Source organism: Gordonia malaquae (genome assembly GCF_037148075.1).
GTDB lineage: Bacteria > Actinomycetota > Actinomycetes > Mycobacteriales > Mycobacteriaceae > Gordonia > Gordonia malaquae.
The window spans coordinates 1-55917 of the sequence record NZ_JBBCUB010000007.1 but is presented as its reverse complement, the minus strand read 5'-3'; the positions used below and the strand labels follow the sequence as shown (position 1 = coordinate 55917).

General features: G+C 66.5%; 56 protein-coding genes and 1 tRNA gene. 30 read left to right on the top strand and 27 right to left on the bottom strand.

Annotated elements, in window-relative coordinates; genetic code table 11:
• Positions 1 to 170: 170 nt before the first annotated feature.
• Positions 171 to 1649: a cytosine permease gene (locus WFK36_RS20305; RefSeq protein WP_336793864.1), complete on the bottom strand. Its 1479-nt coding sequence runs from the start codon at positions 1647 to 1649 to the stop codon at positions 171 to 173.
• Positions 1649 to 1813 (bottom strand): hypothetical protein, encoded by a 165-nt coding sequence (locus WFK36_RS20300; RefSeq protein WP_336793862.1) that lies wholly within the window; start codon positions 1811 to 1813, stop codon positions 1649 to 1651. The genes WFK36_RS20305 and WFK36_RS20300 overlap by 1 nt, the downstream gene beginning before the upstream one ends.
• A 125-nt stretch (positions 1814 to 1938) precedes the next feature.
• On the opposite strand from WFK36_RS20300, the gene WFK36_RS20295 reads away from it, so the two are divergent.
• Positions 1939 to 3327: a flavin monoamine oxidase family protein gene (locus WFK36_RS20295; protein WP_336793860.1), complete on the top strand. Its 1389-nt coding sequence runs from the start codon at positions 1939 to 1941 to the stop codon at positions 3325 to 3327.
• Between the two features lie 202 nt (positions 3328 to 3529).
• Here WFK36_RS20295 and WFK36_RS20290 read toward each other — a convergent pair whose 3' ends face one another.
• The 4 genes from WFK36_RS20290 to WFK36_RS20275 form a co-directional block, all read right to left on the bottom strand.
• On the bottom strand, positions 3530 to 4123 hold the full coding sequence (locus WFK36_RS20290; RefSeq protein ID WP_336793858.1) for a TetR/AcrR family transcriptional regulator: 594 nt from the start codon (positions 4121 to 4123) through the stop codon (positions 3530 to 3532).
• Between the two features lie 125 nt (positions 4124 to 4248).
• The gene (locus WFK36_RS20285) at positions 4249 to 5409 is read right to left on the bottom strand and encodes an acyl-CoA dehydrogenase family protein (RefSeq protein ID WP_008380509.1); all 1161 of its coding nucleotides are present in this window, start codon (positions 5407 to 5409) and stop codon (positions 4249 to 4251) included.
• Between the two features lie 33 nt (positions 5410 to 5442).
• On the bottom strand, positions 5443 to 6879 hold the full coding sequence (locus tag WFK36_RS20280) for an aldehyde dehydrogenase family protein (RefSeq protein WP_336793856.1): 1437 nt from the start codon (positions 6877 to 6879) through the stop codon (positions 5443 to 5445).
• Positions 6880 to 6907: 28 nt separating this feature from the next.
• Entirely contained in the window at positions 6908 to 8950 is a 2043-nt protein-coding gene (locus tag WFK36_RS20275) for an acetate--CoA ligase family protein (protein ID WP_336793854.1), read from the bottom strand.
• Between the two features lie 203 nt (positions 8951 to 9153).
• On the opposite strand from WFK36_RS20275, the gene WFK36_RS20270 reads away from it, so the two are divergent.
• Positions 9154 to 10029: a DNA-3-methyladenine glycosylase family protein gene (locus tag WFK36_RS20270; protein ID WP_336793852.1), complete on the top strand. Its 876-nt coding sequence runs from the start codon at positions 9154 to 9156 to the stop codon at positions 10027 to 10029.
• A 49-nt stretch (positions 10030 to 10078) separates the two neighbouring features.
• Here WFK36_RS20270 and WFK36_RS20265 read toward each other — a convergent pair whose 3' ends face one another.
• The 8 genes from WFK36_RS20265 to ramB all read right to left on the bottom strand — a co-directional run bounded on the left by WFK36_RS20265 (position 10079) and on the right by ramB (position 16333).
• Positions 10079 to 10708 (bottom strand): helix-turn-helix domain-containing protein, encoded by a 630-nt coding sequence (locus tag WFK36_RS20265; RefSeq protein WP_336793850.1) that lies wholly within the window; start codon positions 10706 to 10708, stop codon positions 10079 to 10081.
• A 162-nt stretch (positions 10709 to 10870) separates the two neighbouring features.
• Positions 10871 to 11506, bottom strand: a complete 636-nt coding sequence (locus WFK36_RS20260) for a helix-turn-helix domain-containing protein (RefSeq protein WP_336793848.1) — start codon at positions 11504 to 11506, stop codon at positions 10871 to 10873.
• A gap of 12 nt (positions 11507 to 11518) precedes the next feature.
• A complete protein-coding gene (locus WFK36_RS20255; RefSeq protein WP_008380517.1) occupies positions 11519 to 11842 on the bottom strand; it encodes a cupin domain-containing protein in 324 nt (107 codons plus the stop codon).
• The gene (locus tag WFK36_RS20250) at positions 11839 to 12633 is read right to left on the bottom strand and encodes a class I SAM-dependent methyltransferase (RefSeq protein ID WP_336793845.1); all 795 of its coding nucleotides are present in this window, start codon (positions 12631 to 12633) and stop codon (positions 11839 to 11841) included. Before WFK36_RS20250 ends, WFK36_RS20255 begins: the two co-directional genes overlap by 4 nt.
• A gap of 61 nt (positions 12634 to 12694) precedes the next feature.
• Positions 12695 to 13351: a class I SAM-dependent methyltransferase gene (locus tag WFK36_RS20245; protein ID WP_336793843.1), complete on the bottom strand. Its 657-nt coding sequence runs from the start codon at positions 13349 to 13351 to the stop codon at positions 12695 to 12697.
• Complete coding sequence (locus WFK36_RS20240; RefSeq protein WP_008380522.1) at positions 13351 to 13884, bottom strand: carboxymuconolactone decarboxylase family protein; 534 nt, start codon at positions 13882 to 13884, stop codon at positions 13351 to 13353. The genes WFK36_RS20245 and WFK36_RS20240 overlap by 1 nt, the downstream gene beginning before the upstream one ends.
• 34 nt (positions 13885 to 13918) lie before the next feature.
• Complete coding sequence (locus tag WFK36_RS20235; RefSeq protein WP_336793841.1) at positions 13919 to 14857, bottom strand: alpha/beta hydrolase; 939 nt, start codon at positions 14855 to 14857, stop codon at positions 13919 to 13921.
• Positions 14858 to 14908: 51 nt separating this feature from the next.
• Positions 14909 to 16333 (bottom strand): acetate metabolism transcriptional regulator RamB, encoded by a 1425-nt coding sequence (gene ramB / locus WFK36_RS20230; RefSeq protein ID WP_008380524.1) that lies wholly within the window; start codon positions 16331 to 16333, stop codon positions 14909 to 14911.
• A 79-nt stretch (positions 16334 to 16412) separates the two neighbouring features.
• Here ramB and WFK36_RS20225 point away from each other — a divergent pair, with 79 nt between their 5' ends.
• The 4 genes from WFK36_RS20225 (at position 16413) to WFK36_RS20210 (ending at position 20839) form a co-directional block, all read left to right on the top strand.
• The gene (locus tag WFK36_RS20225) at positions 16413 to 17183 is read left to right on the top strand and encodes a hypothetical protein (RefSeq protein WP_336793840.1); all 771 of its coding nucleotides are present in this window, start codon (positions 16413 to 16415) and stop codon (positions 17181 to 17183) included.
• 366 nt (positions 17184 to 17549) lie between these two features.
• On the top strand, positions 17550 to 18842 hold the full coding sequence (gene aceA, locus WFK36_RS20220) for an isocitrate lyase (RefSeq protein ID WP_008380526.1): 1293 nt from the start codon (positions 17550 to 17552) through the stop codon (positions 18840 to 18842).
• Positions 18843 to 18967: 125 nt separating this feature from the next.
• Positions 18968 to 19855, top strand: a complete 888-nt coding sequence (locus WFK36_RS20215) for a 3-hydroxybutyryl-CoA dehydrogenase (RefSeq protein WP_336793839.1) — start codon at positions 18968 to 18970, stop codon at positions 19853 to 19855.
• 231 nt (positions 19856 to 20086) lie between these two features.
• Positions 20087 to 20839, top strand: coding sequence for a DNA repair protein RecN (locus WFK36_RS20210; RefSeq protein WP_336793838.1), 753 nt, complete (start codon positions 20087 to 20089; stop codon positions 20837 to 20839).
• 244 nt (positions 20840 to 21083) lie between these two features.
• On the opposite strand, the gene WFK36_RS20205 is transcribed toward WFK36_RS20210, so the two are convergent.
• Positions 21084 to 21926: a polyphosphate kinase 2 family protein gene (locus tag WFK36_RS20205; protein WP_336793836.1), complete on the bottom strand. Its 843-nt coding sequence runs from the start codon at positions 21924 to 21926 to the stop codon at positions 21084 to 21086.
• Positions 21923 to 22696 carry a TetR/AcrR family transcriptional regulator gene (locus WFK36_RS20200; RefSeq protein WP_157436107.1) on the bottom strand — a complete coding sequence of 258 codons (774 nt, stop codon included), beginning with the start codon at positions 22694 to 22696 and terminating at the stop codon, positions 21923 to 21925. The genes WFK36_RS20205 and WFK36_RS20200 overlap by 4 nt, the downstream gene beginning before the upstream one ends.
• A gap of 139 nt (positions 22697 to 22835) precedes the next feature.
• Here WFK36_RS20200 and WFK36_RS20195 point away from each other — a divergent pair, with 139 nt between their 5' ends.
• From WFK36_RS20195 to WFK36_RS20175, 5 genes are all read left to right on the top strand, one after another.
• Positions 22836 to 24053, top strand: coding sequence for a DUF445 domain-containing protein (locus WFK36_RS20195; RefSeq protein ID WP_336794064.1), 1218 nt, complete (start codon positions 22836 to 22838; stop codon positions 24051 to 24053).
• Between the two features lie 120 nt (positions 24054 to 24173).
• Positions 24174 to 24626, top strand: coding sequence for a helix-turn-helix domain-containing protein (locus WFK36_RS20190; RefSeq protein WP_008380535.1), 453 nt, complete (start codon positions 24174 to 24176; stop codon positions 24624 to 24626).
• Between the two features lie 9 nt (positions 24627 to 24635).
• On the top strand, positions 24636 to 24962 hold the full coding sequence (locus tag WFK36_RS20185; protein WP_008380537.1) for a DUF2516 family protein: 327 nt from the start codon (positions 24636 to 24638) through the stop codon (positions 24960 to 24962).
• A 19-nt stretch (positions 24963 to 24981) separates the two neighbouring features.
• Entirely contained in the window at positions 24982 to 25728 is a 747-nt protein-coding gene (locus tag WFK36_RS20180) for a MerR family transcriptional regulator (RefSeq protein WP_008380540.1), read from the top strand.
• Between the two features lie 24 nt (positions 25729 to 25752).
• The gene (locus tag WFK36_RS20175) at positions 25753 to 26826 is read left to right on the top strand and encodes an alpha/beta fold hydrolase (RefSeq protein ID WP_336793833.1); all 1074 of its coding nucleotides are present in this window, start codon (positions 25753 to 25755) and stop codon (positions 26824 to 26826) included.
• Here the strand turns inward: WFK36_RS20175 and WFK36_RS20170 are convergent.
• Positions 26804 to 27868, bottom strand: coding sequence for a UDP-N-acetylmuramate dehydrogenase (locus WFK36_RS20170; protein ID WP_336793832.1), 1065 nt, complete (start codon positions 27866 to 27868; stop codon positions 26804 to 26806). The two genes, WFK36_RS20175 and WFK36_RS20170, sit on opposite strands and share 23 nt — an antisense overlap.
• A gap of 24 nt (positions 27869 to 27892) precedes the next feature.
• Between WFK36_RS20170 and WFK36_RS20165 the strand changes: the two genes are divergently transcribed.
• The 6 genes from WFK36_RS20165 to WFK36_RS20140 all read left to right on the top strand — a co-directional run bounded on the left by WFK36_RS20165 (position 27893) and on the right by WFK36_RS20140 (position 32690).
• The gene (locus WFK36_RS20165; RefSeq protein ID WP_336793831.1) at positions 27893 to 28381 is read left to right on the top strand and encodes a DUF2505 domain-containing protein; all 489 of its coding nucleotides are present in this window, start codon (positions 27893 to 27895) and stop codon (positions 28379 to 28381) included.
• A gap of 22 nt (positions 28382 to 28403) precedes the next feature.
• Positions 28404 to 28916: a DUF2505 domain-containing protein gene (locus tag WFK36_RS20160; protein ID WP_008380547.1), complete on the top strand. Its 513-nt coding sequence runs from the start codon at positions 28404 to 28406 to the stop codon at positions 28914 to 28916.
• Positions 28913 to 29698, top strand: coding sequence for a class I SAM-dependent methyltransferase (locus WFK36_RS20155; protein WP_336793829.1), 786 nt, complete (start codon positions 28913 to 28915; stop codon positions 29696 to 29698). The genes WFK36_RS20160 and WFK36_RS20155 overlap by 4 nt, the downstream gene beginning before the upstream one ends.
• Before the next feature lie 165 nt (positions 29699 to 29863).
• The gene (locus WFK36_RS20150) at positions 29864 to 30745 is read left to right on the top strand and encodes a hypothetical protein (RefSeq protein WP_336793828.1); all 882 of its coding nucleotides are present in this window, start codon (positions 29864 to 29866) and stop codon (positions 30743 to 30745) included.
• Between the two features lie 29 nt (positions 30746 to 30774).
• Positions 30775 to 31593: a carbon-nitrogen hydrolase family protein gene (locus WFK36_RS20145; protein WP_336793827.1), complete on the top strand. Its 819-nt coding sequence runs from the start codon at positions 30775 to 30777 to the stop codon at positions 31591 to 31593.
• Positions 31590 to 32690, top strand: coding sequence for an LmeA family phospholipid-binding protein (locus WFK36_RS20140; RefSeq protein ID WP_336793825.1), 1101 nt, complete (start codon positions 31590 to 31592; stop codon positions 32688 to 32690). The genes WFK36_RS20145 and WFK36_RS20140 overlap by 4 nt, the downstream gene beginning before the upstream one ends.
• 41 nt (positions 32691 to 32731) lie before the next feature.
• Here WFK36_RS20140 and WFK36_RS20135 read toward each other — a convergent pair whose 3' ends face one another.
• Together WFK36_RS20135 and purU are read right to left on the bottom strand one after the other, a co-directional pair.
• A complete protein-coding gene (locus WFK36_RS20135) occupies positions 32732 to 33583 on the bottom strand; it encodes a DUF559 domain-containing protein (protein ID WP_336793823.1) in 852 nt (283 codons plus the stop codon).
• Between the two features lie 121 nt (positions 33584 to 33704).
• Positions 33705 to 34595 carry a formyltetrahydrofolate deformylase gene (purU, locus tag WFK36_RS20130; protein ID WP_336793821.1) on the bottom strand — a complete coding sequence of 297 codons (891 nt, stop codon included), beginning with the start codon at positions 34593 to 34595 and terminating at the stop codon, positions 33705 to 33707.
• A gap of 27 nt (positions 34596 to 34622) precedes the next feature.
• On the opposite strand from purU, the gene deoC reads away from it, so the two are divergent.
• On the top strand, positions 34623 to 35300 hold the full coding sequence (gene deoC, locus WFK36_RS20125; protein WP_336793819.1) for a deoxyribose-phosphate aldolase: 678 nt from the start codon (positions 34623 to 34625) through the stop codon (positions 35298 to 35300).
• Here deoC and WFK36_RS20120 read toward each other — a convergent pair.
• Positions 35297 to 36424: an ROK family transcriptional regulator gene (locus tag WFK36_RS20120; protein ID WP_008380557.1), complete on the bottom strand. Its 1128-nt coding sequence runs from the start codon at positions 36422 to 36424 to the stop codon at positions 35297 to 35299. The genes deoC and WFK36_RS20120 overlap by 4 nt on opposite strands.
• Before the next feature lie 41 nt (positions 36425 to 36465).
• On the opposite strand from WFK36_RS20120, the gene WFK36_RS20115 reads away from it, so the two are divergent.
• Positions 36466 to 37221, top strand: coding sequence for an SDR family NAD(P)-dependent oxidoreductase (locus tag WFK36_RS20115; protein ID WP_336793817.1), 756 nt, complete (start codon positions 36466 to 36468; stop codon positions 37219 to 37221).
• Here WFK36_RS20115 and otsB read toward each other — a convergent pair.
• Genes otsB through WFK36_RS20090 form a run of 5 tightly spaced genes read right to left on the bottom strand, consistent with a single transcriptional unit; the run spans position 37208 to position 41868 of the window.
• Complete coding sequence (gene otsB / locus WFK36_RS20110) at positions 37208 to 37966, bottom strand: trehalose-phosphatase (protein ID WP_336793816.1); 759 nt, start codon at positions 37964 to 37966, stop codon at positions 37208 to 37210. The two genes, WFK36_RS20115 and otsB, sit on opposite strands and share 14 nt — an antisense overlap.
• Positions 37963 to 39429: an alpha,alpha-trehalose-phosphate synthase (UDP-forming) gene (locus WFK36_RS20105; protein ID WP_336793815.1), complete on the bottom strand. Its 1467-nt coding sequence runs from the start codon at positions 39427 to 39429 to the stop codon at positions 37963 to 37965. Before WFK36_RS20105 ends, otsB begins: the two co-directional genes overlap by 4 nt.
• Before the next feature lie 6 nt (positions 39430 to 39435).
• On the bottom strand, positions 39436 to 39597 hold the full coding sequence (locus WFK36_RS20100) for a hypothetical protein (RefSeq protein WP_008380565.1): 162 nt from the start codon (positions 39595 to 39597) through the stop codon (positions 39436 to 39438).
• A 10-nt stretch (positions 39598 to 39607) separates the two neighbouring features.
• On the bottom strand, positions 39608 to 40384 hold the full coding sequence (locus WFK36_RS20095; RefSeq protein ID WP_336793813.1) for a MerR family transcriptional regulator: 777 nt from the start codon (positions 40382 to 40384) through the stop codon (positions 39608 to 39610).
• 41 nt (positions 40385 to 40425) lie between these two features.
• Positions 40426 to 41868, bottom strand: coding sequence for a threonine/serine exporter family protein (locus tag WFK36_RS20090; RefSeq protein ID WP_008380569.1), 1443 nt, complete (start codon positions 41866 to 41868; stop codon positions 40426 to 40428).
• A gap of 80 nt (positions 41869 to 41948) precedes the next feature.
• On the opposite strand from WFK36_RS20090, the gene WFK36_RS20085 reads away from it, so the two are divergent.
• Positions 41949 to 42023, top strand: a tRNA-Thr gene (locus WFK36_RS20085).
• Between the two features lie 165 nt (positions 42024 to 42188).
• Positions 42189 to 43436, top strand: a complete 1248-nt coding sequence (locus tag WFK36_RS20080) for an MFS transporter (RefSeq protein ID WP_336793811.1) — start codon at positions 42189 to 42191, stop codon at positions 43434 to 43436.
• On the opposite strand, the gene WFK36_RS20075 is transcribed toward WFK36_RS20080, so the two are convergent.
• On the bottom strand, positions 43354 to 44214 hold the full coding sequence (locus WFK36_RS20075; protein ID WP_336793810.1) for a helix-turn-helix domain-containing protein: 861 nt from the start codon (positions 44212 to 44214) through the stop codon (positions 43354 to 43356). The two genes, WFK36_RS20080 and WFK36_RS20075, sit on opposite strands and share 83 nt — an antisense overlap.
• 85 nt (positions 44215 to 44299) lie before the next feature.
• Between WFK36_RS20075 and WFK36_RS20070 the strand changes: the two genes are divergently transcribed.
• Entirely contained in the window at positions 44300 to 45718 is a 1419-nt protein-coding gene (locus tag WFK36_RS20070) for a decaprenylphosphoryl-beta-D-ribose oxidase (RefSeq protein WP_336793808.1), read from the top strand.
• A gap of 23 nt (positions 45719 to 45741) precedes the next feature.
• Here WFK36_RS20070 and WFK36_RS20065 read toward each other — a convergent pair whose 3' ends face one another.
• Positions 45742 to 46212 carry a GyrI-like domain-containing protein gene (locus tag WFK36_RS20065; protein ID WP_008380578.1) on the bottom strand — a complete coding sequence of 157 codons (471 nt, stop codon included), beginning with the start codon at positions 46210 to 46212 and terminating at the stop codon, positions 45742 to 45744.
• Between the two features lie 50 nt (positions 46213 to 46262).
• Between WFK36_RS20065 and WFK36_RS20060 the strand changes: the two genes are divergently transcribed.
• From WFK36_RS20060 to WFK36_RS20025, 8 genes are all read left to right on the top strand, one after another.
• A complete protein-coding gene (locus WFK36_RS20060) occupies positions 46263 to 47846 on the top strand; it encodes a carboxylesterase/lipase family protein (RefSeq protein WP_419717518.1) in 1584 nt (527 codons plus the stop codon).
• On the top strand, positions 47843 to 48232 hold the full coding sequence (locus WFK36_RS20055) for a RidA family protein (RefSeq protein ID WP_336793805.1): 390 nt from the start codon (positions 47843 to 47845) through the stop codon (positions 48230 to 48232). The genes WFK36_RS20060 and WFK36_RS20055 overlap by 4 nt, the downstream gene beginning before the upstream one ends.
• Complete coding sequence (locus WFK36_RS20050; RefSeq protein ID WP_336793804.1) at positions 48229 to 49401, top strand: winged helix DNA-binding domain-containing protein; 1173 nt, start codon at positions 48229 to 48231, stop codon at positions 49399 to 49401. The genes WFK36_RS20055 and WFK36_RS20050 overlap by 4 nt, the downstream gene beginning before the upstream one ends.
• A gap of 513 nt (positions 49402 to 49914) precedes the next feature.
• Positions 49915 to 50625, top strand: coding sequence for a response regulator transcription factor (locus WFK36_RS20045; protein ID WP_040520415.1), 711 nt, complete (start codon positions 49915 to 49917; stop codon positions 50623 to 50625).
• Entirely contained in the window at positions 50622 to 52055 is a 1434-nt protein-coding gene (locus WFK36_RS20040; protein WP_336793803.1) for a sensor histidine kinase, read from the top strand. The genes WFK36_RS20045 and WFK36_RS20040 overlap by 4 nt, the downstream gene beginning before the upstream one ends.
• Positions 52056 to 52064: 9 nt before the next feature.
• Positions 52065 to 52490: an HIT family protein gene (locus WFK36_RS20035; RefSeq protein ID WP_008380588.1), complete on the top strand. Its 426-nt coding sequence runs from the start codon at positions 52065 to 52067 to the stop codon at positions 52488 to 52490.
• A gap of 66 nt (positions 52491 to 52556) precedes the next feature.
• Positions 52557 to 54074 carry a multicopper oxidase family protein gene (locus WFK36_RS20030; protein WP_336793801.1) on the top strand — a complete coding sequence of 506 codons (1518 nt, stop codon included), beginning with the start codon at positions 52557 to 52559 and terminating at the stop codon, positions 54072 to 54074.
• Between the two features lie 27 nt (positions 54075 to 54101).
• Positions 54102 to 55691, top strand: a complete 1590-nt coding sequence (locus tag WFK36_RS20025; RefSeq protein ID WP_336793800.1) for a multicopper oxidase family protein — start codon at positions 54102 to 54104, stop codon at positions 55689 to 55691.
• The last annotated feature ends 226 nt before the right edge of the window (positions 55692 to 55917 follow it).

Here is a 55917-nt window from a genome sequence, read left to right as displayed (position 1 = left end):
CTCCTTGAGTGAGGCGGGGTGTTTCCCTGCTCCTTGAGCGAACGGAGTGAGTCGAAAGGTCGCTCGCCGCTGATCTGCTCCCGGGAGCCGTCGGTCTGGTCAGCTCAAAACGTCAACGCCCGGAACCTCGTCATGAGGTTCCGGGCCTTTCGCGTGAGGATGTGCTCAGGTCACACGTCGGCAGTGGAGGTCCGGACCGCGGGCGAGTAGAGCCCGAGCCCGGCCGGGATCACCACCGCGCGTGTCAGGACGTAGTGCGTCAGCCCTGCGACGATGAATGACGGTACAGACGCCGTCGTGTACTTGAAGATGCTCGCCGGCTCGTACGTGATCGGGTTGAGGAGCATGCAGTACACCAGAACGCCGAGTCCGACCGATGCGAAGGCGCAGATGTTCACGCCGCGCCAATAGCCGTATCCCGAGTCCCGCGTGTCAGCGTAGAGCTGGCGGACATCCAGGCAACCCCGCCGCAGGACGAAGTAGTCGACGATCTGGACCCCGCACAGCGGCGCGAGGAACAGTGCGCCCCACGACAGGAACTGGCTGTAGTTGTCGTAGACCGCCTGGGGGAAGAAGACGAGGATCACGGCTGGGCCGAGGATCACGGTGATGAGCACTGGCCAGGAGATACCGCGCAGGAGTCGGCCTCCGCCGCCGCGGAGGGCGACCATCGAGGCGTAGCCCTGGGACAGGATGGCGGTGATGTTCGCGAGCGCGACGACGAAGAGCGCAAGCACGCCGAATGTGCTGCCGATGAGAGGGATCATCCACTCCGTCGGGTCTTCCAACTTGAGGGTCAGTGCTGCGAAGACGCCGACCACCGCTGCGACGACGGACGCGCCGAAGATGCCGAGGAAGTTCGGCCAGAAGGCAGACCGAGACGTCCTTGTGAGACGTGCGAGATTGCCCATGTTCGGCCACCACGCGAACCCTCCAGCGATGTTGATCTCGATGGCCAGCATGAAACTGACGTGTGAGTCCTCCGCCGGTTCGAGCGGTGCGAGGGACGCGATGTGGTCCCAGGTGTCGCGGCGCAGCACCATGATGAGGATCGCGATGATGATCAGGATGAGCAGCGGTGCGATCACCTGACAGACGCGTTCGACCGAGACCGGGCCCCGCGACAGGATGAGCCACGAGACCACGACGGCGCCGACCGCGATGATCGACAGCGCCGTGCTCGAATCTGACAGTTGCCACCCGAACATGTGACTGAGTGCGTTGACCATTCCGTGGCCGAGCATGATTGCGAGGACGGCGGACCACGCGGCTGCGAGCAGAGTGGACATGAAGACCATGACCACTCGGGCGCCGACGCTGCCGAAAACACTGCGCAGCCCGATGAATTGCTCCACCCCGTACTTGGCCGAGGGCAGGCACGGTGCCAACGCTACGAAGAAGACGGCGATTCCGTAACCGATCGCGATCGTCGCAATGGCCTGCTTCGCGCCGACGTAGTACGCGACCGCCGCGCCCTGCAGGAACGCCCAGGTTGCGACGGCGAGGCCGATGTTCACGACTGAGTAGTCCCAGAATCCCCAGATGCGCTCCCGTCGAGTCAACGGCAGCTCGTTCAGAGTCGCGTCGTCGACGTCGGGCTGGTTCTCGGTGATGACAGTGTCCTCGGTGACGGCTTTTCGAGAGCGCATCAGAGGCACCACCAGAGGAGGAGAAGGGTGCCGGCTGCAAGTCCGACCGCGCACAGCACGATGTCGCGCAGCGGAAGGTCGGGGAGGATCATCCCGTTGTCCTCAGGGGACTCCAAGAGTTTGAGGCGGCGCTCGAGCTCGGTGTCGAATGCATCGGTTGGCATGGACGGCCTTTCTGACTGACGAACCAGTTAAAATACTTTGTGCCTCACCTCACATGCTTGTCAAGACTGGATCCAGATCACGAATTTGATTGACTGGTCCGTCAGTTAATGCGACGATGGGGCCCATGTCACATTCCGAAAGCGTTCAGGCAGAGCTCTCCGGCAAGGTCGAAGTCGCAATCATCGGCGCAGGCTATGCAGGTCTGTCAGCGGCGCTGAGTCTCGTCGACGCAGGTGTCGAGGCGATCGTTCTGGAAGGTTCGGACCGAGTCGGTGGGCGCACGCTGTCGGAGGTCCGACCCACGGGCGTCGTTGTTGACCACGGCGGCCAGTGGGTGGGCCCCACGCAGACTAGGTTGCTCGCGCTCGCGAATCGATTCGGTGTCGAGACGTTCCCGACCTACTGGGCCGGTGATCACCTAGAGATCTGGGCGGACAGTCGAGTGAATCGCTACCGCGGTGCGGGTCCGGACGAAGGTGACGGGCTGCATGAGTACGAGGAGCACATCACAGTGCTCGACGCGCTTGCGTCGACCATCGATCTGCAGAATCCTCCGGGGTCGCCCGGAGCGGATCTGCTCGACGACGAGTCCGTCGCGTCGTACCTACGCCGCGAGGTGCCGAACGAAGGCGCGCGTCGCCGTTTCGCTCTTGCGGTGGAAGGTGTCTGGGCATGCGAGCCGGGGCATGTCTCGATGCTTCACTTCCTCTTCTACATCGCAGCCGCGGGCAGCTTCGACGAACTGATGGAGACCGACGGATGCGCGCAGGACTCCCGGTTCGTCGGTGGCGCTCAGGCGCCGGCGATCGCCGCGGCAGCGTACCTCGGTGATCGGGTCCGTCTCGGTCACCGAGCGGATCGAGTGGTCGTTCACGAGGACGGTGTGCTCATCGAGACGACTGAAGGCGTCGTGCGGGCCGACCGGCTGATCGTCACTCTGCCTCCGCAGGCTGCAGGAGCGCTCCGGTTCGACCCGCCGCTGCCGCCGGCGAAGGCGAGGTTCGTCGATCGGAGTGTGATGGGTGACGTCGCGAAGGTCCACGTGACGTATCCGGTGCCGTTCTGGCGTGCGGAGGGACTCAGCGGTCAGGCGACAATCTATGACGAGCGGGAGACCGGCGTCGTCTTCGACAACTCTCCCGATGACGCGAGCTCGGGTGTGCTCGTCGGGTTCGTTTACGGTCGTCGCGTGGACCCGTGGGCGACGCTCGACGCCGACGCGCGACGGGCGTCGATTCTGGCCACGCTCACTGAACTGTTCGGCGCACGCGCGCAGGAACCGATCGACTACGTCGAAAAGATCTGGTCGATCGATCCGTGGATCCGCGGCGCGTACGCGGCCAACCCGACACCGGGCGCGTGGACGGCGTACGGAGAGAAGGGATGGCGACGTCCCACCGGTCGCATCCACTGGGCGGGGTCGGAGACGTCGAGTGTCTGGAACGGATACATCGACGGAGCGATCGCGTCTGGGCAGCGAGCTGCGCAGGAGATCCTCGACCGCCGCGCGTAGGCGGCACGCTTCGACTCACTTCGTTCGCTCAACGAGCAGTGGGGACTTCGTCTGCTCAACGATCAATGGGGACTTCGTTCGCTCAAGGAGAGGTGGTGACTCCGCTCGCTCAACGAGTAGTGGGACGACCTGTCCTTGAGCGAACGGAAAGCCTTTCTGCTCCTTGAGCGAACGGAGTGAGTCGAAAGGTCGTTGGTCGGGATCAGGCGGTGATCGCGTCGAGGTAGGAGTCGATGCGCGCGATCATCCGGTCGAGAGGCATCTCGGGGGAGTGCATGAGGTTCTGGATGCTCATGCCGTCGATCATCGACACGAGAACGTCGGCGAACACGTCGGCGTCGCCCTCGATGATCTGACCGCGCTCCTGGCCGTGGGCGACTAGATCGCGCACGAGATCGCGCCACTGTCCGTACAGTCGGGCGTTGATCTCTTGAAGAGTCTCGTCCCGCATGCCCTCGGCCCACAGCTCGGCCCACACGCGCCATGCGCGGATCGATGCCTCGGTCACGGGCAGATTGCTGTGTGCCAGCGCCCGCAGGGTTGCCAGGGAGTCAGTCTGATCGCCTGCGAGCATCGCACGACGTCCTTCGATGGACCGCTCGTAGTTCAGCTCGAACGCAGCGTTGATCACGTCGCGCTTCGTGTCGAAGTAGTAGTGCACGGTGCCGGACGACACGCCGGCCTTCTTGGCGACGTCGGAGAGACGCAACGACTGCATGCCGCGGTCGGCGATCACTTCGCACGCCGCGGACAGGATCTGCTCGCGGCGCTCGGCCTCCACACTGGGACGTGCCACTGGTTACTCCTCAATCGAGCCGTCGTCGATGAATCCGACCCTACCCAAGATGATCGGTGCGCCGATCAAGAAAATGAACCGCGGCGCCGCCGGACGGCGACACCGCGGTTCTTCGTGCCGTGTGATCAGTCGAGGTTGCGCGAGATGACGAGCTTCATGATGTCCGAGGTGCCTTCTTCGATCTCCTCGAGCTTCACGTCGCGCATCCACTGCTCGACGGGGAACTCGCGGGAGTAGCCCCAGCCGCCGAGCGTCTGGACGGCCGCGTGGGTGACGAACATGGCGGTCTCGGACGCCTGCAGCTTGCACATCGCGGCGAGACCGGTGGCGCGCTGGCCGCTGTCGATCACGCGGGCGGCGTGGTGGACCAGCAGACGGGCCGACTCGATGCGGGTCGCCATCTCGGCGAGACGGAACGCGACGGCCTGGTGCTCGATGATCGGGACACCGAACTGCTTGCGCTCGCGGGCGTAGTTCAGGGCGTACTCGTACGCTGCGCGTGCTGCGCCGACGGCGGCGGCGCCGAGGACCACGCGCGAGATGTCGAAGGTGCCCATGAGGCCGTAGAAGCCCTGGCCCTCTTCACCGAGACGATCCTCGTCGGGCACGAACATGTCGTCGAAGAACACCTCGCGGCAGACGATGGCGCGCTGGCCCATCTTCTTCATCGGCTCGCCGAACGAGACGCCGGGGGTGTCCTTCTTGAACATGAAGGCGGTGACGCCGGCCGACCGCTTGGTCTTGTCGGTCTTGGCGAAGACGACGTACTGCTCAGCGGCGCCCGCGTTGGAGATCCACGCCTTCTGGCCGTTGATCTTGTATCCGCCGTCGACCTTGGTGGCGGTGGTGATGATCGACGCCGCGTCCGAACCGGAGCCGGGCTCGGTGGTGGCCAGCGAGGTCATGATCGCGTCTGGGCCGGTGGTCGGCGGCAGCCACTTGCGCTTCTGCTCCTCGGTGCCGAGGACCATGAGCGGGTCGGAGAAGAAGCCGTTCGAGCAGACGAGGTTGCCGATGCCGGGATCGCCCCAGCACAGCTCCTCCTGAACGAGGCACTGGGTGAAGACGTCGGTCATGCCGCCGCCGCCGTACTCGGTGGGGATCATGAAGTCGGCGATGCCGACCTGCGCGGCCTTGCGGAAGATGTCGACCGGGGTCACGGTGTCGGCCTCGTCGACCTCACGGCCGCGCGGGCGGATCTCCTTCTCCGCGAAATCGTGGCAGAGCTCGATGATCTGCTTCTGCTCGTCGGTCAACGGGAATGCGGGGATGTTCACGGTGCTCATGGGATGCCTTTCTGGAGGTGCTCGAGGGAGGGGCTACAACTGGATGCTGGTGATCTCGGTGAACTCTTCGAGTCCGACGGGACCGAGTTCTCGGCCGAGTCCGGAGGCCTTCCAGCCGCCGAACGGTGCACGCGGATTGAACGGCGCGCCGTTCACGTCCACCTGACCGGTGTCGATGCGCGACGCCACAGCGATCGCGCGGTCGGTGTCGCCGGACCAGACGGCCCCGGCGAGGCCGTACTCGCTGTCGTTGGCGAGTGTCACGGCGTGGTCGTCGCCGTCGTGCGGAAGCACGACGATGACCGGACCGAAGATCTCGTCGCGAACCGCCGGGTCGTCGGCCTGCAGGTCGGCGAGGACGGTGGGTGCGACGAAGTGTCCTCCCGGGAACTCCGGCAGGGGATCGGGGCCGCCGCACACGAGGCGGGCGCCTCGGGTGAGGGCGCCGTCGATCGCGGAGACGATCGATGCGCGCTGGGCGGCGGAGATGACGGGTCCGAGGTCGGTGGACTCGTCGGTGGGGTCGCCGACGCGCATGGCGGCGACGGCGTCGGCGGCGATCGTCAAGGCGTCCTCGTACCGGCTGCGGGGGACCAGCAGTCGGGACCAGGCGCTGCACGTCTGACCTGAGTTCAACAGGCCCGCGGCGACGCTCGTGCGGACCGCCTCGTCCAGGTCCGCGTCGTCGAGGATCACGCTGGCCGACTTGCCGCCGAGTTCGAGGCATGCGCGTTTGATGTTCTGGGCGGCAGCCACGGCGATGGTCTTGCCGACGCCGGTGGAGCCGGTGAACGACACGACGTCGACGCCGGGGTGCTCGGCGAGAGCCGAACCCACCACGCGTCCGGCGCCGGGAACCAGGGAGAACACACCGGCCGGAACGCCTGCGGCCACGGCCGCATCGGCGAAGAGGTATGTCGACAGGGGAGTCAGCTCCGCGGGCTTCACCACGATCGGGCAGCCCGCGGCGAGAGCGGCGCCCGCCTTCGCGACCAGCTGATAGAACGGGTAATTCCACGGCGTGATGGCGGCGACGACACCGGCCGCCCGACGCAGGACGCGTGAGTTTCCGATCGTCGTCTGCCATTCGAAGGTCCGGGCCAGGCCTGCGAAGTCGGCCATGATCTCGATGCCGAGGTCGATGTGGGCCTCGCGGGCCACGGCGACCGGGGCACCGACCTCGGCGACGGTCGCGGCGACAAGATCGTCGCGCCGGTTGCGCAGCTCGGCGACCAGCGCGTCCAGGACGTCGGCGCGTGCCTCCGGCGATGCGGTGCTCCACGCAGGGAGTGCGGCGCGCGCGGCGGCGACTGCGTCGTCGACGTCGATCGCGGTGGATGACGCCGAGGTGCCGATCGTGGCGCCTGTCGCGGGGGCGTGGACGTCGACGGTCTCGGCCACGGTGCGCCATGCGCCGTCGATGAGCGCCGCGTCGCGCTGCCACAGGGCGACTGTCGTGGTGGCGGTCATGTGCTTGTCCTTCCTGGGTGAATGCTGGTCAGTTGTCGGTGACGATGAGCGCGTCGAGGGCGAGGACGCCGTCGGGGGCCACGCGCACGGGGTTCAGCTCGATCTCGGTGATCCGCGAATCGCTTGCCGCCAGGCGAGACACGGCGGCGACGACATCGGCCAGAGCCGCGACGTCGGTGGCGGGCTTGCCGCGCCATCCTGCGAGCAGTTTGTGAGCCCGCAGGCGCGAGATCATGTCGGTCGCGGTCGCAGCGTCGACGGGAGCCGATTCCATGACGACGTCGGCGTACACCTCGGTCGCCACGCCGCCGGTTCCGACGGTGACGGTGACTCCGAGGTCGGGGTGCCGCTGGCAGCCGATCAGGACCTCGACTCCGTCCGGGCGGGTGTCCATCTGTTCCAGCACGTAGTCGCCGTCGCCGAGTCGGGTGTGCATGTCGGTGAACACCGCCGCCACGTCGTCGCGGGTCAGTCCGACCTTCACGCCGCCGACCTCGCTCTTGTGCTCGAGCCATGCGGCTTTGAGGACGAGCGGGGCGGTGAGATCGGCCGCCGCGGTGACCGCTTCGTCCACGGTGGTGACGACGGTGCCCGCGGGGAACGACACGCCTTCGTCGAGCAGCAGAGCGCGGGCGTTCCAGTACCCCGCGGCGGGAGCCACACCGGCGGACGGCGCGACCGCGACGTCGCGGGCGGGCTCGCGGTAGACGGCGGTGCCCGACAGAGCGCGCAGCAACGGTTCGACAGTCCCGAAGGTGGGGACGCCTGCTGCCCACAGGGCATCGGCGACGGGTCCGGCGGCCTCCATGGAGTGCACGTACAGCGGCTTGCCCGCGGTGCGTGCGGCGTCCGCGAGCCGCTGGGCGAGGGCGAGCTCGTCGTCCATCAGGCCGGGGTTGTCGGCGCCGTAGCAACCGAAGTACCCGGTGAGCACCGCGGAGTCGACATCGGGATCGGCCAGTGCGAGGGCGACGGCGTTCACGTAGTTGGCGAGGTCGGCTTCTCCGGCGCCCGCCAGGTCGACGGGGTTCGACGTGGCCGCGCCCGCGGGAAGCAGATCAGTGAGGGCAGCGTCGGCCACGTCGCCGAGCGGCGGGACGGACAGTCCGTGCGCGGCCGCCTGGTCGGCCGCGATGCCGCACTGACCGCCGCTGTCGCCGACGATCACCGTGCGACGGCCCGCGGGCGCGGCACCCGCGATCACACTGCGCGCCACGTCGATCACCTCGCCGGGCGACTGAGCCCGCAGGACGCCTGCCGCGCGGCACGCCGCGTCGACGATGTCGACGGGTGCGGTCAGCGAGCCGGTGTGCGAACGGGCGAGGCGGCTGCCCGCGGCGCTGGCGCCGACCGTCAACAGGATCACGGGCTTGCCCGCGGCGCGCAGTGCGGCGATCGAGTCGAACAGCTCGGCGCCGCCGGTGAACGATTCGAGGTAGACGACCACGACGCGGGTCGCTTCGTGGTCGACGAGGTCGGCGAGGAGTTCGGCCGCTGTCACGTCGGTCTGGTTGCCGATCGACACGAAGCGCGAAACGCCGATGCCGTTGTGCTGGCCGAGGCGAGCGAGTTCGCTGCCGAGCTGACCCGACTGGGAGACGATCGCCATCGGACCCGCGGTGAAGTTGCCCCAGCTGAGGTCGAGTTCGCCTGCGGCGTCGTAGATTCCGAGGCTGTTGGCGCCGACGAGGCGGGCGCCGGCGGCGCGGATGCGCTCGGCGATCTCGCCCTCGTCCTCAATGCCCGCGGTGATGCCGAGGAAGCCCCGGGTGCCCATCGCGAGAGCCTCGTCGACAACGGCGCCGACCATCGGTCCGGGGACGCACAACGCGACGAGTTCGGGCGCCTCGTCGAGGGCGGCGAGAGAGGTGACGCAGGCGTGGCCGAGGACGTCGCCGCCGCGTGCGTTCACGAGGTGGACGTCGCGTCGGTGCGCCCCTGCGATTGCACCGGCCGCCAGCCAGTAGCCCCACTTGGTGCGGTTCGACGACGCGCCGACCACGGCGACCGAGCGGGGGGTGCTGAACACGGACAGTCCGTTGTGGAGGGAGTTCAGGACCGGGCTGTTCATGGGTGGTGCACCTCACTGATTCGGGGGAGTGTCAACAACTGACTGGCGGCTCAGTCAATAATTGTGAAGGCTGCCCGATCGTGTGTCAAGTCACATTTGAAAGCGGATGTGCCGAGATCATGCAGCGAGCGAGACGTCCCAGGTAGGAGGCCTCGGCCGAAGCGGTGGCGGTAGCCGCGGCGTACGGCCACTATGGACAGGCGATGACTGGCGAACGTATGTGGACGGTGGACGAGCCGTACGACCTCGATGCGATTCTCGGCGTCCATCGACGCGGCGCGCACGATCCCGCGTACCGGCGGGCGCCCGACGGGTCGATCTGGCGTGCAGTGCACACACCGGACGGTCCGGGAACTCTCACAGTCGTGTCGCACGGGGGCTCGATGACCGCTCGGGCGTGGGGACCCGGTGCGGAATGGCTCCTGGAGGCGGCACCCGACATGGTCGGAGTGAACGATCAACCGGACGACCTCACGCCGGTGGATCCGGTTGTTCGCAGACTCGTCTCTGGTGCTCCCGGGTTGCGCATCGGACGCAGCGGCCGGGTGTGGGAAGCGCTCGTCGGCAACGTCATGGAGCAGAAAGTGGTCGGCAGTGAGGCATATCGCGGATGGCGCTACCTGCTACGACGCTACGGAGTGCCCGCACCCGGGCCCGTGCCGCCGGACATGCGGGTCCCGCCGCCCCGGTCGGTGTGGCGCGACATCACCGAAGTCGACTGGCATCGCAGCGGACTCGAGCCCGTACGCATGCGGACCATTCGAGCAGCTGCGGCGGTCGACGTCGAGCGGCACGCGGACGCGCTGACCGCGCTTCGGGGAATCGGGCCGTGGACTGCGGCCCATACCCGAATCCGAGCGCTGGGAGACCCCGACGCGGTGCCGGTCGGCGACTATCACACCCCCTCGATCGTGGGGACCACGCTGATCGGGGAGAGAATCGACGACGCGCGCATGCTCGAACTCCTCGAGCCGTACCGAGGGCAGCGGTACCGCGTGGTTCGACTGTGCGAAGTCGCGGGGACCGCGCCCGAGCGCCGCGGCGCCCGCATGTCGGTCCGCGACTACCGCGACATCTGACGGCCACCGTTCGTCGAGCGGAAACCGTGCTCGACGAACAGTGGAGCGGTCAGCCGGACAGCACCACGATCAGTGTGCAGTCGCCGTCGGGGTCGGGCTCGATCGATGCGGTGACGTCGCTGATCAGGAGGTCGGTTGCGCCTTGGAGAGCTTCGTCCACGGCTCCGCGGAGGGCTCCGCGCGCAACTTCGGGCAGTCCGGGCGCGAGGTCGTCGAGCTCGCACGCGCACACTGTCAGCAGATGGCGGCCGAGCTCGGAGGCCACTGATCTCACCTCCACGCCCAGTCTCGTCAGTGTCGACTCGACGGCGATCACGGGGTCGGGAAGCGACGTCTGCGGTGCCGGCGCGAGCTGCCGGGCCCACTCGCGTCCGACGTCGGACGCGGCGTCTTCTCGTGCTTCGGGTGTGTCCCCGAGTCTCATCAACAGCAATCGGGTGAGACGGGCGGCGGCCGCCGGCGGTGCGATCCGATACGCCACGCGGGGGCGGCCGACACCTTCCGGCGGCAATTGGACCGTAACGGCGTCGCCGTCGGTGACCAGGTTGATCAGGTGGAATCGGGCGGTCGTCGAGTGGATGCTCAGCGCTCGCGCCACCTCGTGGGCGTCAAGGCCCGACTCCGACTCGGCGAGCAGATCGCGCACCCGGTCGCGCGGCTTGCCGATCACGTCAGTCATCGTCGGTCGTTCCCCTGTGGTCGGCTGGATGCGTGGCAGAACTGACAAGTGTGCCAGCACCGAACCCGGTGCGTACCACCCGGCCGCCGACATGCCGTCCCGGTCGGTGCTCCGCCGTGGATCATCACGAGGTCCACGGACAACGGTCTCAGCGTCGGCCGGTCAGGTGAGGATCAGCGTCAGTGAGCAGTTGCCGCTTGCGTCGGGTTCCACGTGAACGGCGTAGGTGCGGTCGAGGATCGGTGACGCTGCCGCAAGCGATTCCTCGACGGCGCCGCGGATCACTCCGCGGGCGATCTCGGGAACTGTGCCCGCGAGATGTTTCAGGGGGCACGAGCAGACGTTCACCCTGTGACGGCCGAACTCTGACAGTGCTCCCGTCACACGAAACCCGAGGCGGGTGAGGGCGGCCTCGACGGCGATCACGGGATCCGGCGGCAGCGCCTGCGGCGGCGCGGCATGCATACGTGCCCAGTCGTGGCCGGCGACGGCGGCCGCGTCCTCCCTCTGCTGCGCGGTGGCGCCCAGCTGCATCAGGAGGAGCGAACCGAGTTCGTCTGCGGCGGGCTGCGGCGCGATACGGTAGGCGACTCGTGGTCGTCCGACGCCTTCGGGCGCCAACTGAACCGTGACAGCGGTGCCCTCGTCGACGAGGTTCTTCAAATGGAATCGAGCCGTGGTGACGTGGACGTCGAGGGCCCGGCCCACTTCGTGCGCGTCGAGGCCGTCCGCCGCCTCGGCGAGGAGAGCACGAACACGTTCCCGTGGTTTCGCGGTGATCACGTTGTCATCAGCCATCGCCGGCGACTTCTACTTTCCATGGACGACGACGAGGGCGACGGCCCCCGCCTCGACGGCCTTCAGCGAATGGGGGACGCGGGCGTCCACGCGGATCGCAGTGCCGGGTCGAAGCTGCACGGTTGTGCCTTCGACGGTGAAGTCAATGACACCCGACTGGCCCATGACGACGATCGGGTGGACTGCCACGTGTTCGCGCATCTCCTGGCCGTCGGCGAACGCGATCCGCACGATCGTCTCGCTCTCGCTGAGATGCAGACGCTTCACCGTCGCGCGGTCCCCGGCGGCGTCACCCGGTGCGTTCAGGCCGTCAAGGTAGGTGAAGTGGTCGCTCATGACGGCTTCACTGCGATCATCTCGATGGCTGCCATCTCCTTGCGGTACTTGCGGAACACCTTGCGCATAGCCAGGATCCGCCCGCGTGCCGCACTGTTGCCCGCGATGTTCCAGACGATGCGCAGGGTCTGAGCCACGCCTTCGTCGGCGATCATGCGACGCGGCTGCAGCAGTGCCATCGGAGCGAAGCCGACCTCTTCGATGACGAACCCGGCCTCTTCGAGGAGTGCGCGCCATTCGGCTTCGGTGAGGGGACGGGCGTTGACCTTGATCGACTTGGCGAGGGCCCTGCGGATCTCGGTCTTCTCCGCGTCGTCGAGGGTGTCGGGGTGCAGCGCCAGCTCGTGGATCGCGTAGCGGCCGCCCGGTCGCAGGACGCGGAACGCCTCGGCGACGATCTCGTTCTTGCCGCGGTCCCCCTGCATCGTCAGCATGGCTTCGCCGACCATGACGTCGGCCGATTGGGCGTCGAGTCCCGTCTGGTTCGCCTCGGCGAGCCGGACCGTGCCGCTCGTCCCGATGGCGTCGGCCGTGAGGTCGACGGCTTGGGGGTCGGCTTCGATTCCGATGTAACTGGCGGGCTTGCGGTGCAAGATGTCGACGGCGGTCTTGCCGAGTCCGGGTGCGAGTTCCACGACGTCGGCGTCGGTGACACGGGCGTCATCGAGGAGGCGTTCGGTGAGTTCCTGACCGCCGGGACGCAGTACGCGTTTGCCCATGCGGGCGAGGAGCCAGTGGCCGGGCATGTCGTCGTCCTTGCGGGCGGCGAGGGGGAGTTCGGAACTGGACATGGTGCCTCCCGAGAATAGTTTGAATGAACTTTCTCATTTAAATAGGCAACCCTTGCTTTGGTCAAGCGTGTGGCGGCTCACCCGCCTTGTGAGCGTGGATGTACTGTCCGACGCCGGTGATCGTCTGCTCCAGATGGACGGCGCCTAGTCGTGAGAACCGCATCAGCAGTTCGTCGCGCCCGAAGATCCGCAGGCCCGACAGGCCCGCGACCTGACGTGCTCCGGGAAGCGCAGCGATCGATGCCTCGACGGAGGTGAAAACGATGACCTCGCCGCCGGGCGCGCAGACGCGCATCATCTCGTCGAGCACGGGCAGTGGATCCGGAATCAGATACAGCGCCGCCAGGCAGAGGACGGTGTCGAAGGAGTCGTCCGGGAACGGCAGTCTGTGAGCGTCGCCCCTCACGTACGTCACCCGGGTGCCACGATTGTCCCGTGCAGCTTGTGCGAGCATCGACGCCGAGAAGTCGACGCCGACGTACCTGCCGTCACCCGTCAGGCCCTTCGACGCGTCGCCGCTGTAATTGCCGGGGCCGCAGGCGATGTCGAGGACGTGACGATCGCCTGGCTGGGCGAGACGTGCGCGGAGGGCGCGGTCGTAGTCGGCGGTCCCTGAACCGCCGAGGCTGAATCCGCGCGTGAACAACGGTCGCCACGCGCGTTCGTACACTTGCGAGAACACCGGGGCGGCCATCAAACGCTGGGCGATGGACACCATCAGAAGGTGTCCCGTTGCACGCGGAGCACACCGATGGTGGTGGCCAGGGAGTCGTACTGTCCGACGAGGAGCGTGAACGCGATCGCCTGGCGTTCGGTGAGGTGGCGACGAAGCGCGTCCCACGTCTGATCGGAGACATCCCGATCGGCGACGATCTCTCCGACGGCGAGCAGCAGGCTGCGTTCACGGTCGCCCCACTCGGCGTCCGGGCCCTCGATGATGCGGTCGAAGGCGTCGGCGCTGATTCCGGCCTTGGCGCCGAGGCGGCGATGGTGGTCGAGTTCGTAGTCGCATCCACGCAGGTGAGCCACGCGGATGATGATCATCTCCGTCTCCCGGCGGGAGAGTTCGCCGAAGGGCATCATGCGCGACGAGAAGTGCAGCCAGCCTCGGAACAGGCCCTTGCTTCGTCCCAGCGTCGCGAAGATGTGCGCGTTGTCGGTTCCGGTCGCGAGCGACATCGCGCGCACCACCATCCAGTTGATCGGTCCGAGATCGCCGAAGCCGCCCGGGCTCACACGAGGTGTGGTCATGCCCACACCGTAGCCCGTGTGCTCGGGTTCGGGGTCAGCGGTGGAGGGCGGGAGCGAGGGTGCGCCAGCTGTCTTTGAGTTCGCGATAGAACAGGCCCCACGTGTGAGCGCCCGTGGAGAACACCCGATAGGTGTGTCGGACGCCCGCCCCCATGAGCGCGCTGCGCATCTGAGAGGTGCAGTCTCGGACGATCGTCTCGACCTGAGTCGGGCCGACGATGAGCCCCGGGTAGCCGAGGACCGGGCCGTCGAACCGGCCGGGGACGCCGCTGCCGACGCCCAGGTACACGGCTTTGTCCGCGAGGCGGAGAGGATTGCGCGCCGGATCGTGATCGACCCAACCGGGAGCACTGGGCGCACCGAACACCGCGAACGGGTTCTGTCCGCCGCTGGCCATCGTCGCGACGACCGCGGTGGTCCCCAGCGGGGACGTGATCGCCGGGCAGCCGCTGTACGACGCCGCTGCGACGAATCGGCGATCGCGACCGGCGATGTCGAGCGCGGACGAGGCGCTGTGCGACAGACCCGCGATGCCCGCCCTGCCCGTCGTCGGGAAGCGGGCGTCGATCGCGGTCGGAAGCTCGTGTGTGAGGTAGCGCTGCCACCCCGGGGGCGAATACCAGGTGTAGCCGCCGCCGACCGGCGACACCACGGTGACACGTTTGCCCGCGAAGAACTTCCGGTACCGCGTTTTGCGCAGCCAGCTGTCGCCGTCGACGCCGCCGGACTTCCCGTTCAGGAGATAGAACACAGGAGTCGCGCCGGGGCCTCCAGGCAGCAGCACCTGGTTGGTGATCGTCGTTCGAAGTGCGGGGGAGTAGACCCGGACGAGCGCGAGCTGGCCGTCGACCCGATGAACACTCACGACGCGTGCAGTAGCGGCATCGGCGGTGCCGGGTTGCCCGGCCAACGTGGCGACGATCGCCGCGACAACTGTCAGCAGTGTGAGTTTCGTCCGTAGTCCTGAGGTCACAGGGACTGATGGTGCCGGACGGACATCACGAAACGATAATCGGGCTAGCCCTCACGTTGTGGTGTACGGCGAGACCGTGCTGCGGTGCTCTTCGATGTCGAGCGTCGATCCGAGCGGCGGGAACGCTCGCTGCGGACAGTTCTTTCGATCGCAGACACGGCAGCCCGCGCCGATCGGCGTGGCCCTCGCGTCCGCGCCGATCCCGACGCCGTCGGAGTAGACGACACGATTCGCATGGCGCAGTTCGCAGCCCATGCCGATCGCGAACGTCTTGCCAGGCTGCCCGTACCGGGCGGCGCGACGTTCCACAGTTCTCGACACCCAGAAGTACTCGCGGCCGTCGGGCATCTCGGTGATCTGAGTGAGGATCTTCCCCGGTGAGGTGAACGACTCGTACACGTTCCAGAGCGGGCAGGTGCCGCCGCTCGAGGAGAAGTTGAATCCGGTCGCCGACTGCCGCTTCGACATGTTGCCTGCGCGGTCGACGCGGACGAACGTCCACGGCACCCCGCGCAGATTCGGCCGCTGCAGCGTCGACAGTCGGTGGCAGACGGTCTCGTAGGAGACGGCGTAGAACGCGGAAAGCCGTTCGATGTCGTACCGGTAGTCCTCGGCCGCGCCGTGGAACTGGGCGTACGGCAGCACGGCAGCCGCGGCGAAGTAACTCGCGAGCCCCTGCCGCGCGAGGGCCGTCGCGTCGTCGGTGGAGAACCCGCCCTCGGCGACCAGCGACGTGATGAGATCGCCGAACTCCAAGTACGCGAGCTCTGCCGCGACCTTGAACGCACGCTGCCCGGGGGACAGCGCTGCGGAGAACTCGATCAGTCGTTGGTCCTTGTCGAAGCGGTGCAGCACATTGTCGCCGAGGTCGACGCGCCGCGCGATCCGGACGCCGTGCACGTCCTCGATGCGCGAGGTCAGACCGGCTCGGACGTCTGCCGAGTGCATGCGCATGCGTGAGGTGAGGCTCTCGGCGGCCTCGTCCAACTCGTGGATGTAGTTGCGCCGTTGATAGAAGAAGTTCCTCACTTCTTCGTGTGGTGCACTGATCGCGCCGCGGCCGCCGGGCTCACCGCGGCCCGCGGTGGCGGCGGCGAGTTGTTCGGACACCACGCGGTATCGGCTGTACATGCCGACCAGTGCCTCGGCGATCGCCCGGTGCGAGCCGACCATCGCCGACACCTCGTTGGCGTCGCTCGCCGCCGGATCGAAATCTAGGTCCTCGTCGAGCAGTGCCTCGCGGAGTTCGGCGACGAGCCGGACATCGTCCTGGGGATCGAAGAACCCTATGTCGATGCCGAAGATCTCGGTGATCTTCGCCAGCACCGGTGCGGTCAGGGGTCGGGTGTCGTGCTCGATCTGATTCAGGTACGACGCCGAGATCCCCAGGGTCGACGCCATCGTCAGCTGTGACAGCCCTCGCTCACCGCGGAGTCGGCGCAGACGCGCGCCGACGTACATCTTCTTGCCACTCATCGAGTGCGGGATCCTCCCTGCCACGCAGCGCGCGGATCGAATCGGGTGCCGACATCGACCGTCGGGGTACCGTGACCGCGTGCGATCACGACTCTCGGGTACGTCCATCATCACTGTTTCGACTGCGGTTGTCGCGGCGATGCTCCTGACCTCGTGTGGATCATCCCAACCGGCCGATCCCGGCTCGGACCTCCCGTCGCGACTGCTTCCGGGCGACTCGGTGCCGCAGGGCTTCACCGTGGTCCCGCAGTCGGTCGGCGAGCTGATCGCGGCCAATCGCAGCACGCTCGAATCGGCGTCGACCGTCGGGTTCGTTCCGGCCGAGTGCAAGCCGACGGCCGATGCCAAGTTCAACCCGCAGCTCACAGAGGACAACACCGTTCTGCTCGTGGCGCAGTCGGAGACCGGCACGTTCAGTGAACTCCTCACCACGGTGCGGCGTGACGTCGATGCCGACCGCCGTGACACCAGCGGGCCGTGCGCTTCGGTGACTGCGACCCCGTCGACCGGCTCCCTCGCGGGAATACCGATCGTCAACACGTCGGTCGAACTCCCCGCGCTGCGCGGCGACGACATCGTCGTCTCGTATCTGGTCCGGACCGACTCGGTGAAACGGCCCGCGGGCACCAACCCCCGCTCGCGCACCGCGCTGCTCGCCAACGTGCTCGTGAAGCGGCCCGGAGGACAGGTCGTGACAATCCAGATGGGTGTCTCCGGAACGGAGGTCGAAGTGACGCCGGAGGTCGCCGCGGGCGCCGTGCCGGGGGCTCCGCTGACCCAGCCGCCGCTCGACGAGGCCGCGTTCACCGACCTCGTGAAGGCTGCGGTGGAGCGCGCTGCCGCAGAGTAGGCGACACCGCTCGTCACGCACAGTGCGGTGATGTCACTCACACGCACGAATTCTTGTGTGAGCCACCGCGCATGTGTAGACGCTGAGCGTCACGTGAGGGCGGGAGTGGGCCGCCCGGCGTTTTCCCAGTACGCGCGTACTTTTTTGTTGAGAGGCCCTCCGTGAGGGCCTCTGAATCTTCACAACATTTGCAAAAACGGGATGAGTGCTGTTCGAAGTTTGCATCGGCAAGGGCTAGACCAGGACGTTTGATCTGTGGCAACCTTGCGTCAGGCATCGCCTCCAGGTGCACTCCGGTTCGCAATCGGGGAGTACCGAGATCCAAGAAGACACTGCGAATCAGCAGTTCTAACGAAAGCGAAGGCTATGAGCAACGTCGGAAAGCCGCGTACCGCCGCCGAGATCCAGCAGGATTGGGACACCAACCCGCGCTGGAACGGCATCACCCGTGACTACACCGCAGAGCAGGTCGTGCAGCTGCAGGGTTCGGTCGTCGAGGAGAACACCCTCGCCCGCCGCGGCGCCGAGATCCTGTGGGACGGCGTCACCAAGGGTGACGGCAGCTACATCAACGCCCTGGGCGCGCTGACCGGCAACATGGCCGTCCAGCAGGTCCGTGCGGGCCTCAAGGCCATCTACCTGTCGGGCTGGCAGGTTGCAGGCGACGCGAACCTCTCGGGCCACACCTACCCGGACCAGTCGCTGTACCCGGCCAACTCGGTCCCCGCCGTCGTTCGTCGCATCAACAACGCGATGCTGCGCGCTGACGAGATCGCCGCAGTCGAGGGTGACAACTCGGTCGACAACTGGGTCGTCCCGATCGTCGCCGACGGCGAAGCGGGCTTCGGTGGCGCACTCAACGTGTACGAGCTCCAGAAGGCCATGATCTCGGCCGGCGCCGCAGGCACCCACTGGGAGGACCAGCTCGCCTCGGAGAAGAAGTGCGGCCACCTCGGCGGCAAGGTGCTCATCCCCACCCAGCAGCACATCCGTACGCTCACCTCGGCTCGCCTCGCAGCCGACGTCGCGAACACCCCCACCGTCGTCATCGCCCGCACCGATGCTGAGGCCGCAACCCTGCTGACCTCGGACGTCGACGAGCGTGACCGCCCGTTCCTGGACGGCACCCGCACCGCCGAAGGCTTCTACGGCATCAAGAACGGCATCGAGCCCTGCATCGCCCGCGCCAAGGCATACGCCCCCTACGCGGACATGATCTGGATGGAGACCGGCAAGCCCGACCTCGAGCTCGCCAAGCAGTTCGCCGAGGCTGTCAAGGCAGACTTCCCGGACCAGCTCCTCTCGTACAACTGCTCGCCTTCCTTCAACTGGAAGCAGCACCTGGACGACGACACCATCGCCAAGTTCCAGAACGAGCTCGGCGCGATGGGCTTCACCTTCCAGTTCATCACCCTCGCAGGCTTCCACGCCCTCAACTACTCGATGTTCGACCTGGCTCACGGCTACGCCCGCAACCAGATGTCGGCATACGTCGACCTGCAGGAGCGCGAGTTCGCTGCTGAGGAGCGCGGCTACACCGCCACCAAGCACCAGCGTGAGGTCGGCGCAGGTTACTTCGACAAGATCGCCACCACGGTCGATCCCAACACCTCGACTGCAGCCCTCAAGGGCTCGACCGAAGAGGGCCAGTTCCACTAAGCCCTTCGACTGCGCTCAGGAGACTGGGTGCACGGTTGACGCCTTGACGATCCCGGGTCAGGCGGGGCCTCCGGCCCCGCTCGGCCCGGGATTGTTGCTACCTACCCCTGGAGCGCGGAACTACCATGGCAAGCGAGAAGATCTCCCGCGTCGGCGTTGTCGGCGCAGGTCAGATGGGTTCCGGTATCGCCGAAGTATGTGCCCGCGCAGGAGTCGACGTCCTCGTCTACGAGTCGAGCAGAGAGCTCGTGATCGCCGGACGGGCGCGCGTCCTCGGCTCCCTCGACCACGGTGTGTCCACCGGAACGCTCACCGAACGTGAGCGTGAGCAGGCGTCGTGGCGGCTGCGCTTCACATCCGACCTCGCCGATTTCGCGGACCGTCAACTGGTCGTCGAAGCCGTGATCGAGGACGAAGACGTCAAGACCGCGATTTTCCGCGAGCTCGACGGCGTTGTCGTCGACCCTGACGCGGTTCTCGCCTCCAACACGTCGTCGATCCAGATTCGCACGCTCGGCTCGGCGACGCGGCGCCCTTCCCGCGTGGTCGGCCTCCACTTCTTCAATCCGGTTCCCGTGCTCCCGCTGGTGGAACTGGTCACCACCGAGGCCGCAGGCGTCGACGTGATCGCTCGCGCCGAGACCTTCGCCCACGATGTCTTGGGCAAGCAGGTGATCCGCTCCGACGACCGATCCGGGTTCGTCGTCAACGCGCTCCTGGTCCCGTACCTCTTGTCCGCGATGCGGATGGTCGAGAGCGGTTTCGCGACTGTGGACGACGTCGACAATGCGATGGTCCTCGGGTGCGCCCATCCGATGGGGCCGCTCAAACTGGCCGACCTCGTCGGCCTCGACACCGTGAAGGCGATCGCGGAGAAGATGTTCGACGAATTCAACGAACCGTTGTATGCGCCGCCCGCGGTGCTCGTGGAGAAGGTGGCCGCGGGGAGTCTGGGAAAGAAGTCGGGTTGCGGCTTCTATGAGTACTCCGACCGCGTCGCTGTCGCCTCGTAGTAGAGACCCGCGCTCCGCACTCATTTTGCTAGCAGTGAGCTGAAGTCTCGGATCCGCGTGGAGCAGAGGCTTCCGATTAGTAACTCTGCAGGTCAACCTGGTGAAAACTCGTGGTTTCAGATGTTTTACCTTCCGGTGATCCTTGCCACGTTCGCTAGCACGGTGCTTGCTCTAGTTAGCAGATTGCGTGATACTCGAAGAGTCAAGCAACAACGTGAACTAGGAGTTCCCATGAGCACCGCCGAACGCACCCTCCCCACTCCGGTCTTCGCTGTCGTCGGCGCAGGCGACGCTGCCGTCCAGGAAGTCAAGGACGCCCTCGCCGACCTGCGTACCCGCGCAGAAGCCCGCCGCGAAGCGACCCAGACCCGCATCGAGAGCGCCCGCGCCCGCCTCGAGTCCACCCGCACCCGCATCGAGGAGCTCCCCACCGAGTTCCCGAGCATCGACGAGCTCCGCGAGAAGCTGACCGCAGAAGAGCTCCGCAAGGTCGCCGATCCCTACGTCGAGCGCGCCACCAGCCTGTACAACTCGCTCGCTGAGCGCGGCGAGACCGCCGTTGCCCGCATCCGTGAGAACGCTGTCGTGTCGGAGAACCTGACCCGCGTCGAGAAGGCCTACAACGACGCCGTCGACCTCACCGAGGACGCACTGGGCGCCGTGTCGTCGCAGACCCGCGCGGTCGGCGAGCGTGCCGCCGGACTCGTCGGCCTCGCAGCCGACAAGGTCGAAGACGCAGCCGTCGACCTCTCTGAGGCTTCGACCAAGGTCGAAGAAGCAGCCGTCAAGGTTGAGCAGGCCGCCGCAAAGGTCAAGGCCGACACCAACGCCGCAGCCAACAAGGTCGCAGGTGCCGCCGGCACCGTCGAGGCCAAGGCTCGCACCGCCGCCGCGTCGCCCGCCAAGAAGGTCGCCGCCGCCAAGAAGGCCGCAGCACCGGCTAAGAAGGCCGCCCCGGCCAAGAAGGCTCCGGCCGCCAAGTAAGGTCTACTCGAAAGGCCCCGTCACCTCTCTCTGCAGGTGGCGGGGTCTTTCGCGTTCCCCTGCTCATTGAGCCGCCTTCGAGGCGCTAGCCGAGGTGGCGTGTCGAAGTGTGGTGCCAGTTGCGCCGAGGGGCGAGAACAGCGGTCGCGCAGTCCTCGCCGGCTCGGCTGGCGCCTCGCGGGCTGCGGAGTAGCGCGACCACTGTTCTCGCCCCTCGGCTCCGCTGCGCGCGTCCGTCGCCGTACTAGTCCAGCGAAGCGACTCGCGCCTTCTCCGCTTCGACATCGAACGTGGCGGGAGGCCAGGCGAGGTCGAGTGACTCCAGCGCGTCGAGGAGCAGTTGGGCGACAGACAGGCGCGCGAACCACTTGCGGTCGGCCGGAATGAGGTGCCACGGCGCGGCATCGGTGTCGGTGAGATCCAGAACATCCTGGTAAGCGGCGAGATAGTCGTCCCACAGGGCGCGTTCGTCGATGTCGTTCGGATCGTACTTCCAGTACTTGTCCGGTCGATCCAAGCGCTCGGCGAGACGGTTGCGCTGCTCATCCTTCGACACCGTCAGCAGACACTTCACAATCGTCACACCCGATTCGGTCAACTCCTTCTCGAAGGTGTTGATCTGCTCGAACCTCGGACGCCATACGCTCTCGGGGACCACGTTGTGGACCCGAACAGGAAGCACGTCCTCGTAGTGCGAGCGATCGAACATCCCGATCCTGCCTGGTCTGGGCAGGGCATTGCGGATCCGCCACAGGAAGTCGTGCGCGAGTTCTTCGTCGGTGGGCTTCCCGAAGCCGGTCACGGTGAGCCCTTGGGGATCGAACAAGCCGCCGACGTGCCGGACGATGCCGCCTTTGCCCGCGGTGTCCATGCCCTGCAGGACTAACAGGACAGAGCGTGTCCCACCGGAACGTCCTTCGGCGTAGAGCATCTCCTGCAACGATGCGAGCCGTTCCCCGATGACGGCCAACTCGGCAGTCCCCGATGTCTTGTCGCCGTTGTATCCGGGAGTCGACGACGTGTCGAACGTTGCGATCGGGCCGACGGAACGAGCGCAGAGAGCCGACGTCTGAACCTTGTTCGTCACTGGTCCTCAGTCTCGATCGGCGGCATGGGGAGCGGATCGGCAGCGAATGCGGCCGGATCTCCGTTGCGTGTCACGATGCCGACGATTCCGCCCCACACCAGCATCGTCAATTCGTCCACCAACTGCGCAGATGAGCCGTCTCCATGCGCGAGAACATCGTCGACCGCGCGGATGATGGCACCGACGATCGCAGCGGCCCACGTCCGAGAACCGGAGGTCAACGCTCCTCGTGCCGACAATCGAGCCTCAAGCGTCGACGCGACGGCTCCGGTGAAGATTCGTTCGGTGTGGGCGATCGACAGGCTGCCCGCCGTCCGTCCGGTGGTGAACAGATACAGGTTGGGGTCCTCGGCGACGGTCTCGACATATGCGCCGATCACCGCGCGGACCAGGTCGTAGTCCACCAGATCGTCCGTCAGGGCGACAGTCACCTTCGGCAGCAGAGTCGACTCCATATAGGTGACGGTGACCGCCGCGGCGAGGTCGTTCTTGTCCGCGAAGTACCGGTACAGCACCGTCTTCGACACTCCGATGTGCGACGCGATCTCGTCCATCCCGGCTTCGGCGCCGAGATCGCGGAGCGCCTCGATCGTCCCCCACGTGAGCTCGGCGCGCCGCTCCTGCTTGTGTTTCTCCCACCGTTGCTTGCGGCCGTCCGACGTGACAGCCTCGACCGCAGGCACCAATATGCGCTGCTCCAGCTCACGTGTGAGGGTGCGCGCGGCGTTCACGGCCACCGAAGCGGACGACAGCGGATTGAGGTTCGGCATCACCTGGCAACACTAGTGCGTGTTCGGGAAGACTGGTGGCGTGTCGACAACCTTGGGACAGCAACCACAGCTGCCGAGATCGACGCCCGCAGGTCTAGACGTCGCGGGCGACGAACAACGCGCACGTGACCTCCGCAAGATGAAGATCGTCGCGACAGGCATGCTCCTCGGGGCGGCGGCGGTGTACTTCGTGATGCGCTGGATCGAGCACCGGGACGGCACAGACACCGCAGCATGGGTCGGCTTCGTTCGGGCGGCCTCGGAGGCGGGAATGGTCGGCGCCCTCGCCGACTGGTTCGCCGTCACCGCGCTGTTCCGGCAGCCGCTCGGCATCCCGATCCCGCACACGGCGCTGATCCCCCGCAAGAAGGATCAGATCGGCGACCAGCTCGGCGAGTTCGTCGAGCAGAACTTCATGACGCCCGAGGTGATAGTCGACCGTGCGGTCTCCCTCGACCTGCCGCGCCGTGTATCCGGGTGGGTCGCCGACCCCGCGAACGCAGGACGCGTCAACGACGAAGTGTCGCGTGCGATCAAGCTCGGTTCCGAGATGCTGCGCGATGAAGACGTCGAGAAGTTCATTCAGGCAGTGCTCAAGTGGGCCGCCGAACCACTGTGGGCTCCGCCGCTCGGTCGCATCCTCGAACAACTCGTCGACGAGGATCGGGTGGAGCCGATCGTTCAGATGCTGTGCGACCGCGCCCACGAATGGGCGCTCGGCAGCAGTGAGCTCATCGACCGCGTCGTCGACCGCGACGGTCCAGCGTGGGTGCCGAACTTCGTGAACAACCTCGTCGGCGACAAGATCTACAAGGAACTGACCGAGTTCACCTACAAGGTGAGGGCGGATCCGTCCCACGACGTCCGTCGAGCGATGCACGACTTCGTCAAAGAGTTCGCGTACGAGCTGCAACACGACGAGGCGACGATCGCCAAGTTCGAAGGCATCAAGGCCGAACTCCTCGGCCGCGACGAGGTGAACGGCGCCGCGTCGACGGCCTGGCAGGCGGGTAAGGACGTCATCGAGCAGATGCTCGACGACCCGTCGTCGACCCTCCGCACATCGATCGCCGACGCAGTGGTCCGGCTCGGCGTCCGGATCCGTGACGATCAGCCGCTGCAGGACAAGATGAACACGTGGATCGCGCGGATCGCTCGCCACGTCGCGGAGAACTACTCGGCCGAGATCATCTCCGTCATCACCGACACCGTTCGGGGCTGGGACGCCGAGGAGACCAGTCGCAAGATCGAACTGCAAGTGGGTCGCGATCTCCAGTTCATCCGCATCAACGGCACTGTGGTCGGCTCCCTCGCAGGTCTCGCGATCTACACGATCTCCGTGCTCGTGTTCGGCTGACCTCTCGACTGCGCTCGAGGAACGGGGGAGGCGCCAGTTCCGGCTCCCCGAGCCGGTGCTTGCACTTGTTAGCACTCGTTCGGCACACTGGACTTCTAGAGAGAAGCAGGTTGATCGAACGTGAGCAGTCACAGTAAGAAGTCCGATGCCGAGCAGTGCGACGACGCGAGCACCGCGGACGCGGTTGCGGCGGCAGCGCAGGACATAGGCGCATTCATCCGCACGCAGCGGCTCTCGGCGCAGGTGTCTCTTCGCCAGCTCGCCGAACGGGCCGGGGTGAGCAATCCATACCTGTCGCAGATCGAACGGGGACTCCGGAAGCCGTCGGCGGACGTCCTCGCGCAGATCGCCAAGGGCCTGCGCGTCTCGGCGGAGGTCTTGTACGTCCGCGCCGGGATCCTCGAGGAGCGCCCGGCCAGTCCGGTCCGCGACGCGCTGCTCGTCGACGACTCGATCAGCGAACGCCAGAAGCAGATGCTCCTCGAGATCTACGACTCGTTCCGACGTGAGAACGCGCAGACAGAGGACGGCGCAGACGACGCGGCGTCCAACGTTGACAACGCTCGTGGGTAAGGTGGCCTGGTGACTGTTCAAGACGTGGTACTCAACGCCCGGTTGTACCTGGTGCTTGCGCTCGGTGTCATCGCCGGAGTGTCGGCGCTGGCGGCGCTCGTGCATGCGGTGAGCACTCGGGCCGACGCGTTCACCGCGGTGGACGCGCAGTCGAAGACGTTCTGGGTCGCGCTCCTCGCCGGCTCCAACGTGCTGATCTGGCTGTTCGTGATCGGCGGACTCGGGATGATGGTGCTGTTCCTGGTGGGCGTGGTCGCGTCGATGGTGTACATCGTCGACGTCCGTGTCCGCGTCGATGAGATCCTGAACCGCAACTGGTTCCGGAAGCTCGGATGACGCTCGTCAGGGCCGACGCATGACCGAGTACCGCATCAACGACCTCGCCCAGGTGTCGGGCGTCAGTGTCCGCAACATCCGCGTCTACCAGGATCGCGGATTGTTGCCCGCACCCACCATCCGCGGCCGCACCGGGTGGTACTCCGACGAGCACCTCGTCCGGCTCAACCTGATCTCCCGCATGCTCGAACGCGGCTACACGTTCGCCACGATCAGCGAGCTTCTGCACGCGGCGCATTACGGCATGAAGGTGGAGCACGTACTGCGCGCGTCGCCGAAGACCAATCGGTTGATGAGCATCAAACGGGCCGCCACCATCACCATCACGGAGCTGCGGAAGTCGCTCGGGGCGTCGGATCGGGCAATCGGTATCAGTCAAAAACTCGGGCTCCTCACCAAAGACGGCGCGCACTACGCTGTGCGCAACCCAGAAGTACTCGGTAGTGCTGAAGCCCTGGTCAAAGCGGGTATTGACATCGACGTGCTGCTCGACATGTGGGTGCGAGTGGAGCAGGACCTGGCCGACGTCGCGCACAGCTTCGTCTCGTTGATCACCGACAAGTACTTCGACGAGAATCTGCCGGAGCTGGGAGACCAGACATTCACGCGGATCGCTGAACTCATCCAGACTGTGCGTCCCATGGCGCACGAGATCGTCGAGTCGGCGTTCTCGAAAGCACTTGACGACGAGATCTCCCGCGCAGTCGGCGAGGCGAGCTCGATCTTCGACAAGTCGAAAGGCCCCGCGGCGTCGTCGGGTGACTGACGCCGTGCACTGAGAGGAACACTCATGGTTGACGTGAACTGGCGTGGTCTAGGCAAGGGCGCGCTGATCGGCGCGGGACTAGTCGGAGGTGTCATCGCCGCCGAACTGGGGACTGTCGGAGCGCTCATTCTGCGCGAGGCGTTCAAGTACCCGACCCCCGTCCAGGACGGTCCGGACCCGCGGGTCGAGCCGCCGGCAAAGGCGCCCCGCTCGTCCGTCGTGGGAACGCCGGACGGTGCACTGCTCCACGTCGCGACAATCGGCGACGTCGACGCCGCAGACGAGGTGATCGTCCTCATTCACGGATGGACGTGCAACACCGGATTCTGGAATCCGCAGTTCCATCACTTCGCGGACAACCGCGCAGTCATCGCGTATGACCATCGAGGGCACGGACTGTCCGAGCTGGGCTCGGTCCGGCCGTCCGTCGAACTCCTCGGTCAGGACCTGCAGACCGTCCTGGAGGAGATGGTCCCAGAGGGCAAACGCGCCGTGCTGGTCGGGCATTCCATGGGCGGTATGACGATCATGTCGTGGGCAGCGCAGTTCGGTTCGGGGATGGAGGAGAAGATCTCGGCCATCGTCCTGACGTCGACGGCTGCGAAGGACGTCGTCCAGCGTCAGCAGCTCGTTCCCGAACTTCCGCGTTTCCTCCGTCCGGCCGAACCGTTGGTGGAGCGTGCGTTCGTCTCTCTGCCGCTTCCTCTTGCGAGCAACGACTTGAGCGCCAGGATCGCGCACTACGTCGCTCTCGGCCCGGTCGCGCGGCAGGCGCATGTCGACTTCACCGACAAGCAACTCGCCGCGTGTTCGCCGTCGGCGCGCGGCGCATGGGGAACGGCCATGTACAGCCTCGACGTGACCGCGGGCCTCGAACGGATCTCCGTTCCGACCGCTGTTGTCGTCGGCGCGAAGGATCGCTTGACGAAGGTGGAGCATTCACGGGAGATGGCCGACGTGCTCCGAGCCAACGGGGTGCTGCACTCGTACACGGAGTTCCCGGGCGCGGGTCACATGGTGCCGTTCGAGCGCGCCGACGCGTTCAACGCAGTGCTCGACACCGTCCTCGGCGATGTCAGCGAGGCAGTGAACAGCTGACGAACACGGGCTCGGGGTGCAGGACGACGCCGAACGCGTCGCGCACTCCGTCCCGCACGTCGGCGGCCAACGCCACCAGGTCGGCGGTGGTCGCGGCACCACGATTCGTCAACGCCAGAGTGTGCTTGGTGGACAGTCGCGCGGGAGCGTCCTCGGCGGGGTAGCCGCGAGTGAAGCCTGCCCGTTCGATGAGCCAGCCCGCCGACAGTTTCGATCCGCCGTCGGACGGAAAGCAGGGGATCTTCACATCGTCGCCGACCTTCGCGACGATCGCCGCCATCACCTCGTCGATCCGGTCGTCGCCGACCACCGGATTGGTGAAGAACGATCCCGCACTCCACGTGTCATGGTCGTCGGCGTCGAGCACCATGCCCTTGCCCGCTCGCAGGCCGAGCACCACATCTCTCACCTGGGCGGCGGGAGCCGACGAGCCCTCGTCCACGGCGAGACGCTGAGCCAACTCTCGGTAGGCGATCGGCTGCGAGACTCCGCCCGGATTGAGCCGGAAGCTGACCGTGAGGACCACGTGTGTGTCGGTGCCCTTGAGCCTCGACGTCCGGTATGCCAACTCGAGGGCCGACGGTGCGGCCCACTCGGCTCGGCCGGTGGCCCGGTCGAGCAGTTCGACGCCGCGCAGCAGGTCGCCGACCTCAACGCCGTACGCGCCGACGTTCTGCACCGGCGTGGTGCCTGCCGCGCCGGGGATGCCGGAGAGGCACTCGAGTCCACCGAAGCCTGCGTCGACGGTCGCGGCGACCAGCGTGTCCCAGTCGGTCCCGGCAGCGGCGGTGACGAACGGTCCGTCGTCGTCCGAGTCGAAGGTGATGCCGGTGCTGCGGACGATGACCGCGGTGCCCGCGAATCCGTCGTCGCCGATCACCAGGTTCGATCCACCACCGATCAACAGGACCGGTTCGTCGGCCCGGTCGAGTCGGGTCACCGTCTCCACGAGCGACGCCGTGTCCGTGCACTCGACGACGGCTCGCGCGGGTCCGCCGAGACGCAGCGTGGTGTACGCGGACAGGAGCTGTGCGTGGGTCATGCGGGTAACGGTAACCTCTCCTTCATGGCGAGCAACTTCGAGCATTCGGTGTCGTACCCGTTCTCTGTGGCAGAACTGTGGGCTCTGCTCAGCAGTGAGCAGTACTGGCGTGATCTGCTGAAGGCGACCAACGCCGATCACGGTGTCCTCGAATCGTTCACCGTCGACGGCGACTCGGTGACCGTCGTGACCAAGCAGGGCATCGCCGCGGCGAACCTGCCGAAGGCCGTCACCGCGGTGCGCCCGGGCGATCTGGAGATCCCTCGCACCTGCGTGTTCACCCGAAACGGCGACACGATCACGGGCCGGATGGACGCATCGGTGACGGGTGCTCCGGCCAAGATCTTAGGTGACATCACGATCGCGGGCGATCAGGCTGTGGCGAAGTACGCCGGCAGCGTCGACGTTCCGATCCCGTTCGTCGGCGGAAAGATCGAACGCGCCGTCGCCGAGCAGGTCGTCATCCTTCTGGACGCGGAGCGCGACGCAACGCTCGATTTCCAGCAGAGTTAATTTCCCAGTTACCCTGGGGTCCATGGCACGACGGCTCAGTTACTCCGCCCGCTACGAGCACCCGGCGGAGAAGATCTACCAGGCGCAGATGCAGCGGGAGTACTGGGACGCGCTGATGGTGCAGTTCCGGGAACTGACGCCCATCTCGAATGTCGAAGAGTTCGAGTCCGGTGACGACGGCATGCGAGTGGTCCTCAAGCAGACGATCACACGCGACATGCTTCCGCCGGTCGCGCAGACCGTGATGAAGAAGGACATGGTCATCACGCGGGTGGAGACGCTCGGCGCGTTCGTCGCCGACAAGACGCCCGGAACGTACACGGCGTCGATCCCCGCCGGTCCGGGCTCGTTGAACGGCGAGCAGGTGCTGTTCCCGACGGAGACCGGCTGCACCGTCCGCAAGACGACCGAGGTGAAGGTCTTCCTTCCGTTCATCAACGGCAAACTCGAACAGCTGATGCTGATCAACCTGGTGGACCTGTTCCGCGGTGAGGCCGAGTTCACGGCCGAATGGGTGAGCAAGAACCTCGCATGACCCGATCCGGACGGGCGGGCCGACCGCTCGGACGGATCACCCGTGGCACCACCAACATCAACCGACTGCGCCGCGTCGACCGCGCGATGGCGGGCGACCGGCGGGTGCGCGCAGCACTGGACGTGCCGCAGCCGCTCGCCGTCGACCTCGGGTACGGCGGACGCCCGGACACCGCCGTCGAGATGGCTCACCGCCTCCGTGCCGTCGTCCCAGGACTGAGCCTGGTCGGCCTCGAGATCGATCCGGACCGGATCGTGGAACCTCGTGGCGGTGTCCGCTTTGCGCTCGGCGGGTTTGAACTCGCCGGACTGAGACCCAATCTGGTCCGCGCCTTCAACGTCCTCCGGCAGTACGACGAGGCCGAAGTCGACGAGGCGTGGGCGCAGATGCGATCGGCGCTCGCGCCGGGCGGGCTGATCGTCGAGGGCACGTGCGATGAGATCGGGCGCAGACACTGCTGGGTGCTGCTCGACGCCGACGGGCCCGTCGAACTGACTCTGTGCTGGTCGCCGACTCACTCGGATCGACCGTCTGATCTTGCGCCGCGACTGCCGAAGGCGCTGATTCACCGCAACGTGCCGGGCGAACTCGTCCACGACCTGCTCGTCGCCGCCGACCGAGCGTGGGATCGAGCGGCCGGACAGGCCGCTTTCGGGCCACGCGACCGGTGGCGGGTGGCGCTGGGAATGCTCGCCGACGACGGAGTGCCGGTCGTCGTCCCGCGTGGACGGCGGGTGGACAACATGCTCACCGTGCCCTGGTCGGCGGTTCACCCGTCCTGACCTTGTGCCGTGTGTTGAAAGTTCCTCAATGGTTGGCGGCACCGGCCTTGCCGGCTGCACAGCGGAGCACCACCAACCGTCTAGGAACTCTCAACACACGACACTTGGGTGATCTGAACGGACGATGCTCTCAGCAGAGGCATTCGACGCGACTACCATGAGCGCATGTCGACGCCAGGTACGCCAGGATCGCCCGATGGGCAGCAGTCAGGGGTGAATCATTTCGCCGAGACGGTGCAGCGTGACATCGGGTCGGACCGCGTATCGCTCGACAAGGGATCAACCGAGCAGTTCGCCAACCCCGGTCTCCCGCAGGACCAGGACGCCTACGGCTACCCCGCTTCCCAGCTCGAACCCCAGTATCCCGGCCCCCAGTATCCCGGCCCCCACAACCGCGGCGCGCAGTATTCCGCGGGCCAGTATCCTTCCGGCCAGTATCCGATGACCGGGTATCCGCAGCCCTACGGTCGGTCCGGGCAGTCTGCCGCGCGCGGCGTGATCCTCGGCCTGGCGATCGCCTGCGTCATCGCGTTGGTGATCGGCTGCGTCGTGGTCTGGAAGAAGGTGTCGGACTCGTCGGACTCGACGGTCGAGACGACCACCGCGCAGGTCGGGATTCCACAACCGGGCCTGACGACCACCACGACATTTGTCGATCCGGAGGCGAAGGCTGCGAGCGACCTGGCCTCGTCCTCGGCGTCGGACACCGCGTACATGCGGTCGAACTCCGACAACCGGTGGGCCGCGCAGGTGAGTGCAAAATGGCCGGGCCTGTACGCCGAAGGACGGACTTGGGACAACGCCTCGATCTACAGCGAGTACCTTTCAATGAAGCAGCGATATCCGAACGTACGGCTGCTCCGCTCAGCTGATTGGCCCGTCTTCACCGAGAAGCACTGGTGGGTCATCGTCTCAGCGCAGCAGTTCTCGACACCGTCCTCAGCGTTGTCGTGGTGCGTGAGTCAATCGCTCGACAAGGATCACTGTTTCGCCAAGTTCATCAGTTCGACAAGCGGCCCGGACGGTTCCACGCTGTACCAACGCTGATCGTCGAGCACAACAGCGAGGAGTACCGCGTGCGGCTGGCGATGGCCCAGATCTCCACCGGAACCGACCCCCACACCAACCTGACACGCATCATCGACGAGACGCGGCGGGCCGCATCCGCCGGCGCGGACCTGATCGTGTTCCCGGAAGCCGCCATGTGCCGTTTCGGGGTGTCGCTGACCGACGTCGCGCAGCCGCTCGACGGGCCGTGGGCGTCACGGATCGCCGACGTCGCGACCGAGGTCGGGATCAGTGTCGTCGCAGGCATGTTCACGCCGTCCGACGACGGCCGGATCCACAACACCCTGTTGGTGGCACGACCCGGGCTGCGGCCGATCGGCTACGACAAGATTCACTTGTTCGACGCGTTCGGCTTCAGCGAATCGGCGACGATCGCGCCGGGGGACCGGACCGTGATCGCCGAGATCGCGGGACACGAGGTCGGGTTCGCGACCTGCTACGACATCCGGTTCCCCGAACTGTTCACCGAACTCGCACGTCGGGGTGCAGAGCTGATCGTGGTACCCGCATCGTGGGGTGCCGGTCCGGGCAAACAGGAGCAGTGGGAACTCCTCGCATCGGCGCGGGCCCTCGATTCCGCGACACACGTCGTCGCCGTGGGGCAGGCGTTGCCGACCGATCCGGCGGCTCGGAAATCGTCAGCTCCCACTGGGGTGGGCCATAGCCGAATCTCAGATCCGTTCGGTAGCGTGATCGCCGACTATGACTCCGGTGAACGGGTCGATCTGCACGACATCGACCTGACCCGGACCGACAAGGCGCGAGCGGCGCTGGCGATCGGCGCCAATCGCCGTGACATCCGCAGCCTGGATGGGACCCGAGCATGACCGACGACAGCACTCCGAGCGGGGAGACTCCCGACAACAGCCCACCTGTCGGAGACGCCGCTGCCGCGACGCCTTCGGCGGACCCGGCTCAGCCGGAACCGGTGGGCCCCGCAGAGTCGACGGACGCGGCCGACGACACCCCGACCGGGGAAGTGATCACCGGACCGATCGACCCGACCCGCCGCCCGGCAGAGCCCGCGACGCACGCCTACTCACAGGCGTCGCGCCCTCCGACCCGTCAGATGGAAGCACTCGGCACCGGTGCGTTCGATGCGCCGAGCAACCCGGGCATCCCCGTCGCGAGTTCCAGCCCGGAGATCCCCGTGACGAAGTCCGCGCCGGCGGCGAACAAGCACGGCCGCAGGCGCACCATCGCCCTGATCTCCGCAGCAGTGGTGCTGCTGCTCGTCATCGCGGGCGTGGGCTCCGAGCTGTACATGCGCAGCAAGGTCACTGACTGCATCTCGAACGCATTCGGCGGGCTGACCGGCGCGTCCACCGACGTGTCGGTGTCGCGAAAGCCGATGCTGCTCGCAGTGTTCGGCAGTGAAGTGCCGTGGGTCCAAGTGGACACCAACGACGGCGACGCCGCCGACATGCGGCTCCACGCGCGTGCCGAAGGAATCAGCACAGACGGCGGCACAGTCCGATCGCTCAAAGGCTCGGGTTACCTGCCGTACAAGCGGATCACCGAACTGAGCAACGAGAGCCAGCAGAGCGGCGGCGCGACGATCAAGTCGATCTCGGCCGACGCGAACGCAGGCACCATCAAGCTCGAGACCGAGGTTCCGATCGCGATCCTGAGCATCCCCGCGACAGTGACGCTGAAGCCGACCGTGACGAACGGGACAGTGAAGTTCGAGGTCAAGGATGCGACCGCGCTCATGTTCGGGCTGCCCTCCGACTTCGCGCAGCCGATCGTCGACCAGGTGACGACGTCGATGTTCGGGCCGCTGTTCAAGCAGATCAAGGTCAGCGACCTCAAGGTGACGGGATCGGGCATCGACTTCGCGTTCGCCGGGTCCGACGTCAACCTGAAGGCCGCCTCCGAGGGGCAGTCCGCCGCGGGCGAATCGTCCGGCAGCTGCTCGATCTGAACCGCCGTGTGAAATGTGCACGTGAGCGGACGTACTACCCCTTATAGATCGGTGTAGGAGCGCTCACGTGCACATTTCACACGACGTGACGGCCGCTGATGGACTCCGGCTGCGACCGCCTCCATGATCGAGGTCGTCACGTACTCCCACTCGTACAGAACTTGATCCCGGCTGAAGCGCAGCGTTGTGTAGCCGAGCGCAGACGCGGCCACGTCGCGGGCGCGATCTTCATCGAAGCGTTCGAGGTGGAACTCCCGGCCGTCGGTCTCGATGATCAAGTGTTTTCCCACCAAGAGGTCGACCTGACCGACAGTGTCGATCTGCACCTGGATGCGGACCTTGACATGCTTGCCCTCGAGAAAGAAGCGGATCATCGACTCGGGGCCGGACATCGCCCTACCGTCGCATCGGTCGAGCAGGGCGAGAATACGCTTCGGTGCGTTGCGGAACTGGTAGTCGATCTGCTCGCCGGTCATGAACCCGAGATTCATCACGGAGTCGCATACTGCGACGAACTCTCCGCGATCCAGGCAACGCGCCGCATATTGCAGTGCTGTCGGGATGTCGTCTATCGCGGTACAGGCCGGGTCGTCTCGACCGAACCGCTCACAGAACCTGCTGTCCGGGACGCGGGCCGCACGGCCGATGGTTCGGATGTGGACATCGGGCTGCTCGGGTACCCACACGCCGTGCTTCTCCAGCGCCGACACACAACTCAGAACTCCGCCCCGGTGAACAGCGGTCACCAGATCCTGGGGCGGGTCGCCGATTGCATACCAACCACGGCGAATCTTCCGCGCGATGCCGTTCTTGATGCACTCGGCGAAACCCGCACGGCCCAACCGCCTGATCAGGTCCTGCGCGGAGTACACCCCGGTGCGTATCGGATTCATGCCGCAAGGATCGCCGACATCTTCTGGGTCGCTTCGGGTTCATCACGAGAAGTCGACATCTGTGGACAACGCGTGCGTCATCCACAGATCGACCTGTGGTGATGCGTCTGAGGTGAAGGTCTTACGTGAAGACGACGGTCTTTCGGCCGTAGACCAGGACGCGGTCCTCCAGATGCCAGCGGACTCCGCGAGACAGGACGAGGGTCTCGATGTCGCGGCCCTGGCGGACCATGTCGGCCGTCGTGTAGTCGTGGTTGATGCGGCTGACGTCCTGCTCGATGATCGGACCGGCGTCCAGATCGGCCGTCACATAGTGGCAGGTGGCGCCGATGAGCTTCACACCACGGTCGAAGGCCTGGTGGTAGGGCCGGGCGCCGACGAAGCTCGGCAGGAAGCTGTGGTGGATGTTGATCGCACGTCCGGCCCAGGCCTCGCAGAGGTCGGCGGGCAGGATCTGCATGAAGCGCGCCAGCACGATGGCGTCGGGCCGGTAGCCGTCGACGATGCGCCGCACCTCGGCGAACGCCTCGGTCTTTCCGTCCTTGGGGAACGGGACGTGGTGGAACGGGACGCCGAAACGTGTTGTGAGTTCCTCGAGGTCGCGATGGTTGCCGATGACGGCAGCGATCGTCGCCGGGAACTCGCCGCGCTCGGCGCGGGAGAGCAGATCGGTGAGGCAGTGACTGTCCTTGCTGACCAGGAGCACCGCGGTCTTCTCGACCGACGTGTCGGTGAGCGTCCACTCGGTCTCGGGGCCCATGTCTGCTGCGATTCGAGCGAATCGCGCACGAACGTCGTCGACGTTGATCTCCGCGGAGTCGATGCGGACAGCCTGACGTGTGAAGAACCATCCTGTCGACTCGTCCGAGTGGTACGACGCCTCCGTGATCCATCCTCCGATATCGGAGATGAAGCCGGAGATGGCGGCGACGATGCCGGTGGTGTCGGGGCATCCGAGGGTGAGAACGAGACGTCGTGCGTCGTCGCTTGCGGGGCGCTGTGCGGTGGTCACGGGTCTAAGTGTGCCAAGCTCGAACCTGTGACGAACAGCAACCTGAACCGAGCCGCCGTCGCGGCCCTCGTCGACCACACTCTCCTCAAGCCGGAAGCGACACGGGCCGATGCCGAAGCGGCGGTCGCCGAAGCCGTCGACCTGGGCGTTCATGCGGTCTGCCTGTCGCCGTCGATGCTGCCGATCGACACAGGCGCCGTGCGCAGCTGCGTCGTCGCAGGCTTCCCGTCGGGTAAACATCATTCCCTCGTGAAGGCCGCTGAGGCGCGGTTCGCTGTGGAGTCGGGAGCTCGCGAGATCGACATGGTGATCGACGTGGGCGCCGCCGTCGGCGGTCACTACGACGAAGTGTTCGCCGACGTGATGACTGTCCGGCAGGGCATCGGATCCGATGTCCTGCTGAAGGTGATCGTCGAGTCGGCGGTCCTGCTGGGGACCATCGGTGAGGACGGGTTGACGCAGGTCAGTCAGAAGGCAGTGCAGGCGGGCGCCGATTTCGTGAAGACGTCGACGGGATTCCACCCGGCCGGCGGTGCGAGCGTCCGCGCGGTCGAGGTGATGCGTGCAGCGGTCGGCCCCCATGTCGGGGTCAAGGCGAGTGGCGGCATCCGTACCGCCGAGTTCGCGGCTGAACTGATCGCCGCGGGCGCGAGCCGTCTGGGGTTGTCGGGATCGCGCGCGGTCCTCGAGGGATTCCCGCTCTAGACGACCGCGAGCGGGTCGACGTACACCGCCGACAGCGCGACGGCGATCGCGGCGGCCTCCGGGACACCGATCCCGAAGCACGTCGGGTTGATCTGCAAGGGTCGGTCGATCCGGGTTGCGGCGTCGAACGCCGCCTGAACCGGCGCGAGCCCCTGCGGGTGGGTCGCGAACGCGTCGCCGGCGACGATGATCTCATCGGGATTGATCACATCGCGCATGGCGGCCACCGCTTCGCCGAGCACCCGAGCCTGGTGATCGGCGATCACACTGGCGTCCGGTTGCACGCCGAGGCGTGCCGCTACAGACGCGGTCGCCTCGGTTCCGATCACCGACTGCAGAGGGGCGATCGGCTCGGTCGACAGGATTCCGGGCGCCACGGGCAGCCCGGCGATGGTTCCGGCGCCGTGCATCGGTTGGTGGACTTCGCCCGCGAACGTCATCGCCATGCCCACGGTTTCGCGGGCGTAGAAGAACAGGCCCGACTGCCCGTGGTCCATCGACCCCGACAGGATCAGGTCGGCTGCGGCCATAGCCTGCACGTGCTCGGACACCGACACCGGGACACCGAGCGCCGCCGTCAGCTCCGGGCCGAGCGGCTGGCGATGCCAGTTCAGGATCGGATGGTCGACGATGCCGGTGTCGGCGTCGACCGCGCCACCGATCGCTGCACCGCCCCACAGCACACGACGGCCGGAGAACCGGTCGGCTAGCTCACGCAGCAGCCCGCACAGGCGACGCACCGCGTCGGACGCGTCGATTCCTGCGAACTCCTGGGTGCGGATGGCGTGTGAGTACAGCGTGCGACCGCGGAGGTCGGCCACCACCAGGGCGGTGCGCAGCGCGCCGACGTGCATGCCTGCCACGCAGTAGTGGTCCCGGTCGAGGGTCAACGGAATCTTCGGCCTGCCGATGGCTCCGGTGTCGACGAGGTCGGGCCGCTCCGTGATCAGTTTGGCTTCGAGCAACGCGTTGACCTGACGGTTCACTGTCGCCGCAGACAAATCGACTGCGGTCACGATCTGATCGCGAGTGACCGGGCCTCCGGCACGGACGGCGTGGAGAACCGCCGCTGCCGGTCCGGTCCCGACTCGTAGTCGTGCAGGGACGACGCCGCCTGAGCTCATGGCGTCAAAGCTAGCAGTCGACCCGGCTCTACTATGGCTGCATGAGCACCGCCGCATCTGACACGTCCCGCCGAGTCGCCGTCGTCACCGGAGCGAGCTCGGGGATCGGAGCCGCGACCGCCCGTGCACTGGCCGGCGACGGCTACGACGTGGTCCTCGGTGCTCGCCGGGTCGATCGACTCGAAGCGCTCGCCGCGGAGATCGGCGGACGCGCGCGGCAGTTGGACGTGACCGACCCCGAGTCGGTCGACAGGTTCGTCGCAGGTCTCGACCGCGTGGACGTCCTCGTCAACAATGCAGGCGGCGCGAAGGGCCTCGCGACGGTCGCCGACGCCGACCTGGACGACTGGCGGTGGATGTGGGAGACGAACGTCGTCGGCACCCTGCGCGTCACGAAGGCCCTTCTACCTGCGCTGGAGGCGTCCGGCGACGGGCTCATCGTGACGATCACCTCGCTCGCTGCGATCGAGCCGTACGACAACGGCGCCGGCTACACCTCGGCCAAGCACGGGCAGGCGATGATCCATCGCACCCTCCGCCTCGAATTGTTGGGCAAGCCGATCCGCCTCACCGAGATCGCCCCTGGAATGGTCGAGACGGAGTTCTCCCTGGTCCGGTTCGACGGCGACGCAGACAAGGCCGACGCCGTCTACTCCGGGCTCGAGCCGCTGGTGGCCGACGATGTGGCCGAGGTGATCTCGTTCGTCGCGTCACGCCCGCCGCACGTGAACCTGGACCAGATCGTCCTCAAGCCGCGCGATCAGGCGAGCGCTCGACGCAACATCAAGACCGGCTAGCGACAACCGCTTCGAGAACGTCCGCGACATCGTCCGGGCCGTCGATGCGGTACCGCGCCGACGTTGCGCCGTCGCCGACCTTCACGCTCACGTCGCCGGGCAGGTTGAGACGCGCGAACGCCTTCTCGTCGGTGATGTCGTCGCCAATGTAGAGCACAGCCTGTGCATGGCCGATGTCGCGGAGACGATCAAGCGCGTGACCCTTGCTGGTCTCGATCACCGCCAGTTCGATGACCGCCTTGCCGTATGTCACGTGCACGCCTTCCCACGACGCGGGACCTTCGGCGGCGAGTGCGAGTGCCGCGTCTGCATCCTCTGGTGAAGCGTTTCGGACGTGCAGGGTGGTGCTTGCCGGTTTGATCTCGACGGATGTTCCGGGGAAACGGGCGGCGAGAGCCTCGAACTCGGTGATCACTCGATCGAGCAGCGCGCGTTTCTCGGCGGTGACGGGGTCGGCGAAGCCGGTGTCGAACTCGGCGCCATGGCTCCCCACCAGGACCACCGGATCTCCGAGCCCAGACAGCGCGGCCAGGTCGGCGCGAGCTCGTCCGGACACCAGCGCGACATCCATGCCGGGCAGTGCGGCGGCTGCGGCGAGCGCGGCGACCGACCTCGGATTGGGCTTGGCGTCTTCCGGACGGGAGACGATCGGTGCGACACACCCGTCGTAGTCCGAGGCGAGCAACACCCGGTCGAGGTGGGCGAACTCGGCGATCGCATGACCGAGGGGGCCGTCGATCCTCACGCGATCTCCTCATTCGCCGCACTCGCACCCGCGAGGGACTGCAAGAAGCTGTTGGCCCACAGGTCGACGTCGAAGTCGCGCACCTGCTGGTGCAGAGCGGCCATCCGTGTCCGTTTCGCTGTCGGGTCGTCGGTGACGGCTGCTTCGATCACGTCCATCACGTTCTGGTCGTCGTAAGGATTGAGAAGGTAGGCGGCCTCACCCAACTCTGCGGCCGCTCCGGTGAACTCGCTGAGCACCAGCGCGCCGCCGTGGTCGGCACGACATGCTGCGTACTCCTTCGCCACGAGGTTCATACCGTCTCGGAGCGGTGTCACGAGGACGACGTCCGCCGCCATGAAGTACGCGAGAAGCTCGTCGCGGGGGACCGGCTGCAGCAGGTAGCGGACCGGCGGCGACGTGGTGGTCCCGTACGTGCCGTTGATGTGGGAGACGCTCCGCTCGATGCGATTGCGGACGGCGATGTAGCTGTCGACCTGTTCCCGGCTCGGGCTGGCGAGCTGCACGAACACGGTCTCCGCCGGGTCGAGACGGCCCGCGGCGAAGAGTCCTTCGAGGCCTTTCAGCCGGACGTCGATGCCCTTGGTGTAGTCGAGGCGGTCGACGCCGAGAAGGATCGTTCTCGGATCGCCGAGCTCGGCGCGGATCTGTGCCGCACGGTCGAGCGTCTCCGACGCCTGGTCGGCGACATCGGCAGCGTTGATGGAGATCGGGAACGACCCCACCCGCACGGTGCGCGTGCCGGTGGTGATGCTTCCGAGTCCGTCGCGGACGCCGACGGGGTCGCGGGAGGTGTCCAGGTCGAGGACCCGGCGGACGAGGGTCAGGAAGTTCTCCGCGCCGCCCGGCAGATGGAACCCGACGAGGTCGGCGCCGAGCAGCCCTTCGAGCAGTTCGCGGCGCCACGGGAGCCGGGTGAACAGTTCGTACGAGGGGAACGGGATATGGAGGAAGAACCCGATCCGCACGTCCGGACGCAGTTCCCGCAGCATCGCGGGTACGAGTTGGAGCTGGTAGTCGTGCACCCAGACGGTGGCGCCCTGCGCAGCGGACGCGGCAGTCGCCTCGGCGAACCGCCGGTTCACCGTCACATAGGTGTCCCACCAGTCGTGCCGGAACACCGGCTCCACCAGCAGGTCGTGATACAGCGGCCAGAGGGTCGAGTTCGCGAAGCCCTCGTAGTAGTCGGCGATCTCGCCGCTGCTCAACGGCACCGAATGAATGTCGATCCCGTCCACCCGCGGTTGCTCGTCGAGCGGAGCCCCCTGCTCGTCGAGCGAAGTCGAGGCAGCTGCGCCGCTCCACCCGACCCACGCGGCCTCGCGGGTCGCGAGAGTCGGGGTGAGAGCCGTGACGAGACCTCCCGGTGCACGCTTCCACGTGACCGTCCCGTCGGGTTGAACACGCTTGTCGACGGGGAGCCGGTTGGCTACGACGACGAATTCAGCACCCGTGTCGGTCATCGACGATCAGGCGGACTCGTCGGTGGCGAGGCCCAGCATGGACAGGAGCATCCGGCATTCGTCGGCGTCCGCGGCATATGTGGCGACCACGCGGCGGGCCGAGATCGCCGTCTCGTCGGCGACCGGAGTCAGATCGTCTTCTGCGATGTCTTCTGTCTTGGCAGGCATGCAGGTGATTCTACGCGTGACCCCGGTGGACGTCCGAGTTGGCGACGATCGCATCCCGGACGTACTGCGCGAGACCGGGTTCGAGAGCGTTGTACGTTGCCGCGAACCGTTCGTCTGCGATGTACATCTCGCCGAGGCAGCGATGGAACTCGTGGTCGCAGTCGTAGAAGCGGTCGTTGATCTGCAGGCGAGCGCGTTCGGCAGCCGCGCGGGCTCGCTCTCCGTCGGCCGGCTCGCCGGATGTCATGGCGTCGACGAACTCGGCGTTCACCGCATCCTGCTCGGCCTTGACGTCCGCCCAGTCGGCTTTCGTGTAGGTCGACGTTCGGGCCGCGGACTGCGTCCACGCGTCCGTCTGGCCCCACCGTTCCTCGGCCTCTGCCTGGTATTCGTCAGAGAACCCGTCTCCGAACAGTTCCTTCAATTCCGCGTCTGTGGCGGGTCGGTTCGTCATCTCACGCTCCAATGCGTCGTCTATCGCGCTCACGAGCTCACTGAGTTCGTCGAGCCTGGCTGTGACGACTTCACGTTGTCGGCGGAGATGATCGACAGCGTCGTCGGCCCCGTCGAGCAGGTCGGCGATGTCGTCGAGAGACATCTCGAGCCGGCGATACACCACGATCTGCTGCAGGCGGAGCAGGTCAGCCTGCGTGTACAGCCGGTACCCGGCCGTTGATCGCTCGGTCGGGGACAACAGCCCGATCTCGTCGTAGTGGTGCAGTGTTCGCACCGTCACCCCGAAATGCTCTGCCAGTCGACCCACGGTCCACGTGTCGCTTCGTGTCATCGTCACTCCTGAAGATCGTGGTGCCTCACGCCGCGTGAGGGTCAAGGGTTTTCTCGTCGCGGCTTTCGGCGGGGGAAGTTCTCCGGGCGGACGGGGATCCGGACGAGGACTGCGGGAATGCTCGGTCGACGCAGCGAACGCGCGAGGAACTCGCCGAGCGTGACGCCCGCGGCGAGTGCACAACCGGTCGTCAGTGCGGCGGCGACCTGGCCGAATCCTTCGAGCGACTGCCCGCTCATGATTCCGTAGAGACCGCGGTAGATCGAGAGGCCGGGCAGCAGCGGTGTGATGCCCGCGACGGCGATGACCAGCGGCGGCGTCAATGCGCGACGAGCTGCCAGACCACCGACGAGTCCGACGACGACGGCCGCGGCGGCCGCGGCGACGATCGATCCGGCCTGAGTGAGCGCCAAGCCCAGCGATACGCCCGACGCGACGATGCCCGCACCGAACGCCACCGGGATCGCGCGACGCTCGGCGTAACTTCCGAGCGCGAACGCCCCGGCCGCGATCGCGGCACCGGTGATTCGAGCGAGTGTGTCGGCGGTGCCGAACGGCAACTGGGTTCCCAGGCCGGGCAGCGTCACGCCGAACCATTCGGTGACGCGCAGGGCCAGGGCGACTCCGGCGAGGATGCCGCCGGTCTGCAGGACCACTTCGGAGAACCGGGCGGTGCCGGTGATCGGGGCGCCGGTGATCGCGTCCTGCACCGAACCGACCAGGGACAAGCCGGACAGCAGAACCACGATGCCGGCCGCGATGATCTGCGACGGCAGAAAGTCGATGCCGATCTGCTCGCGCCAATGGAAAAGGGTCGCCGCAGGCATCACTGCGATGAAGCCGCCCGCGAACTGTTGGAAGAACACGGGGGTGCCGATCCGCGCCAGTCTGCGGTTCAGCGAGACGATCACCAGCGTGGTGATGAATGCGGTGAATCCGACGAAGAACGTGCCGCCCAGCAGGATCGAGATGCCCGCCGCCATCGCGCCCCACCCGAGCGTCGCCACCCAGTACGGATACGGGTGGTTTGCGGCGATGATCTCGTCGACGATCCGGTGCGCCGTCGTCGGGGTGATCGCCAGCTGGCGGATGCGTCGCACCAGCCGATCGACGTGTGCGAGACGAGTGAAGTCCAGCGATCGATAGTGGACGGTCCGCATCGCCATCACCGGGGGAAGTGAGTAACCACGTCGTGCACACACGACGATCGTGTTGAACGTGACGTCGATGTCGACGTCCTCCAAGCCGTAGATGCCCGCGACGAACTCGATCTGTTTGCGAGTGTCGATGGCGCCGGTGCCGGAGTCGAGGAGGACTGCGCCGATCTTCGCCGCCAGGTCCAGGACCTCGGTGATCGCGGCTTCGTCGTCGAGCGCGATCGGTTTGCGAGGTGCAACGACGATGCTGCCCGGCTCGATCGTGTCGATCGTCGCCTGGGCATTTCCTAGGACCTTCTCGAGTCCCCGGCGGAAGAACGCGCGCACGGTGTGATGCCTCCTCGTCGTGCGATCGTGGTGCTGGTGGTGGGTGAGCTACGGGCGGCGGATATACTTCTTCACCGCACGCCTCCTTAGCTCAGTGGTAGAGCACCGCTCTTGTAAAGCGAAGGTCGTCGGTTCAATCCCGACAGGGGGCTCCACCAGAGGGTCGGTGCGAGAAGACACTTCTCGCCCGGCCCTCTTCGTGTATCGCTGCGGCCGCCCCATGCGTGACAATTCTGCCACCGGAGATCCGTGGACGTTCGGTCCGATCCTGTGGAGTTTCGATCAAGTGGCGGCGCTGTCCGAGCCGGAGGATCGAAGACATGACACAACGCACCGCACCGTCGTCGACGGCCACCCAGTGGGCCTCGATCGTCGTGATGATGGCGACCAGTTTCGTCCTCGTCGTCGCCGAATTCCTTCCGCCCAGTCTGCTGCCCGCCATGGCCGAATCGTTGGGGGTGTCAGAAGGCAACGCCGGGCAGGCCGTCACCGTCACCGCATTCGTCGGTTTCTTGACGGCGCCGACGATCGGCATCCTCTTTCCGAGGCTGGACCGCAGGCTTCTGCTCGTGGGTCTGACGAGCGTGGCGGCGGTGTCGAATGTGCTGGTCGCGGTATCCGGAAGCATGTGGATGCTGCTGGTGGCCCGACTGCTGCTCGGTGCGTCGATCGGCGGTTTCTGGGCGATGTCGATCGCCGTGGCCTCGCGCCTCGCGCAACCCGCACACCTCGGCCGCGCCATGATGCTCGTCAACACCGGCACGACCGTCGCAACAGTCGCCGGAGTCCCGCTCGGCACCTACCTGGGGGAGGTGTTCGACTGGCGCGCAGTGTTCGCGGGCGCCGCCGTCCTGTCTGCCGTAGTGGCCGTCGCACTCTGGCGAGTGCTCCCGTTCGTCGAGCCGTCTGCAGCTGCACGCGTCAGCTCGCTCACCGAGACTCTCCGGGTGCCGGGCCTGTCACTGGGCCTCACCGGGCACGTCCTGACAGTGTTCGGACACTTCGCGGCGTTCACCTACATTCGAGTGGCACTCGAACGGAATCCGGATCTGGATGCAACGACGATCGCGGCGATCCTCGTCGTGTTCGGTGTCGGCGGGCTCGCAGGCAACTTCGCGGTCGGCATGGTCGTCGACCGCCACCTCGACATCGCCAGGTACGGAGTGCCTGCGCTGATCGCGTCGAGCATCGCGGTGGTCGCCGCGGCACCCGACAACGTCCCGCTGGTGGTCGCAGCAGTCGCCGTGTGGGGCTTCGGGTTCGGATCGTGGCTGATGGTGGTCTCGACCTGGATCGGCCGTCAGGCCCCCGACCGGATGGAGGCGGGCGGAGGCCTGTTGGTGGCAGGCTTCCAGATCGCGATCACCATCGGCGCCGCTGTCGGAGGAGCGTTGTCGGACACCGTCGGGATCACCGCTGCGCTCTGGATCGCGGTCGCCTCCGCGGTCGTCGGCGGAGTCTTGTTCGGCTCGGCGCGCGGCGACGTCAGCTCGCCGACGGCTGCGCCTGCCGATCCCGTCGCCATCGAGCCGGAGGATGTCCAGTGTGTCGGCGGAACGCGCGGCTGAAGCCTGCTTCGGATTCGTAGCCGAGCCGGTGTGCGGTCGCCGCCACCGGCTCGCCGTCGTTGAGCAGGCGCATGGCCTCCGCCATCCGAACACCGGCCAGATACGACGCCGGTGATCGCCCGGTCAGTTCTCGGAAGCGTTCGGCGAACGCCGAGCGGGACATGGTCGCTGCTCTCGCCAACTCGTCCACCGTCCACGCTCGGCCGGGTTCGGCGTGCAGCGCATCGATGACTCGCGACAGGTCCGGCTCTGCCAGCCGGTCGGCCCACAGGTCCGGAGCGCAGCCGCGTTCCAGCCACGTCCGCATGACAACCGACACGATGGTGGAGGTGATTCTGTTGCAGATCACGACGTCGCCGGGCCTCGTCGCCCCGGGGCCGGTGCCGATGGTGTCGATGAGACCGGCAACGGCGGGCTCGGCGGCTCGGAATCCGCCGATCACCACGGCAGTGGGGAGGGTGTGCAGCCACCTGCTCGGCGCGGGCGTCGGCGCGAACACGACGCTCACCATGTCGACATCGGTGAGCGCGCGGAGGCGGCCGCACGATCCGTGCGGCCACAAGATGACGTCGCCTGCCGCGATCAGTCGCGTCGTTCCACAGTCGTCGATTTCGAGGGAGCCGTCCACCAGATACCGGAACCCGGCGGTCGGACCGCCGTAGAGCCGATGCTCACCCGCTGACAACTGCTCGCGGCGTGACTCTTGAAGGGTCCATTCGAGGGCGGCGAGGGCCCGGTCGACGTTCTCGGCGTTGTTGGCCTGCGTGGGTGCACTCACTCCCTCTGCAAGCGCATCGCCGTCGCTCGTTATTCCTTGGGGAACTCGCAGGAGCCTCTCAGGGCGCGGCGGTACGTTCGCCGACGTGACTACGACTGCATACGACGTGGTGTCGACCAAGACCCTCAATGGCTGGTCGCGAACCAACAAGACCAGAGCCGCCGTTCTGGCGACACCGGATGTCGAGACGATCGCCCGCGCTGTCGCGAAGGTGGCAGACGCGAACGCCGATTCGCCGGGGTACCTCCGGAACGGTGTCATCGCACGAGGGCTCGGCCGTTCGTACAACGAATCGGCGCAGAACCGCGCCGGACTCACCGTCGACATGACTGCCGTGAACCGGATTCATCGGATCGACGGAGACGCTCTGATCGCCGATGTCGACGCGGGTGTCAGCCTCGATGCTCTGCTGCGGACGCTGGTCCCGCTCGGCCTGTGGCTGCCCGTGCTGCCCGGGACTCGGCAGGTCACGGTCGGCGGTGCGATCGCCCACGACATCCACGGCAAGAGCCATCACAGCAGCGGAAGTTTCGGCGACCAGGTCGCGGACCTCGATCTGCTGGTCGCGGACGGCCGAGTCTTGACGCTCGCACCTGACGGAACATCGGACGATCCGGATGGATCCCTGTACTGGACGACCGTCGCAGGACTCGGTCTCACCGGCATCGTGCTGCGTGCCCGTCTCCGACTCCAGCGGACCGAGACCGCGTACTTCCTCGCCGACGGCGTCGTCACCCACGACGCCCACGAGACCGTCGACCTGCACCGCACCGGCTGGAGCGACTCCGCCGAGTACAGCGCGGGCTGGTTCGACGCGGTGACGAAAGAACCGGCGCTGGGCCGCGGCTACTTCACTCGAGGACGTCTAGCCGCCGTCGACGAACTGCCGGCGAAACTCCGACGCGACCCGTTGCGGTTCGACGCACCGCAATACTTCACCGTGCCCGACGTGTTCCCGAGCGGTCTGGGCAACCGGCTGTCATTCGGGCTGATGAGCCGCGCCTACTTCCAGGCGGGCGGCACGTATGCAGGGAAGGTTCACAACATCACCGGCTTCCTGCATCCCCTCGACATCATGGGGGAGTGGAACCGCTTCTACGGCGGCACCGGCTTTCTGCAGTACCAGTTCGTGATCCCGCCGGAGAACCTCGACGCGTTCATCCCGCTTCTGTCCGAGGTGCGGGCCTCCGGTCACGCCAGCTTCGTCAACGTGCTCAAGATGTTCGGCGAAGGCAACCGCGCGCCGCTGTCGTTCCCGACGCCAGGCATGACCGTCACGTTCGACTTCGCGATCAAACGCGGCCTGGACAGGCTGATCTCCGAACTAGACCGTCGGGTGATCGACTTCGGTGGACGGCTCTACTCTGCGAAAGACTCCGTCACCTCGCCTGACACATTCCACTCCATGTATCCGCGGATCGACGAATGGATCGCGGTGCGCCGACGCATCGACCCGACCGGAGTGTTCGTCTCCGACATGGCCAAACGCCTCGACCTCGTCTGAAGCGGCGGTGCAACCGCGATGCGTCAGTACAGGATGATCAGATCGGTGCGGAGGTCTTCGGGTTCGGTCACCGACGGGTCGTTGACGTAGATCTCGATGACGCCGCGAGGATCGCCACCGCCGTTCACCTCGTGAACCTCGAAGAGCGACTCCCACGCTGAACTGATGCCCTCGTACGCGCCGACATGGCTCATGATGAGGGCGCGGCCGGACGGGAACACGCCGTTGTCGACGCCTTCGACGTCGGTCGGGGCGGCGACGGGGAAGCCGAGGGTGATGTCGAAGACGTCGTGGGGATCACCCTCGTACAGGCCGTAGCCGGGACCGATCGGTCCGCAGCCTGCGAGAGTCTGGAACGACTCGTCGAAGATGTCCCGGATGTCTTCCATCCGGACGTCGTAGAACTTCTGAGTGACAACGCGGATGTCGTCGGGAAGCGTCACCTCCATCGGCTGCAGGAACGACTCTTCGCGGAAGAACAGCGGGATGCTCATGCCCGCAAGGGTACGGCTCACACTGCGACATCGGCACTCCCCACGGCAGAATGGGGCACGTGATTCAAGATGATCTGGTCGTCGACACTCACTATGGTCCGCTGCGTGGTGTGGCGACCGAAACGCTGGACGTGTGGAGAGGCATCGCCTACGCCCAGCCGCCGGTAGGCGACCTGCGGTGGCGGCACGCGGTCGATCCGACACCGCACACCGACGTGGTCCCGGCAGACACTTTTGGACCGGTGTGCCCGCAGCCGGTGATGCCGGTGATCGAACTCGGCGACGGCACCCGGCAGGAGGAGGACTGCCTCTACCTCAATGTGTCCACCCCGCGCGGCGCGTCGCGCAGCGACACCCGGCTCCCGGTGCTGGTGTGGATTCACGGCGGCGCCTACCTGTGCGGTTCGGGTTCACAACCCCTGTACGACGCGACGTCGCTGATCGGCACGGGTGTCGAGACAGGCACCCCGGTGATCGTCGTGACGATCAACTACCGACTCGGCGCGTTCGGGTTCGTCGACTTCTCGTCGTGGTCGGACGCCGACCGGACGTTCGACGCGAACTGCGGGATGTCCGATGTGCTGGCCGCGCTGCGCTGGGTGAACCTGAACATCAGCGCCTTCGGCGGCGACCCCGGGAACGTGACTGTCTTCGGGGAGTCGGCAGGAGGCGGAGTCGTCACGACGCTTCTGACCATGCCGAGCGCGGAGGGACTCGTGCATCGGGCCATCGCACAGAGTTCCCCGGCGACGTCGGTGTACGGCCCCGACCGCGCGGCTCGCTACGCGCAGGCGATGCTCGACCTCATGCCGGCCGAACGAGTGAGCCCGGATCTGCTTCGAGACATCCCTGTCGACGCTCTTGTGGCGGCGTCGCAGCAGATGTTCCTGTCGGTGCCTCGGGAGCATCCCGGCACCATCGCGCACACGCCGATCGTCGACGGCGACCTGATCCCGGATGACCCGCTCCGTGTGTACGAGTCCGGGCGCGCACTGCCGGTGCCGCTGATGATCGGCACGAATCGGCACGAGACGTCGCTGTTCAAGTGGATGTCGTCGCCCCTCATGCCAGTGAAGTCGGAGCATGTCGACGCGATGTTCACCCTCATCGGCACCGAGCAGCCGCATCTCCCGTTGCCTGAGCCGGAACAGCTCGACGAGTCGTATCAGCACGTGAAGGCTCGGGTGCGCAGCATGGCGATCTCCCGCGACATAGGGTTCCGCATGCCCGCGTTGTGGATCGCCGAAGCGCACAACTCGCAAGCGTCGGTGCACCTATACCGCTTCGACTGGGCGACGCCGCTGCTGCGGTTCATCGGTTTCGGCGCTGCTCACGCCACTGAACTGCCGTACGTGTGGGGCAATCCGGCGTCCACCAAACGCGATCCGATGTACCGATTGGGCGGCCGACCGACTGGCGACGAGGTGACCGCCCGCGTCCAGCGTCGATGGCTGGCGTTCGCAACCTCAGCCGACCCGAACATCGGCGACGACATCCCCGGCAACGCACAATGGGACCCCTACACCGTCGACGATCACGCCTCGCTGCGGATCGGTGCGGTCGATTCCGCCGCAGTCGGTCTCGACGACGCGATGCTCCGCGCCTGGGGCGACGAGGTCCTCAGCTTCCAATGACGATCAGTCGATTCGGGTCCGACGCGTTGTTCGACGGAGGGTTCGCCTACGGTTCGCGCGTTCGCGGCGAACAACTGTTCACAGCAGGCGTATCGCCACTGGACGAGCACGGGGCAGTCGTGGCGCCCGGCGACCCGATCGCCCAGACCTCGCACGTCGTCCAACTGCTGGCCACACTTCTCGCGGAGCAGGGGAGCACTGTCGACGACATCGCCAAACTGACCGTCTATGTCGAGACGGCCGACCGCGCGGACGTCGCCGCGGTGTGGGGCGCGGTGGAAGAGGCGTTCGCCGGGGACACTCCTCCGGCCGTGATCGTCGCGGTCACCGTCCTGCCGTACCCGGGCCAACGAATCGAGATCGACGCCGTTACGGTGGCTCGATGACACGACCACATGTCGACGACACCGCACGCCGCGCTCGATTTCAGCGGAGACATCTGCTCGACGGGACAGTGGGCACGCCGGTTGTCGAGATCGCCGACGCGGTTGTCGGATTGCACGCGACCACCGCGTCCACCGTGCATCTGTCGGCATGGGCGCGTAACGGCGAGATCACCGCGAACGACGTCGACACCGCGCTCTACGACGATCGAACGGTCGTGAAACAGCTCGCGATGCGGCGAACACTGTTCGTCATGAGCCGACCGGTCCTCGCCGACGCGGTGGGCGCGGTCGGCAGCCGGGTCGCGGCGTCGGAACGCACCAACATGCTCCGTGACCTGCGTCGCGACGACGGACCCGCCGACCCCGAAGGCTGGATCGATCAAGCGCGGTCGGCGGTCCTCGATCTCCTCGACGGAACCGAACTCGTGGCCGCCGAGGTGCGGAAAGCTCTGCCCGATTTCGACATCTCGATCATGCGCGACGCCGGGAAGTCGTACGGCGGACTCTCGCCGATGCTCCCGCGCCTGCTCAATCACCTGGCAGCGGCGGGCGACGTGGTCCGCGGGACCAATCGCGCGACGTGGGCGGTGTCGCGGCCCGGCTGGACGTCGATGTCGTCGTGGTTGGGTGAGCCTCTCGCGGCCGTCAGCCCGGAGGATGGCCACCGCGATCTTGTGGCCCGCTGGCTCCGCTCGTTCGGTCCGGGAACCGAGGCCGACCTCGTGTGGTGGCTCGGGTCGACGAAGACCGCGGTGCGGAAGGCGGTCGCTGCCCTGGACGTGGTCGAGGTGGACCTCGACTCCGGCGAGACCGGCTACCTGATGGCCGACGACCTCGACCCCGTCGACGAGGTGGAGCCGCGGGCGCTGCTGCTGCCGGGCCTGGACCCGGCGACCATGGGGTGGCGCGGCCGCGAGTTCTACCTCGATCCCGCGCACGTCCCGCACCTGTTCGACACGAATGGCAACGGTGGACAGACCGCATGGTGGGACGGCCGGATCGTCGGAGGCTGGGTGCAAGAGGACAACCGCGTCCGCGTCCAACTCCTGGAGGACGTTCCCGCTGACGGTGTCCGAGCGCTCGACGCCCGGGCCGCCGAACTCGCCGAGTGGCTCGGCGACGTTCGCCTGACCCAGGGCCTCTTCGCCTCCCCGATGATGAAGTCCTGACCCTGCGCCCTTGCTCGTTGAGCGCCTTTCGTCTCGCAAGCTCGCTCAAGACCCGCGAAGCGAGTCGAAGCGTCGTGTCGCCCCAGCACGTCAGTCGTCGGCGCGGGCCAGGTCGGGAACAGGGTCGCTCAGCGGACGGAGTCCGCGTTTGGACAGTGTGTGGAGTAGCTCAAACCGTCCCGCGATGAGTGCACGACGTTTCGCCCGTCCCCAACCGTGAACCTTGCGTTCGGCCGCGTACGCCTCTTGTATGGTTTCGAACTCTGCGGCGTACACAAGCTCGACCGACCGCCGAGTTCGTGTGCTCGCTCAACGAGCAGGGGGACTTGCCAATTGAGCTGAAAGGAATGTGGTGCAACGCCCAGTTGTCGGGTGCGGACGCTTCGACTCGCTTCGCGGGTCTTGAGCGAGCTTGCGAGACGAAAGGCGCTCAACGGGCAGGGGACGCCGGCTCACAGGAAGCTCCCAGCGTTCGGACAGCGGGGGAGGAGGCGGTCGGTGCACGATGGTGACATGACCGTGAGTTCCCCAGCCGTGCCCGCAAAAGTTCTGGTCGTCGATGACGAGGAGAACATCCGGGAACTGTTGTCGGTGTCCTTGAAGTTCCAGGGCATGGACGTGCGCTCAGCCGCCGACGGACCGCGCGCCCTGGACATCACCCGCACCTTCAAACCCGACGTCCTGATCCTGGACGTGATGATGCCCGGCATGGACGGCTTCGGACTGCTGCGACGACTGCGCGCGGACGGCATAGGCGCGCCCGCGCTGTTCCTGTCGGCGCGCGACTCCGTCGAAGACAAGGTCAACGGACTCACCGTCGGCGGGGACGACTACGTGACCAAACCGTTCAGCCTGGAAGAGGTCGTCGCACGGCTCGGTGTGCTGCTCCGCCGCAGCGGACACGGACAGGAGTCTCAGGCGTCGTCGCGCATCGTGTTCGCCGATCTGGAACTCGATGAGGAGACCCACGAAGTGCTCAAGGACGGCGAACTCGTCTCGCTGTCGCCGACAGAGTTCACACTGCTCCGGTACTTCATGGTCAACGCGGGAACTGTGCTGTCGAAGCCACGCATTCTCGATCACGTGTGGAACTACGACTTCGGCGGCGACGTGAACGTGGTCGAGTCGTACGTGTCATATCTGCGACGCAAGATCGACACCGGCCCGGTCCGGCTCATCCACACCCTGCGCGGTGTGGGCTACGTGATGCGTGAGCCTCGATGAACGTGGTGTCCGAACGCATGCGGTCGATGCCGCTGCGGGTGACACTTGTCGTCCTGACCGTCATCCTGGTGCTGGCGGGCCTCGGAGTCTCCGGAGTGGTGGTGACATCCGCGATGCGGAGCGATCTGCTCACCCGCGTCGATGAGGGGCTCACCGACGCCGTCCACGGGTGGGCACGACCGCCGGACGTCCGTGACGGTGACATGCCGGGTCCTCCTGGCCTGCGGCGCCCGAAGTCGCAATACTTCGTGACCGCGACGTCGTCGGACGGGTTTGAGATCACGTTCAACGACTTCGGCTCCAGCCCAGACCTGTCGAGCCTCTCGTCGTCGGAGGGCACGTCGCCGGTGACCGTGTCGTCGTCTGGGGCGGGCCCGGACTGGCGGGTGGTCAAGAGGGTGTCGGCCGGGTCGACGGTGGTGGTGGCGATCCCGTTGACCGACGTCGACGCGACGATGACGCGGTTGATCTGGCTGCAGGTCGGTGTCGGCTGCATCGTGGTCGTCCTGATCGGGGCGCTCAGCTACCTGTTGGTCCGGTCCAGTCTGCGTCCGTTGCGCCGCGTCGAAGAGACCGCCCACGCCATCGCGGGTGGCGACCTTCACCGACGAGTCCCGGCTCGACCGGCGAACACCGAGGTCGGGAGTCTCGGCGAGTCGCTCAACGCGATGCTGGCGCAGATCCAGAACGCCTTCGCCGCGACTGCGGCGTCTGAACGTCAGGCGCGAGCCTCCGAAGAGAAGATGCGGCGATTCATCGCCGACGCGTCTCACGAACTCCGCACACCGTTGACGTCGATCAAGGGTTTCGCCGATCTGATGGCGCTGGGCGCCGTCACCGACTCCTCCGACGCAGTCCGTCGGATCTCCGGCGAAGCCGACCGGATGACGATGCTTGTCGAGGACCTCCTCATGCTGGCACGGCTGGACGCACACCGGCCCGTCGAGAACGCCCCGGTTGAGGTGCTTCCCCTGCTCGTCGACTCCGTCGAGGCAGCACGGGCGTCGGCACCGGGCCGTCAGATCGACCTCGACCTGGCCGGTTTCGATCCGACAGCGCAGGTCAACGGGGATCGACTCCGACTCCGTCAGGTGCTGGGCAACCTGCTGGGCAACGCAGTCGCTCACACTGCACCCGACGGCCCGATCACCCTGGCGGCGCGGATACACGGTGAAGAGGTGATCGTCGAGGTCGCCGATTCTGGCCCGGGCCTGACCACCGACGAGCAGGCACACGTCTTCGAACGATTCTACCGGGGCGACCCGTCCCGACACCGGAATGTCTCGGACAGCGGAAGCGGACTCGGCCTATCGATCGTGGCCGCGCTCATCGCCGCTCACGACGGCCGAGTGGGCGTTCGTTCCACTCCGGGGGAAGGCGCGACCTTCTGGTTCGCGCTGCCCCGCGCACGCGGAGTGCAGGCTCGGTAAGGTTCGGACATGGCCTCGGTTTTCACGCACATCATCAACGGCGATCTGCCCGGACGTTTCGTCTGGAAGGACGGACAGAGCGTCGGGTTCCTGACCATCAACCCGGTGACACCCGGACACGTGCTCGTGGTGCCGCGCAAGGAGATCGATCACTGGGAGCAGATCGACACCCCGACGTTCACTCACCTGTCCGACGTCTCGCAGAAGATCGGCCGTGCCGTCAAGGACGCGTTCGACGCACCGCGAATGGGCCTGTTGATCGCCGGGCTCGAAGTGCCGCACCTGCACATCCACGTGTTCCCCGCGCACTCGCTGGAGTCGTTCGACCTCACTCAGGCAGATCAGAACCCGTCGCCGGAATCACTCGACGACGCCGCAGAACGCATCCGCGCATCGCTGCGCGCGCTCGGATACGGAGAGAACGTCCCCGACTGATCTCCGCACCGACCCGGCCCTGCGTATAAGCTCATCCGATCAACGGACAGGGCGAACGGGAGCGGAGTGGACGTCCACGAAACGGTGTCGCGGCGGACACTGCTCAAAGGTGTAGGTCTCGCTGTCCTCGGCGCCGGTGCTGTGGCCTGCACATCGCGTTCGGAACCTGAACCGGAAGCCGCGGCCGCCGTCGTTCGACCGCTGCCGATCCCACCCGTGCTCGCACCGCGCAAGGTCGGCAAGACCAAAGTCTTCGGCCTGGAGGCGCGGACGGGCACCAGCGAGATCGTTCCCGGCACCCGCACGGGGACCTGGGGATACAACGGCGCGAACCTCGGCCCGACGATCCGCGTCACGCGCGGAGACAACGTCCGGATCAATGTCCGGAACGCGCTACCCGATACCACCACGGTCCACTGGCATGGGCTGCACGTTCCTCCAGACATGGACGGCGGCCCGCATCAACCGATCGAGTCGGGCCGGGCATTCGCCTCACGCTTCCGAGTTCGCCAACAGGCCGCGACCCTCTGGTATCACCCCGACCTGCACGGGAGCACCAGTCTGCAGACGTCCCGCGGGCTTGCCGGGATGATGATCGTCGACGATGCGGCGACGTCGCGTCACGACCTCCCGCGGCGGTACGGCATGGACGACATCCCGCTGATCCTGCAAGACAAACGTTTCACCTCCACCGGAGCACTCGACGAGACCGACCGAGCCGACGTCGGACTGCTCGGCGACACCCCGACGGTCAACGGCATCACCCAACCGACATTCACCGCCACCACCCGCCGGGTGCGATTCCGCGTCGTCGACGCCTCGACCGCACGCCTCTACAACCTCGCGTTCTCCGACAACCGGCGATTCACCGTCATCGGAACCGACGGCGGGCTCCTCGACAAGCCGATGACGGCGACCAGCATCGGGATCAGTCCGGGCGAACGGACCGAGATCGTCGTCGATCTCAGCCCAGGCGAGACCGTCCAACTGCGCGCGGTCGCGTTCCCCGGAAACCTCGGCGTCGACGACGCCGCGCCCGACTTCGGACTGCAGGACGAGTTCGATCTGATGACGGTGATCGGCCCGGCACCGACGGCGCCGAAGCCACGCGCGTTGCCGACCGGGCTCAACCCGACGTTGCGCAACTCGCCGAACACCGGAATCGCGCACAAGCGGTACTTCGATCTCCAGTGGTTCCAGATCAACGGCCAGCTGTTCGATCCCGCACGCGTCGACGCCGTCGTCCCCGTCGGGAAGACCGAGATCTGGACGGTGCGCAACACCGACACCTGGATTCACAACTTCCACATCCACGGAACGCAGTTCCGAGTGCTCTCACTCGACAAGGCACATCCGAAGCCGCCGACCGCAGGGTGGAAGGACACCGTCCTCCTCCCACCGGGTGCGGTCGCACGACTCGCGGTGCGCTTCACCGACTACACGTCGACCCGCTGGCCATACCAGTTCGGTTGCCACCTGATGTTCCACCAAGACAAGGGGATGGAAGGCCAGCTCGTGGTCGTCCGTCCAGGCCAGAAGCCGTCGGCGGTGCTCGGCCGGCCACCGCGCCGACGCAAGCGCTGATCGGCAGGCCCGAGGAGAGAGAAAGCCATGAACGCAGCCGAATCGATCAGTCGTCGGACGTGGCTGAAAGGCGCAGGGGTGGTGGCCGCCGCGACCGTTGTCGCGGCGTGCTCGTCAGACGACGCGGCACCCGACGGCTCCGGACCGCCGGACAGTCGCCCCCGCCCATTGCCTATCCCGCCGGTCCTGAAGCCGACAGCATCAGGAACGACGAAGGTCTTCCGTCTCGAAGCGAAACCGGGCACCAGCGAGATCGTCGCAGGAACGAGCACCCCCACCTGGGGCTACAACGGAACGATTCTCGGTCCGACGATCCGGGTGCGCCGTGGTGAGGACATTCGAGTCAAGGTCGGAAACGCGCTTCCGGAGATGACAACGGTGCACTGGCACGGCATGCACCTGCCGGCGAACATGGACGGCGGACCACACCAGCCGATCATGCCCGGTGACACGTGGACCGCCGAATACACGATCAAACAGCAGGCAGCGACCCTTTGGTACCACCCGCACCCGCACGGGACCACCAGCCGCCACGCCTATCGCGGACTCTCCGGGCTGCTCATCGTCGACGACGACCAGTCCGACCAGCTCGATCTCCCGAACCGCTACGGGATCGACGACATCCCACTGATCGTCCAGGACAAGCGCTTCACCTCCGACCACATGCTCGACGAGACAGACCGTGAAGACGTCGGACTCATCGGCGACACCGCCGTCGTCAATGGAATCAGCGGACCGACCTTCACCGCGACCACCCGTCGTGTCCGATTCCGCATCCTCGACGGTTCGACGATGCGACTGTTCAACCTCGCCTTCTCCGACCGACGTGATTTCACGATCATCGGGTCGGACGGCGGACTCCTCGACCGACCGGTCACCGCGACAAGCGTCTACCTCAGTCCGGGCGAACGTGCCGAGATCGTCGTCGACCTGGAACCCGAGGAGAAGGTGACGTTGAAAGCAGTCCGGTTCGCCGACAACCTCGAAGTAGACGACGATGACGCCCCCGACTTCGGACTGAAGGACGAGTTCGACCTGCTGTCCATCGTGGGGCCGCCCGCAGAAGCCGCCGTGCCGCCCGTGTTGCCGACCGGACTCAACCCGACGCTCAGGGCTCCCGCCCGTCCCGCCGCCACCGCCAAGAAGCGAACCTTCGACATGGAGTGGTTCCAGATCAACAACCGCCTCATGGACATCACGCGAGTCGCCGACACCGTGGACGTGGACACCGACGAGATCTGGACCATCGCCAACAAGGACAACTGGATTCACAACTTCCACGTCCACGACACCCAGTTCCGAGTCCTGTCGCTCGACAAGACAAGCACCACCCCGCTCATCGACGGGTGGAAGGACACGATCCTGCTGGCGCCCGGCGCCGTCGCGACCATCGCCCTCCGGTTCACCGACTACACGTCCAACCGGTGGCCGTACATGTACCACTGCCACCTGATGTTCCACGAGGACCAAGGAATGATGGGCCAGTTCGTCGTCGTGAAACCCGGACAGAAGCCGTCGCCGGCCATCGGCTCGGGACTGGAGCACGACATGAGTCCGAAGCCGTCGAACAGCCGATTCGCACCCGAAACGTCGTCCAGTCATCGGCATTCCGGGTAGCGCAAGGCTCTGACCAGGCGATTTGGCTTTCTGTGGGCCGATGCGTAACTTATATCGAGTCCGAGCGGCCAGGCCTCGAAGGACAAACTCCCTTCAACTTCTTCACCGGGTCGCAAGATTCTGGTGGTGGTGTTGGTGGGTCCGGTTGCCGCCGATACGCCGATTTGCACTGCAGAGCGGGGTGAGGCTAGACTGGAAAAGTTCGCCCGAAACGGCGGCAAATATT

What these genes read in the sequence shown, in the direction of transcription:
- WFK36_RS20305 (WP_336793864.1), bottom strand. Translation starts at nt 1,649, where the DNA reads ATGCGCTCTCGAAAAGCCGTCACCGAGGACACTGTCATCACCGAGAAC.
- WFK36_RS20300 (WP_336793862.1), bottom strand. Translation starts at nt 1,813, where the DNA reads ATGCCAACCGATGCATTCGACACCGAGCTCGAGCGCCGCCTCAAACTC.
- WFK36_RS20295 (WP_336793860.1), top strand. Translation starts at nt 1,939, where the DNA reads ATGTCACATTCCGAAAGCGTTCAGGCAGAGCTCTCCGGCAAGGTCGAA.
- WFK36_RS20285 (WP_008380509.1), bottom strand. Translation starts at nt 5,409, where the DNA reads ATGAGCACCGTGAACATCCCCGCATTCCCGTTGACCGACGAGCAGAAG.
- WFK36_RS20280 (WP_336793856.1), bottom strand. Translation starts at nt 6,879, where the DNA reads ATGACCGCCACCACGACAGTCGCCCTGTGGCAGCGCGACGCGGCGCTC.
- WFK36_RS20275 (WP_336793854.1), bottom strand. Translation starts at nt 8,950, where the DNA reads ATGAACAGCCCGGTCCTGAACTCCCTCCACAACGGACTGTCCGTGTTC.
- WFK36_RS20270 (WP_336793852.1), top strand. Translation starts at nt 9,154, where the DNA reads ATGACTGGCGAACGTATGTGGACGGTGGACGAGCCGTACGACCTCGAT.
- WFK36_RS20265 (WP_336793850.1), bottom strand. Translation starts at nt 10,708, where the DNA reads ATGACTGACGTGATCGGCAAGCCGCGCGACCGGGTGCGCGATCTGCTC.
- WFK36_RS20260 (WP_336793848.1), bottom strand. Translation starts at nt 11,506, where the DNA reads ATGGCTGATGACAACGTGATCACCGCGAAACCACGGGAACGTGTTCGT.
- WFK36_RS20255 (WP_008380517.1), bottom strand. Translation starts at nt 11,842, where the DNA reads ATGAGCGACCACTTCACCTACCTTGACGGCCTGAACGCACCGGGTGAC.
- WFK36_RS20250 (WP_336793845.1), bottom strand. Translation starts at nt 12,633, where the DNA reads ATGTCCAGTTCCGAACTCCCCCTCGCCGCCCGCAAGGACGACGACATG.
- WFK36_RS20245 (WP_336793843.1), bottom strand. Translation starts at nt 13,351, where the DNA reads ATGGTGTCCATCGCCCAGCGTTTGATGGCCGCCCCGGTGTTCTCGCAA.
- WFK36_RS20240 (WP_008380522.1), bottom strand. Translation starts at nt 13,884, where the DNA reads ATGACCACACCTCGTGTGAGCCCGGGCGGCTTCGGCGATCTCGGACCG.
- ramB (WP_008380524.1), bottom strand. Translation starts at nt 16,333, where the DNA reads ATGAGTGGCAAGAAGATGTACGTCGGCGCGCGTCTGCGCCGACTCCGC.
- aceA (WP_008380526.1), top strand. Translation starts at nt 17,550, where the DNA reads ATGAGCAACGTCGGAAAGCCGCGTACCGCCGCCGAGATCCAGCAGGAT.
- WFK36_RS20215 (WP_336793839.1), top strand. Translation starts at nt 18,968, where the DNA reads ATGGCAAGCGAGAAGATCTCCCGCGTCGGCGTTGTCGGCGCAGGTCAG.
- WFK36_RS20210 (WP_336793838.1), top strand. Translation starts at nt 20,087, where the DNA reads ATGAGCACCGCCGAACGCACCCTCCCCACTCCGGTCTTCGCTGTCGTC.
- WFK36_RS20200 (WP_157436107.1), bottom strand. Translation starts at nt 22,696, where the DNA reads ATGCCGAACCTCAATCCGCTGTCGTCCGCTTCGGTGGCCGTGAACGCC.
- WFK36_RS20195 (WP_336794064.1), top strand. Translation starts at nt 22,836, where the DNA reads ATGAAGATCGTCGCGACAGGCATGCTCCTCGGGGCGGCGGCGGTGTAC.
- WFK36_RS20180 (WP_008380540.1), top strand. Translation starts at nt 24,982, where the DNA reads ATGACCGAGTACCGCATCAACGACCTCGCCCAGGTGTCGGGCGTCAGT.
- WFK36_RS20175 (WP_336793833.1), top strand. Translation starts at nt 25,753, where the DNA reads ATGGTTGACGTGAACTGGCGTGGTCTAGGCAAGGGCGCGCTGATCGGC.
- WFK36_RS20170 (WP_336793832.1), bottom strand. Translation starts at nt 27,868, where the DNA reads ATGACCCACGCACAGCTCCTGTCCGCGTACACCACGCTGCGTCTCGGC.
- WFK36_RS20165 (WP_336793831.1), top strand. Translation starts at nt 27,893, where the DNA reads ATGGCGAGCAACTTCGAGCATTCGGTGTCGTACCCGTTCTCTGTGGCA.
- WFK36_RS20160 (WP_008380547.1), top strand. Translation starts at nt 28,404, where the DNA reads ATGGCACGACGGCTCAGTTACTCCGCCCGCTACGAGCACCCGGCGGAG.
- WFK36_RS20155 (WP_336793829.1), top strand. Translation starts at nt 28,913, where the DNA reads ATGACCCGATCCGGACGGGCGGGCCGACCGCTCGGACGGATCACCCGT.
- WFK36_RS20150 (WP_336793828.1), top strand. Translation starts at nt 29,864, where the DNA reads ATGTCGACGCCAGGTACGCCAGGATCGCCCGATGGGCAGCAGTCAGGG.
- WFK36_RS20140 (WP_336793825.1), top strand. Translation starts at nt 31,590, where the DNA reads ATGACCGACGACAGCACTCCGAGCGGGGAGACTCCCGACAACAGCCCA.
- WFK36_RS20135 (WP_336793823.1), bottom strand. Translation starts at nt 33,583, where the DNA reads ATGAATCCGATACGCACCGGGGTGTACTCCGCGCAGGACCTGATCAGG.
- WFK36_RS20120 (WP_008380557.1), bottom strand. Translation starts at nt 36,424, where the DNA reads ATGAGCTCAGGCGGCGTCGTCCCTGCACGACTACGAGTCGGGACCGGA.
- WFK36_RS20115 (WP_336793817.1), top strand. Translation starts at nt 36,466, where the DNA reads ATGAGCACCGCCGCATCTGACACGTCCCGCCGAGTCGCCGTCGTCACC.
- WFK36_RS20105 (WP_336793815.1), bottom strand. Translation starts at nt 39,429, where the DNA reads ATGACCGACACGGGTGCTGAATTCGTCGTCGTAGCCAACCGGCTCCCC.
- WFK36_RS20100 (WP_008380565.1), bottom strand. Translation starts at nt 39,597, where the DNA reads ATGCCTGCCAAGACAGAAGACATCGCAGAAGACGATCTGACTCCGGTC.
- WFK36_RS20095 (WP_336793813.1), bottom strand. Translation starts at nt 40,384, where the DNA reads ATGACACGAAGCGACACGTGGACCGTGGGTCGACTGGCAGAGCATTTC.
- WFK36_RS20080 (WP_336793811.1), top strand. Translation starts at nt 42,189, where the DNA reads ATGACACAACGCACCGCACCGTCGTCGACGGCCACCCAGTGGGCCTCG.
- WFK36_RS20065 (WP_008380578.1), bottom strand. Translation starts at nt 46,212, where the DNA reads ATGAGCATCCCGCTGTTCTTCCGCGAAGAGTCGTTCCTGCAGCCGATG.
- WFK36_RS20060 (WP_419717518.1), top strand. Translation starts at nt 46,263, where the DNA reads ATGGGGCACGTGATTCAAGATGATCTGGTCGTCGACACTCACTATGGT.
- WFK36_RS20055 (WP_336793805.1), top strand. Translation starts at nt 47,843, where the DNA reads ATGACGATCAGTCGATTCGGGTCCGACGCGTTGTTCGACGGAGGGTTC.
- WFK36_RS20050 (WP_336793804.1), top strand. Translation starts at nt 48,229, where the DNA reads ATGACACGACCACATGTCGACGACACCGCACGCCGCGCTCGATTTCAG.
- WFK36_RS20045 (WP_040520415.1), top strand. Translation starts at nt 49,915, where the DNA reads ATGACCGTGAGTTCCCCAGCCGTGCCCGCAAAAGTTCTGGTCGTCGAT.
- WFK36_RS20040 (WP_336793803.1), top strand. Translation starts at nt 50,622, where the DNA reads ATGAACGTGGTGTCCGAACGCATGCGGTCGATGCCGCTGCGGGTGACA.
- WFK36_RS20035 (WP_008380588.1), top strand. Translation starts at nt 52,065, where the DNA reads ATGGCCTCGGTTTTCACGCACATCATCAACGGCGATCTGCCCGGACGT.
- WFK36_RS20025 (WP_336793800.1), top strand. Translation starts at nt 54,102, where the DNA reads ATGAACGCAGCCGAATCGATCAGTCGTCGGACGTGGCTGAAAGGCGCA.